Origin of the sequence: Pseudomonas neuropathica (genome assembly GCF_015461835.1) — a bacterium.
Classification (GTDB): domain Bacteria; phylum Pseudomonadota; class Gammaproteobacteria; order Pseudomonadales; family Pseudomonadaceae; genus Aquipseudomonas; species Aquipseudomonas neuropathica.
In genome coordinates this window covers 56,010-113,680 of record NZ_JACOPX010000009.1, presented here as the reverse complement: position 1 = coordinate 113,680, position 57,671 = coordinate 56,010, and the positions used below count along the sequence as shown (strand labels likewise).

General features: G+C 59.1%; 52 protein-coding genes (2 of these 52 cut by a window edge). 32 read left to right on the top strand and 20 right to left on the bottom strand.

Annotated features, from left to right (window positions below):
• On the top strand, positions 1–737 hold the 3' portion of the coding sequence (gene radA, locus H8F23_RS14780; protein ID WP_007909773.1) for a DNA repair protein RadA. Its footprint begins 631 nt before the window's first position; the window shows 737 of its 1,368 coding nt (coding positions 632–1,368); its start codon lies beyond the left edge, outside the window; it ends in the stop codon at positions 735–737.
• Between the two features lie 119 nt (positions 738–856).
• On the opposite strand, the gene H8F23_RS14775 is transcribed toward radA, so the two are convergent.
• On the bottom strand, positions 857–1,225 hold the full coding sequence (locus H8F23_RS14775; protein WP_194934850.1) for a PilZ domain-containing protein: 369 nt from the start codon (positions 1,223–1,225) through the stop codon (positions 857–859).
• Positions 1,226–1,384: 159 nt separating this feature from the next.
• Here H8F23_RS14775 and H8F23_RS14770 point away from each other — a divergent pair, with 159 nt between their 5' ends.
• The 3 genes from H8F23_RS14770 (at position 1,385) to yjiA (ending at position 4,797) form a co-directional block, all read left to right on the top strand.
• Positions 1,385–3,451 (top strand): carbon starvation CstA family protein, encoded by a 2,067-nt coding sequence (locus H8F23_RS14770; RefSeq protein WP_194934849.1) that lies wholly within the window; start codon positions 1,385–1,387, stop codon positions 3,449–3,451.
• 15 nt (positions 3,452–3,466) lie between these two features.
• Positions 3,467–3,664 carry a YbdD/YjiX family protein gene (locus H8F23_RS14765; protein ID WP_003228401.1) on the top strand — a complete coding sequence of 66 codons (198 nt, stop codon included), beginning with the start codon at positions 3,467–3,469 and terminating at the stop codon, positions 3,662–3,664.
• Between the two features lie 161 nt (positions 3,665–3,825).
• Positions 3,826–4,797 carry a GTPase gene (gene yjiA / locus H8F23_RS14760; RefSeq protein ID WP_194934848.1) on the top strand — a complete coding sequence of 324 codons (972 nt, stop codon included), beginning with the start codon at positions 3,826–3,828 and terminating at the stop codon, positions 4,795–4,797.
• A gap of 116 nt (positions 4,798–4,913) precedes the next feature.
• Here yjiA and H8F23_RS14755 read toward each other — a convergent pair whose 3' ends face one another.
• The 5 genes from H8F23_RS14755 to morA form a co-directional block, all read right to left on the bottom strand.
• Positions 4,914–5,624, bottom strand: coding sequence for a GntR family transcriptional regulator (locus H8F23_RS14755; protein WP_194934847.1), 711 nt, complete (start codon positions 5,622–5,624; stop codon positions 4,914–4,916).
• Positions 5,625–5,642: 18 nt separating this feature from the next.
• Complete coding sequence (locus H8F23_RS14750; RefSeq protein WP_034153832.1) at positions 5,643–6,347, bottom strand: FadR/GntR family transcriptional regulator; 705 nt, start codon at positions 6,345–6,347, stop codon at positions 5,643–5,645.
• Between the two features lie 83 nt (positions 6,348–6,430).
• The gene (locus H8F23_RS14745; RefSeq protein WP_116255873.1) at positions 6,431–7,744 is read right to left on the bottom strand and encodes a C4-dicarboxylate transporter DctA; all 1,314 of its coding nucleotides are present in this window, start codon (positions 7,742–7,744) and stop codon (positions 6,431–6,433) included.
• Between the two features lie 335 nt (positions 7,745–8,079).
• Positions 8,080–9,333, bottom strand: a complete 1,254-nt coding sequence (glyA, locus tag H8F23_RS14740; RefSeq protein WP_093434775.1) for a serine hydroxymethyltransferase — start codon at positions 9,331–9,333, stop codon at positions 8,080–8,082.
• Positions 9,334–9,481: 148 nt separating this feature from the next.
• The gene (morA, locus tag H8F23_RS14735; RefSeq protein WP_194934846.1) at positions 9,482–13,330 is read right to left on the bottom strand and encodes a cyclic di-GMP receptor MorA; all 3,849 of its coding nucleotides are present in this window, start codon (positions 13,328–13,330) and stop codon (positions 9,482–9,484) included.
• 425 nt (positions 13,331–13,755) lie between these two features.
• Here morA and ettA point away from each other — a divergent pair, with 425 nt between their 5' ends.
• Positions 13,756–15,420, top strand: coding sequence for an energy-dependent translational throttle protein EttA (gene ettA / locus H8F23_RS14730; RefSeq protein WP_093434780.1), 1,665 nt, complete (start codon positions 13,756–13,758; stop codon positions 15,418–15,420).
• 294 nt (positions 15,421–15,714) lie between these two features.
• Positions 15,715–17,052, top strand: a complete 1,338-nt coding sequence (gene gdhA, locus H8F23_RS14725; protein ID WP_194934845.1) for an NADP-specific glutamate dehydrogenase — start codon at positions 15,715–15,717, stop codon at positions 17,050–17,052.
• Here the strand turns inward: gdhA and H8F23_RS14720 are convergent.
• The 4 genes from H8F23_RS14720 to H8F23_RS14705 form a co-directional block, all read right to left on the bottom strand.
• On the bottom strand, positions 17,049–17,543 hold the full coding sequence (locus H8F23_RS14720; protein WP_194934844.1) for a GreA/GreB family elongation factor: 495 nt from the start codon (positions 17,541–17,543) through the stop codon (positions 17,049–17,051). The genes gdhA and H8F23_RS14720 overlap by 4 nt on opposite strands.
• Positions 17,544–17,613: 70 nt before the next feature.
• Positions 17,614–17,970 carry a hypothetical protein gene (locus H8F23_RS14715; protein ID WP_093434789.1) on the bottom strand — a complete coding sequence of 119 codons (357 nt, stop codon included), beginning with the start codon at positions 17,968–17,970 and terminating at the stop codon, positions 17,614–17,616.
• Between the two features lie 214 nt (positions 17,971–18,184).
• Positions 18,185–20,038, bottom strand: coding sequence for an Lnb N-terminal periplasmic domain-containing protein (locus H8F23_RS14710; RefSeq protein WP_194934843.1), 1,854 nt, complete (start codon positions 20,036–20,038; stop codon positions 18,185–18,187).
• A gap of 94 nt (positions 20,039–20,132) precedes the next feature.
• On the bottom strand, positions 20,133–20,621 hold the full coding sequence (locus H8F23_RS14705; protein ID WP_007909797.1) for a DUF3015 domain-containing protein: 489 nt from the start codon (positions 20,619–20,621) through the stop codon (positions 20,133–20,135).
• Between the two features lie 301 nt (positions 20,622–20,922).
• Here H8F23_RS14705 and H8F23_RS14700 point away from each other — a divergent pair, with 301 nt between their 5' ends.
• Both H8F23_RS14700 and H8F23_RS14695 read left to right on the top strand, forming a co-directional pair.
• The gene (locus H8F23_RS14700) at positions 20,923–23,361 is read left to right on the top strand and encodes a Lon protease family protein (protein ID WP_095048709.1); all 2,439 of its coding nucleotides are present in this window, start codon (positions 20,923–20,925) and stop codon (positions 23,359–23,361) included.
• Positions 23,362–23,674: 313 nt separating this feature from the next.
• Positions 23,675–23,989 (top strand): PA4575 family protein, encoded by a 315-nt coding sequence (locus H8F23_RS14695; RefSeq protein ID WP_194934842.1) that lies wholly within the window; start codon positions 23,675–23,677, stop codon positions 23,987–23,989.
• 36 nt (positions 23,990–24,025) lie between these two features.
• Here H8F23_RS14695 and H8F23_RS14690 read toward each other — a convergent pair whose 3' ends face one another.
• Complete coding sequence (locus tag H8F23_RS14690; protein ID WP_194934841.1) at positions 24,026–25,855, bottom strand: hypothetical protein; 1,830 nt, start codon at positions 25,853–25,855, stop codon at positions 24,026–24,028.
• A 158-nt stretch (positions 25,856–26,013) separates the two neighbouring features.
• On the opposite strand from H8F23_RS14690, the gene H8F23_RS14685 reads away from it, so the two are divergent.
• From H8F23_RS14685 to H8F23_RS14675, 3 genes are all read left to right on the top strand, one after another.
• Positions 26,014–26,502 carry a TIGR00645 family protein gene (locus tag H8F23_RS14685; RefSeq protein WP_007909801.1) on the top strand — a complete coding sequence of 163 codons (489 nt, stop codon included), beginning with the start codon at positions 26,014–26,016 and terminating at the stop codon, positions 26,500–26,502.
• Between the two features lie 136 nt (positions 26,503–26,638).
• Positions 26,639–26,944 carry a DUF6482 family protein gene (locus H8F23_RS14680; RefSeq protein WP_194934840.1) on the top strand — a complete coding sequence of 102 codons (306 nt, stop codon included), beginning with the start codon at positions 26,639–26,641 and terminating at the stop codon, positions 26,942–26,944.
• 121 nt (positions 26,945–27,065) lie between these two features.
• Positions 27,066–27,683 carry an FKBP-type peptidyl-prolyl cis-trans isomerase gene (locus tag H8F23_RS14675; protein WP_008078561.1) on the top strand — a complete coding sequence of 206 codons (618 nt, stop codon included), beginning with the start codon at positions 27,066–27,068 and terminating at the stop codon, positions 27,681–27,683.
• Positions 27,684–27,814: 131 nt separating this feature from the next.
• On the opposite strand, the gene H8F23_RS14670 is transcribed toward H8F23_RS14675, so the two are convergent.
• The 3 genes from H8F23_RS14670 to H8F23_RS14660 all read right to left on the bottom strand — a co-directional run bounded on the left by H8F23_RS14670 (position 27,815) and on the right by H8F23_RS14660 (position 29,713).
• A complete protein-coding gene (locus tag H8F23_RS14670; RefSeq protein ID WP_007909813.1) occupies positions 27,815–28,072 on the bottom strand; it encodes a PA4570 family protein in 258 nt (85 codons plus the stop codon).
• 205 nt (positions 28,073–28,277) lie between these two features.
• On the bottom strand, positions 28,278–28,619 hold the full coding sequence (locus H8F23_RS14665) for a zinc ribbon domain-containing protein YjdM (protein WP_016986200.1): 342 nt from the start codon (positions 28,617–28,619) through the stop codon (positions 28,278–28,280).
• Between the two features lie 125 nt (positions 28,620–28,744).
• Positions 28,745–29,713 carry a polyprenyl synthetase family protein gene (locus tag H8F23_RS14660; RefSeq protein WP_034153846.1) on the bottom strand — a complete coding sequence of 323 codons (969 nt, stop codon included), beginning with the start codon at positions 29,711–29,713 and terminating at the stop codon, positions 28,745–28,747.
• Between the two features lie 239 nt (positions 29,714–29,952).
• On the opposite strand from H8F23_RS14660, the gene rplU reads away from it, so the two are divergent.
• The 5 genes from rplU to H8F23_RS14635 all read left to right on the top strand — a co-directional run bounded on the left by rplU (position 29,953) and on the right by H8F23_RS14635 (position 33,793).
• Entirely contained in the window at positions 29,953–30,267 is a 315-nt protein-coding gene (gene rplU / locus H8F23_RS14655) for a 50S ribosomal protein L21 (protein ID WP_003176051.1), read from the top strand.
• 34 nt (positions 30,268–30,301) lie between these two features.
• The gene (gene rpmA, locus H8F23_RS14650) at positions 30,302–30,559 is read left to right on the top strand and encodes a 50S ribosomal protein L27 (protein ID WP_003176049.1); all 258 of its coding nucleotides are present in this window, start codon (positions 30,302–30,304) and stop codon (positions 30,557–30,559) included.
• Positions 30,560–30,752: 193 nt separating this feature from the next.
• A complete protein-coding gene (cgtA, locus tag H8F23_RS14645; protein ID WP_016986202.1) occupies positions 30,753–31,976 on the top strand; it encodes an Obg family GTPase CgtA in 1,224 nt (407 codons plus the stop codon).
• Positions 31,977–32,196: 220 nt separating this feature from the next.
• Positions 32,197–33,315, top strand: a complete 1,119-nt coding sequence (proB, locus tag H8F23_RS14640) for a glutamate 5-kinase (protein WP_194934839.1) — start codon at positions 32,197–32,199, stop codon at positions 33,313–33,315.
• 10 nt (positions 33,316–33,325) lie between these two features.
• On the top strand, positions 33,326–33,793 hold the full coding sequence (locus tag H8F23_RS14635; RefSeq protein WP_194934838.1) for a CreA family protein: 468 nt from the start codon (positions 33,326–33,328) through the stop codon (positions 33,791–33,793).
• A gap of 179 nt (positions 33,794–33,972) precedes the next feature.
• Here the strand turns inward: H8F23_RS14635 and rpsT are convergent, their stop codons facing one another.
• On the bottom strand, positions 33,973–34,245 hold the full coding sequence (gene rpsT, locus H8F23_RS14630; RefSeq protein WP_003228351.1) for a 30S ribosomal protein S20: 273 nt from the start codon (positions 34,243–34,245) through the stop codon (positions 33,973–33,975).
• 252 nt (positions 34,246–34,497) lie between these two features.
• Between rpsT and murJ the strand changes: the two genes are divergently transcribed.
• The 6 genes from murJ to ispH all read left to right on the top strand — a co-directional run bounded on the left by murJ (position 34,498) and on the right by ispH (position 41,994).
• Positions 34,498–36,036 carry a murein biosynthesis integral membrane protein MurJ gene (gene murJ, locus H8F23_RS14625; protein ID WP_194934837.1) on the top strand — a complete coding sequence of 513 codons (1,539 nt, stop codon included), beginning with the start codon at positions 34,498–34,500 and terminating at the stop codon, positions 36,034–36,036.
• Positions 36,037–36,165: 129 nt separating this feature from the next.
• Entirely contained in the window at positions 36,166–37,104 is a 939-nt protein-coding gene (gene ribF / locus H8F23_RS14620) for a bifunctional riboflavin kinase/FAD synthetase (protein WP_174244482.1), read from the top strand.
• Positions 37,105–37,117: 13 nt separating this feature from the next.
• Complete coding sequence (ileS, locus tag H8F23_RS14615) at positions 37,118–39,949, top strand: isoleucine--tRNA ligase (protein WP_194934836.1); 2,832 nt, start codon at positions 37,118–37,120, stop codon at positions 39,947–39,949.
• Positions 39,942–40,454 (top strand): signal peptidase II, encoded by a 513-nt coding sequence (gene lspA, locus H8F23_RS14610; protein ID WP_007909836.1) that lies wholly within the window; start codon positions 39,942–39,944, stop codon positions 40,452–40,454. Before ileS ends, lspA begins: the two co-directional genes overlap by 8 nt.
• A 7-nt stretch (positions 40,455–40,461) precedes the next feature.
• Positions 40,462–40,899 (top strand): FKBP-type peptidyl-prolyl cis-trans isomerase, encoded by a 438-nt coding sequence (gene fkpB, locus H8F23_RS14605; protein ID WP_175555644.1) that lies wholly within the window; start codon positions 40,462–40,464, stop codon positions 40,897–40,899.
• A 150-nt stretch (positions 40,900–41,049) separates the two neighbouring features.
• Positions 41,050–41,994 carry a 4-hydroxy-3-methylbut-2-enyl diphosphate reductase gene (ispH, locus tag H8F23_RS14600; RefSeq protein WP_194934835.1) on the top strand — a complete coding sequence of 315 codons (945 nt, stop codon included), beginning with the start codon at positions 41,050–41,052 and terminating at the stop codon, positions 41,992–41,994.
• Here ispH and H8F23_RS14595 read toward each other — a convergent pair.
• Positions 41,966–42,520, bottom strand: a complete 555-nt coding sequence (locus H8F23_RS14595; protein WP_194934834.1) for a GspH/FimT family pseudopilin — start codon at positions 42,518–42,520, stop codon at positions 41,966–41,968. The two genes, ispH and H8F23_RS14595, sit on opposite strands and share 29 nt — an antisense overlap.
• Before the next feature lie 130 nt (positions 42,521–42,650).
• On the opposite strand from H8F23_RS14595, the gene H8F23_RS14590 reads away from it, so the two are divergent.
• The 7 genes from H8F23_RS14590 to thiO are packed head-to-tail and all read left to right on the top strand — an operon-like array spanning position 42,651 to position 49,416.
• Complete coding sequence (locus H8F23_RS14590) at positions 42,651–43,124, top strand: GspH/FimT family pseudopilin (protein ID WP_194934833.1); 474 nt, start codon at positions 42,651–42,653, stop codon at positions 43,122–43,124.
• Positions 43,121–43,570 carry a type IV pilus modification protein PilV gene (gene pilV / locus H8F23_RS14585; RefSeq protein ID WP_194934832.1) on the top strand — a complete coding sequence of 150 codons (450 nt, stop codon included), beginning with the start codon at positions 43,121–43,123 and terminating at the stop codon, positions 43,568–43,570. The genes H8F23_RS14590 and pilV overlap by 4 nt, the downstream gene beginning before the upstream one ends.
• Positions 43,567–44,280: a PilW family protein gene (locus H8F23_RS14580; protein WP_194934831.1), complete on the top strand. Its 714-nt coding sequence runs from the start codon at positions 43,567–43,569 to the stop codon at positions 44,278–44,280. The genes pilV and H8F23_RS14580 overlap by 4 nt, the downstream gene beginning before the upstream one ends.
• An 11-nt stretch (positions 44,281–44,291) precedes the next feature.
• On the top strand, positions 44,292–44,771 hold the full coding sequence (locus tag H8F23_RS14575) for a pilus assembly PilX family protein (RefSeq protein WP_194934830.1): 480 nt from the start codon (positions 44,292–44,294) through the stop codon (positions 44,769–44,771).
• A complete protein-coding gene (locus H8F23_RS14570) occupies positions 44,758–47,841 on the top strand; it encodes a pilus assembly protein (RefSeq protein WP_194934829.1) in 3,084 nt (1,027 codons plus the stop codon). The genes H8F23_RS14575 and H8F23_RS14570 overlap by 14 nt, the downstream gene beginning before the upstream one ends.
• 15 nt (positions 47,842–47,856) lie before the next feature.
• Entirely contained in the window at positions 47,857–48,258 is a 402-nt protein-coding gene (locus tag H8F23_RS14565) for a type IV pilin protein (protein WP_194934828.1), read from the top strand.
• A gap of 57 nt (positions 48,259–48,315) precedes the next feature.
• Positions 48,316–49,416, top strand: coding sequence for a glycine oxidase ThiO (gene thiO, locus H8F23_RS14560; RefSeq protein ID WP_194934827.1), 1,101 nt, complete (start codon positions 48,316–48,318; stop codon positions 49,414–49,416).
• Between the two features lie 132 nt (positions 49,417–49,548).
• On the opposite strand, the gene H8F23_RS14555 is transcribed toward thiO, so the two are convergent.
• The 4 genes from H8F23_RS14555 to H8F23_RS14540 form a co-directional block, all read right to left on the bottom strand.
• Entirely contained in the window at positions 49,549–50,895 is a 1,347-nt protein-coding gene (locus H8F23_RS14555) for a sigma-54-dependent transcriptional regulator (RefSeq protein ID WP_194934826.1), read from the bottom strand.
• On the bottom strand, positions 50,892–52,481 hold the full coding sequence (locus H8F23_RS14550; RefSeq protein ID WP_194934825.1) for a sensor histidine kinase: 1,590 nt from the start codon (positions 52,479–52,481) through the stop codon (positions 50,892–50,894). Before H8F23_RS14550 ends, H8F23_RS14555 begins: the two co-directional genes overlap by 4 nt.
• A complete protein-coding gene (locus H8F23_RS14545) occupies positions 52,471–52,713 on the bottom strand; it encodes a PP0621 family protein (RefSeq protein ID WP_093434843.1) in 243 nt (80 codons plus the stop codon). Before H8F23_RS14545 ends, H8F23_RS14550 begins: the two co-directional genes overlap by 11 nt.
• A 125-nt stretch (positions 52,714–52,838) precedes the next feature.
• Positions 52,839–53,855 carry an outer membrane protein assembly factor BamD gene (locus tag H8F23_RS14540; protein WP_093434846.1) on the bottom strand — a complete coding sequence of 339 codons (1,017 nt, stop codon included), beginning with the start codon at positions 53,853–53,855 and terminating at the stop codon, positions 52,839–52,841.
• A 151-nt stretch (positions 53,856–54,006) separates the two neighbouring features.
• Here H8F23_RS14540 and rluD point away from each other — a divergent pair, with 151 nt between their 5' ends.
• The 3 genes from rluD to clpB form a co-directional block, all read left to right on the top strand.
• Positions 54,007–54,969 (top strand): 23S rRNA pseudouridine(1911/1915/1917) synthase RluD, encoded by a 963-nt coding sequence (gene rluD / locus H8F23_RS14535; protein ID WP_034153865.1) that lies wholly within the window; start codon positions 54,007–54,009, stop codon positions 54,967–54,969.
• Positions 54,966–55,688, top strand: coding sequence for a peptidoglycan editing factor PgeF (gene pgeF, locus H8F23_RS14530; RefSeq protein WP_194934824.1), 723 nt, complete (start codon positions 54,966–54,968; stop codon positions 55,686–55,688). The genes rluD and pgeF overlap by 4 nt, the downstream gene beginning before the upstream one ends.
• A gap of 130 nt (positions 55,689–55,818) precedes the next feature.
• Positions 55,819–57,671, top strand: the 5' portion of a protein-coding gene (gene clpB / locus H8F23_RS14525) for an ATP-dependent chaperone ClpB (RefSeq protein WP_194934823.1). It continues 712 nt past the right edge of the window; only the first 1,853 of its 2,565 coding nucleotides appear in the window; the start codon lies at positions 55,819–55,821; the stop codon falls past the right edge of the window.

The following is a 57,671-nucleotide window of genomic DNA, read 5'->3' as shown; positions in this document are numbered from 1 at the left end:
TTTTCCTCGTCGGCCACGTCACCAAGGAAGGCGCGCTCGCGGGTCCCCGAGTTCTCGAACACATGGTCGACACCGTGCTGTATTTCGAAGGCGAGTCCGATGGGCGTTTGCGTTTGCTGCGTGCGGTGAAAAACCGTTTCGGCGCGGTCAACGAACTCGGTGTGTTCGGCATGACCGACAAGGGGTTGAAAGAAGTCTCCAACCCTTCGGCGATTTTTCTTACCCGTGCGCAGGAAGAAGTCCCCGGCAGTGTGGTCATGGCCACGTGGGAAGGCACACGGCCGATGCTGGTGGAAGTGCAGGCGCTGGTCGATGACAGCCATCTGGCCAATCCGCGTCGGGTGACGCTGGGGCTGGATCAGAACCGTTTGGCGATGCTGCTCGCGGTTTTGCATCGACATGGAGGAATTCCGACGCACGACCAGGACGTCTTTCTCAATGTGGTCGGTGGGGTGAAGGTGCTGGAAACGGCGTCGGATCTGGCGTTGATGGCGGCGGTGATGTCGAGTTTGCGCAATCGTCCGTTGCCGCATGATCTGCTGGTATTCGGTGAGGTGGGCTTGTCCGGTGAAGTCCGTCCGGTCCCGAGCGGCCAGGAACGTCTGAAGGAGGCGGCCAAGCATGGCTTCAAGCGGGCGATCGTGCCGAAGGGCAATGCGCCGAAGGAGTCCCCGCCGGGTTTGCAGATCATCGCCGTGACCCGCCTCGAACAGGCCCTCGACGCACTCTTCGAATAAACCCCGGCCTCTGTAGGAGTGAGCCTGCTCGCGATAGCGGTGAACCAGTCAACGCAAATGTTGCATGACAAATCGCTATCGCGAGCAGGCTCACTCCTACATTGGATCTGTGGCGGATTCTAGATTTCGATCAGGGCAGCCAACTCGCGCTCCAGTTCGGACTCATCCGCCAGATTCAACTCGATCAACCGCCGCAAGCGCTGGATCGATTCCAGGCTGATATGTCGGCAGACAAAACCCAGCTGGCCTTTTTCTTCATGGGCCAAGTGCACATCCATCTGGATATCGACGTCATCGCTCAAATGAATGTCGACGAGAAAGTCCTGCGACTTGTCCCCTAGCCAAGGTTCCGGCTGTTCGATCAGCAATCCTTTGAGCGACAGATCAATCAGTTTGACCGGCCAGATGTATTCGCCCTGACTCAGCTCGGTTCTGGCATCGAACGCAATACGTTTGAAACGACGTCGATTGGCGGGGTGCTCGCTCATGGCGCAATCCTCATGAAGGTTCGCTGACTATAGACCGCGAATGCAGGCGCCAGCCAATCGCTAAAGCGTCTAGACCAACGTCGGGGTATGGCCTTTGGCGCCGTAAGCGCTAAACTCGGGGTGGCTGTCTTTCTTGTCCACCCTGGCTGGAATAATAAAATGAAAAATAATAATAGCCTGCTACGCCACTTACCCTGGCTGCTGCTGGCAATCGTAGGAGCGTGCGCCCTTGGCGTAGTGGCATTGCGCCGAGGCGAGGCGATCAATGCCTTGTGGATTGTGGTCGCCGCCGTGGCCATTTATCTGGTTGCGTACCGTTACTACAGTCTGTTCATCGCCAACAATGTGATGCAACTTGACCCGCGTCGGGCCACCCCCGCCGTGCTCAACAACGACGGTCTGGACTTCGTGCCGACCAACAAACACATTCTTTTCGGTCACCACTTCGCCGCCATCGCTGGCGCCGGACCTCTGGTCGGCCCGGTGCTGGCCGCGCAGATGGGCTACTTGCCCGGCACGCTTTGGCTGATTGCCGGCGTGGTGCTGGCGGGCGCGGTGCAGGACTTCATGGTTCTGTTCATGTCGACCCGGCGCAACGGCCGTTCCCTGGGCGACATGGTGCGTGAAGAAATGGGCCGTATTCCCGGCACCATTGCACTGTTCGGCTGTTTCCTGATCATGATCATCATCCTCGCGGTGCTGGCGCTGATCGTGGTGAAAGCATTGGCCGAAAGCCCGTGGGGCATCTTCACCGTGATGGCGACCATCCCGATTGCGATGTTCATGGGCATTTACATGCGCTACATCCGCCCGGGCCGCATCGGCGAAATCTCCGTGGTCGGCGTGTTGCTGCTGCTCGGCTCGATCTGGCTGGGCGGGCAGATTGCCGCTGATCCAGTGTGGGCCAAGGCGTTCACCTTCACCGGCGTGCAGATTACCTGGATGCTGGTCGGTTACGGTTTCGTCGCTGCATCGCTGCCGGTGTGGCTGATTCTGGCACCGCGCGACTACCTCTCAACGTTCCTCAAGATCGGCACCATCGTTGCTCTGGCGATCGGTATTCTGGTGACCATGCCCGAGCTGAAAATGCCGGCGCTGACCCAGTTCGTCGACGGCACCGGTCCGGTGTGGAAGGGCGGTCTGTTCCCGTTCCTGTTCATCACCATCGCTTGCGGTGCGGTATCCGGTTTCCACGCGCTGATTTCTTCGGGCACCACGCCGAAGCTGCTGGATAACGAAACCAACGCCCGTTACATCGGTTACGGCGGCATGCTGATGGAATCGTTCGTCGCGATCATGGCCATGGTTGCCGCTTCGGTGATCGAGCCTGGCGTGTACTTCGCCATGAACAGCCCGGCTGCCGTCGTCGGCAGTGATGTCGCTTCGGTTGCGCAAGTGGTCTCCAGCTGGGGCTTTGCGATCACGCCGGAAGCGCTGCAAGCCGTGGCGCATGACATTGGCGAAACCACCATTCTGGCCCGTGCCGGTGGTGCGCCGACCCTGGCGGTCGGTATCGCGCAGATCCTGCACAGTGTCCTGCCGGGTGAAAACACCATGGCGTTCTGGTACCACTTCGCGATCCTGTTTGAGGCGCTGTTCATCCTGACCGCCGTTGACGCGGGCACACGTGCCGGGCGTTTCATGCTGCAGGACTTGCTCGGCTCTTTCGTGCCGGCGCTCAAACGCACCGAATCGTGGACGGCCAACCTGATTGCTACCGCCGGTTGTGTGGCGATGTGGGGCTGGTTGCTGTATCAGGGCGTGGTCGATCCACTGGGCGGCATCAATACCTTGTGGCCACTGTTCGGTATCTCCAACCAGATGCTGGCCGGTATTGCGCTGATGCTTGGCACTGTGGTGCTGATCAAGATGAAGCGCCAGCGCTACATCTGGGTCACCCTGCTGCCGGCCACCTGGCTGCTGATCTGCACCACGACTGCTGGTTTCATCAAACTGTTCGATGCCAACCCGGCGATCGGCTTCCTGTCGCTGGCCAAGAAGTACAGCGATGCGCTGGCCAATGGTCAGGTGCTGGCACCGGCAAAAAGCGTCGAGCAGATGCAGCACGTAATCTTCAACGCTTATACCAACGCAACGCTTACCGCGCTGTTCCTGTTCGTGGTCTTCAGCATCCTGTTCTATGCGCTGAAGGTCGGCATCGCCGCCTGGGGCAAGAAAGAGCGTACGGATAAAGAATCGCCATTCCAGGCTCTGCCGGATGCGTAACCAGAGGATTGCACCATGTTCAATGACCTGAGTCGCCTCGGTAAATACCTCGGTCAGGCCGCGCGCCTGATGGTCGGCATGCCCGACTACGACACCTACGTCGAGCATATGCAAACCAAGCACCCGGACAAACCGGTGATGAGCTACGAGATGTTCTTTCGCGAACGTCAGGAGGCGCGTTACGGTGGCAAGGGTGGGCCGAAGTGCTGTTGAGCTGACAGCCAGAGGCCAGTGCTAACCCTGTGGGAGCGAGCCTGCTCGCGAATACGGATTGTCAGTTGATGAATGATTTGACTGACACACCGGTTTCGCGAGCAGGCTCGCTCCCACAGTTGTTTTTGTGTTGTTCATTCATTTTGTGAAGGAGAAAGCGTTTGTCCTCTCCCATCCCGGTCACGGTACTCAGCGGTTTCCTCGGCGCTGGCAAGACCACTTTGCTGCGCCATATTTTGAAAGCCGAGCACGGCCTGAAAATCGCCGTGATTGAAAACGAATTCAGTGACGCCGGCATCGACACTCAGTTGCTGGGTGATGAGCCGGTGCAAGTCATGACCCTGGCCAACGGCTGCGTGTGCTGCACCATTCACACTGACCTGACCAAGGCGCTGTACTTGCTGCTTGAACGGCTGGACAGCGGTGAGATTGCGTTCGATCGTCTGGTGATTGAGTGCACCGGCCTGGCCGATCCGGCACCCGTGGCGCAGACCTTTTTCATCGATGAGGAATTGCGCGAGCGCTACCTGCTCGACGGCATCATCACCCTGGTCGATGCCGCCCATGCCGACGTGCATCTGAGCCAGACCATCGCCCAGGCGCAGATCGGCTTTGCCGACCGCTTGCTGGTGAGCAAAACCGATCTGGTCGATGAGGCTACGTTCAACGCACTGAGCGAGCGCCTGACACGGATCAACCGCCGGGCGCCGATTCGTGTGGTCGAGCACGGCAACATTGATCTGGCAGAACTTCTTGATGTGCGCGGCTTCAACCTCAACGCCGATCTCGGCGGTGGATTGAGCCTGCGTCCGGTGGGCAAGGCGCCATCGATTGATCGCATTTCCAGTCTGGTATTGCGCACCGATCAGCCGCTGGATATCGATCAGCTCAGCGAGTTCATGAATGAGTTGCTCGAAGAACACGGTAAGCAATTGTTGCGTTACAAAGGTGTGCTGAACATCGCGGGTGAGGATCGGCGCCTGGTGTTTCAGGGTGTGTTGAAGCTTTATGGTTTTGACTGGGATACCGAATGGGCCGAGGGTGAGGCGCGGGAAAGTGTGATTGTGTTTATTGCCGATGATTTGCCGGAAGAGAAGATTCGGGCGGGGTTTGCCAGAGTGGCTTCTGCCTGATGGATCTTGGTTGTCAGTGATGGCCTCTTCGCGAGCAAGCTCGCTCCCACAGGAGACCGTATTCCGTCCAGAGAAATGCGGTCAACTGTGGGAGCGAGCTTGCTCGCGAAGGCGGTCTAACCGACAGCACATTGCTCAAGGTCTGAACCCAGCAATGTCTGCTCAAGATGATCCAGATGCCGACTCATCAGCATGCCAGCCTTGGAGGCATCGCCACGCTCCACCGCCTCAACCAGCGCTTTATGTTCCTGCCACGCGCAACAGCTGTGCGTAGAACCCTCACATCGCGCAATCGCCAGCGACGTCAGCGGCACCAGACTGCCAAGAAAATGCGCCAACGGTGCATTCCCCGCCATTTGCGCCAATTGCAGATGAAACTCCCCGGACAAGCGAATCGCCGCACCCCGCCGATCCTGCTCGACCGCCTGACGTTCGCGCTCGATCAGCGTGCGAAGGTGCTTCAAATTGTCTGCCTGCGGCCGCTGACACGCCAGCCGCACCAGCGTGCTCTCGGTCAGCCGCCGCGCATGCAGGGCCTGCCGCGTTTGTTCCCGATCAGGTGCCGCCACCCGCGGCCGGTGATTGGCGCGCAAGACTATGACGTGCTCATGGGACAGTTGGGTCAGCACCCGGCGCACATCGGCGCGACTGGCGCCGAACATCTCTTTCAAACTGTCCTCGGTAAAACGGCTGGCCGAATCGATGCGCCGTTCCAGAATCGCATCGAACAGTCGCGGATACAGATCCTCCACCGATGCGCGCAGGCGGGAGAAGGGCAGGGGGGCAGTAGTCGATTGGGTTGGCGACGGTGAGGCGAAACTGTTCATGACCGGTCTCCCATTGGATCAGCGACTCAGGTTGTCTTCCGGAATATTCAGCTCAATGCCCATGCGCTGGCCTTCGCGCAGAATATGCCGACGCATTTCGGCACTGGCCTGGGCGCTGTTCTTGCTGCGGATCGCGCGGACCACCGCTTCGTTTTCTTCCAGGCGCTCGGCCAGATGCTCCGGCGAATTGCGCAGCACCTCGGCGCTCTGCTTGAGCGCGTTGCTGGTTTGCTGCACCACACTCTGGAAGATCGGATTCGAGGTCAGGGTGAACAGCTCTTCGTGGAAGGCGATGTAGGCGCTGACCCCGGCCTCACTGTCGCCGGCTTCGAGGGCTTCGCGCATGTCCATCAGGGTCAGGCGCAACTGGCCGACTTCCTTGCTGCTGATCGATTGTGCGACCAGACCGACAATGAACGGCTCAAGGGTGTAGCGCAGTTGCAGCACGTCTTCGAGGCTGGCGCCGGCCACCGCGCTGTCGTGGCTCTGGCTGTCGCTCAGTTGTGCGTCGAGGACGACCACGCCTTTGCCCGGCATCGAACGCACCAGACCAAGGGTTTCCAGGACGATCACCGCTTCACGCAGGCTCGGACGGCTGATACCCAGTTGTTCCGCCAGTTCACGCTGGCCTGGCAGCATGTCGCCGGAGCGCCACTGGCCACGGGCCAATGCGGCGCGGAGTTTTTCTACGACTGAGTTGACGACGGTTGATGTGGTAATCACTTGTCTTGCTCCATGTGCCTGCGAGGGCCGCCGCAAATTCGATCAAAAGATCGCCGCTTGCGGCAGCGCCTGCCGGGTTGAAATCAGAACTCCTGCTGGTGCGCCGGAGTTGCTGCTTTACGCGGCTGAAAGGTGTAGCCCTGCTGACCGCTGAGTACTTTGTTGGCGCGTTGGACGTCGATGTCCTTTTCCCAACGGGCGATGGCGACAGTAGCGACGCAGTTGCCGATGAGATTGGTGAGTGCCCGGCCGATGCCCATGAACCAGTCCACCGCCAACACCAAGACCAGACCGACCACCGGGATCGCCGGAATCGCCGTCAATGTTGCCGCCAGAATCACCAGCGCCGACCCCGGAATGCCGTGGGCACCTTTGGAGGTGATCAGCGACACCAGCAAAATGGTCAGCAAATCGGTCATGGCCAGCGGTGTGCCCGTGGCGTTGGCAATGAATACGATGGCTAAAGTCAGGTAGATCGAGAAACCGTCGAGGTTGAACGAGTACCCGGTCGGAATCACCAGCCCTACGGTCGAGCTGCCGATGCCGAGATGTTCGAGTTTGCGCATGATCTGCGGCAGCACCGCGTCGGACGATGCCGTGCCCATGACAATCAGCAGTTCTTCACGCAGGTACTTCAATAGCGGCCACATGCGCAGGCCGGAGGCACGCATCACCAGACCGAGAATCACGCTGACGAATGCGATGCAGGTCAGGTAGAACAAACCGACCAGACTGCCCAGGTGTTGCAGGGAATCAAGGCCATATTTGCTGGTGGTGAAGGCGATGGCGCCGAACACGCCGATCGGTGCCAGACGCACGATCATGCCCATGATCCGGAAGATTACATGGCTCAGTTCGTTGATCAGCCGGGAGATCCCGGAGGCCGCTTCACCGACCAGATTCAACGCGCTGCCAAACAGCACCGAAAACAGCAGCACCTGCAGAATGTTGTTTTCAGCGAAGGCGCCAATCACCGAGGTCGGGATCAGGTCCATCAAGAACTGCGTGGTGGTGTGCATGTGCTGGCCGCGTTCGGCGATATCGCCCATATCGGCGGCGGACAATTGCTCGAGATGGATATTCGCGCCGCTGCCGATGCCGGTGCTGAAGGCGAAGACCAGGCCGATCACCAGCGCGATGGTGGTCAGGACTTCGAAGTAGATCACCGATTTCAGGCCGATGCGCCCGACCTTCTTCAGATCGCCGGCGCCGCTGATGCCGCTGACCACCACGCAGAACACGATGAGGCCGATGAGCATCTTGATCAGTTTGATGAAGCCGTCGCCGAGCGGTTTGAGCTGGGCCGAGTATTCAGGAAGGGTCAGCCCGCAGACGATGCCGAGCATCAGTCCGAGAACCACTTGGAGGAAGATTGAACGCGAGCACCATCTGAGCATGGGAGGAATCCTGGTCGGTGTCCTGGCTGCCGTGCGCGTGGCGCATCAGATTCAGGACTTAATTATTGTGGTCTTACCGGTATGTCCAGTGCGGGTGCAGTCTACGCTCGGGTTTTTCGGGATGACAAGTGAAAATATCAAAATTGGCATGACCGGTCTGACCAGTGGCCATAGCCACGTGTAGGAGCTGCCGAAGGCTGCGATCTTTTGATCTTGTTTTTAAGATCCAGATCAAAAGATCGCAGCCTTCGGCAGCTCCTACAGGGGAATCACAGGCGAAAAAAAACCGGCCAATCACTTGGCCGGTTTTTCATGCTGCGGGTTTAACGTCGCAATTAAGCGCCGTATACCGGCAGTTTCTTGCAGATGGCTTTGACTTTCTCACGAACGGCGTCGATCACCGCCTCGTTGTTCAGGTCAGCCAGGATGTCGCAGATCCAGCCAGCCAGCTCTTTGCACTCGGCTTGCTTGAAGCCGCGAGTGGTCACAGCCGGAGTACCGAAGCGCAGGCCGGAGGTGACGAACGGCGAGCGTGGATCGTTTGGCACGGAGTTCTTGTTCACGGTGATGAACGCTTTGCCCAGCGCGGCGTCGGCGTCTTTACCGGAGATGTCCTGCTTGATCAGCGACAGCAGGAACAGGTGGTTCTTGGTACCGCCCGAAACTACGTCGAAACCGCGCTCGATGAACACTTCGGCCATGGCCTGGGCGTTCAGCACCACTTGTTCCTGGTAGGCCTTGAACTCAGGCTGCAGCGCTTCCTTGAAGCAGATCGCTTTAGCGGCGATCACGTGCTCCAGCGGGCCACCCTGGGCGCCCGGGAATACCGCGGAGTTCAGCTTCTTCTCGATCTCGGCGTTGGCGCGAGCCAGGATCAGGCCACCACGTGGACCGCGCAGGGTCTTGTGGGTGGTGGTGGTCACGACGTCAGCGAAAGGCACCGGGTTCGGGTAGACGCCAGCGGCGACCAGACCGGCCACGTGGGCCATGTCGACGAACAGGTAAGCGCCGACTTTGTCAGCGATGGCGCGGAAACGCGGGAAGTCGAGAATCTGCGAGTAGGCAGAGAAACCGGCCACGATCATTTTCGGCTTGTGCTCAACCGCCAGACGCTCGACTTCGTCGTAGTCGATCAGGCCGTTGGCGTCGATGCCGTACTGTACGGCGTTGTACAGCTTGCCGGAGGAGGAAACGCTGGCGCCGTGGGTCAGGTGACCACCGTGGGCCAGGCTCATGCCCAGAATGGTGTCGCCACCTTGCAGCAGGGCCAGGTAAACGGCAGCGTTGGCTTGCGAACCGGCGTGCGGCTGAACGTTGGCGTAATCGGCGCCGAACAGCTCTTTGGCGCGGTCGATGGCCAGTTGCTCAACAACGTCAACGTACTCGCAACCACCGTAGTAACGCTTGCCTGGGTAACCTTCAGCGTACTTGTTGGTCAGGACCGAGCCTTGAGCTTCCATCACCGCTGGGCTGGTGTAGTTTTCCGAAGCGATCAGCTCAATGTGTTCTTCCTGGCGCTGAGCTTCTTGCTCCATGGCGGCAAAAAGGTCGGCGTCGTACTTGGCAATAGTCAAATCACGGCTGAACATGGCGGTCCTCAAGGATCGGGGGCAGAAAAGGGGGGCATTCTAACCCAATGGGTTTTGGATGGCATATGAAACGACATCATGTCGCAGACAAGTGGCGTTCATGCGCAGATAGATGGTGATTGTGCCGGCCTCAAAAGATCGCAGGACTTCAGTCGAACATGAAGAGCGCGTCATTGCTGAACTGCGCCTCAAACCGCCCCGCCGGCATCGGCCGGCCGAACAGATACCCCTGAACCTCATCGCAGCCATGCTCACGCAAGAAGTCCAGCTGTTCATGGGTTTCCACGCCCTCGGCGATCACCGCCAGATTCAGGCTATGCGCCATGGCGATGATCGCCCGGGCTATCTGCGCGTCCTGCTCACCGGACGGCAAACCATCGACAAAGGTCCGGTCAATCTTCAGCACGTCGATCGGGAATTGCTTGAGGTAGTTCAGCGATGAGTAACCGGTGCCGAAGTCATCGACTGCGATGCTCAAACCAAGGTTTTTCAGCCCGGCAAGAATCTGCATCGCTTCGCTGACTTCACGCATCAGGATACTTTCGGTCAGTTCCAGCTCCAGACACGCTGGCGGCAGGCCGGTTTCGCGCAGGATCGTGGCGATCCGCGTGCCGAGCTGGCCATCGGAAAATTGCCGCGCCGAGATGTTCACCGACACCTTCGGCACGCGCACACGGTTCTGGTGCCAGGTCTTCAACTGACGGCACGCCTCGCTGATCACCCAGTCGCCGACGTCCACCACCAGACCCAGCTCCTCCAGCACCGGAATGAAATCCCCCGGCGGCACCAGGCCACGGCGTGGATGACGCCAGCGCAACAGCGCTTCGGCGCCGGTCAGGCGTTTGCCGTCACCGCTGAATTGCGGTTGGTAATACAGGACGAATTCGTTCTGTTCCAAGGCGTGGCGCAAATCGCTTTCCAGTTCCAGACGCTCCAGTGCACTGGCGTTCATGTCGGCCTGATAGAACTGGAAGTTGTTCTTGCCGCGCTCCTTGGCGTGGTACATCGCGGTGTCGGCGTTCTTCATCAACTGGCTGAGTTCGTTGCCGTCCTGCGGACTCAGGGCGATGCCGATACTGGCGGTGACGAAGAACTCGCGACCTTCGAGCACGAATGGCCGCACCAGGCTGCCGAGGATCTGCTCGGCGACATGAATCGCCCGGTTCAGCGCCAGTTCGCGGCTGGAGCGATGTTGCAGCAGCAAAGTGAATTCGTCGCCGCCCATGCGCGCCACGGTGTCGTCATCGTCGACGCAGGCCAGCAGGCGCGTGGCCATGTCTTTCAGCATGCGGTCGCCGGCGGCGTGGCCGAGGGAGTCGTTGATCGGTTTGAAACGGTCGAGGTCGAGGAACATCAGCACCACCCACGACTTCTGCCGCTCGGCCGATTGCAGCGCAGTGTGCAGACGATCCTGGAACAGCGTGCGGTTCGGCAAGTGGGTCAGGGCGTCGTAGTAGGCGAGGCGGTGAATCCGTTGCTCGCTGGCCTTGCGCTCGCTGATATCGCTGAAGAAGCACACGTAACTGGCCAGATCGCCTTCGTCGTCGAGCACCGCGGTGATGCCGACCCACGCCGGGTAATGCTCGCCGTTGCGACGCTTGAGCCAGACTTCGCCTTCCCAGGTGTTGTGCTGATGCAATTGTTTGAGCACGTAGCGCAGGTGCGCATCCTGTTGCTCATCAACGGTGAGCATGTTCGGCAACTGGTCGAGCACTTCGCTCACCGCGTAACCGCTGACGCGGCTGAAGGCTTCGTTGGCCTGCACGATGTAACCGGCCGGGTCGGTGATCAGAATCGCCGAGGTCGAGTGCTCGAATACCGTGGCAGCCATACGCAGGTCTTTCTCGGCGCGGCGCTGCTGGCTGATATCGCGACCGACACCGAGCACACCCTCAAACGCGCCATGCTCGTCCCATACCAGCACCAGACGCAGCTCGATCGGGATCTTGCGGCCATCGGCGCGCAGGCAGTCGAACAGGAACAATTGCGTCTGCACCTGATTGCGCAACACCGCCAGTTGCTCGGGTTTGTCCAGCGCCTTGCTGACGCGATCCATCAGCGTGTAGATGCCGCTCAGTTGCTGCGGGTTGGCGATGGTCGATTGCCAGCCGTTCTGGAAAATCCACTCAGCGTCATAACCCAGCACGGCCTGCACCGACGGGCTGACGTAGTTCAGCGAGAGCTTGCTGTCGGTGGAGAAGATCACGTCGCTGATGCTTTCGGCGAGCATGCGATAGCGCTGCTCGCTGTCGCGCAGGGATTCGCTGGCTTCGATCTGTTCGGTGATGTCCTTGGCTACGCCGATGATTCGCGTCACCTGATCATGCTTGTCACGAGCCAACGCCTGTTCGCGAATATCGAAACGCCGCCATTTGCCGTCGCGATGGCGGAAACGCAACTGGCACTGGAGCAACTGACTGTAACCGGCGTGGCGCTGCATCTGCCGCGAGCGATGGTAGTAGTCGGCATCTTCCGGGTGCAGCAGGATTTCCCAGAAATACTCGCCCATCTGGTGCAGTTCGGTGCGGTTGTAGCCGAGCGTCTGGCCGAGGTGATGGTTGCTGAAAATCATCCGCTGGCTGATCACGTCCTGCACATACAGGTGATCCGGCACCGTGCGCACCACGTCCGACCAGAAGCCTTCGCGTTCGAGCAACGACAGTTCGATCAGCTTGCGGCTGGTGATGTCGTTGATGCTGAGGATCACCGCTTTGTAGTCGTGCTGCTCGGTCGGCAGACGCAACACCATCCACAGGTGCTGGTCGCGGCCGTTGATGTCCGGCAGTTTGATTTCCAGTTCCAGCTGCTTTTGTTGCTGCAACACGGCGTCGAGCACTTGATTGCCGATGGCGCACTGGCGGTGCGGATGGCCGTCGATCAACAGCTGCCAGGCGTGCTCGCAGGAGTTGACGTTAAGCAGTTGCAGCGCGACCTGGTTGACCTCGGTGACGCGCAGTTCCTGCAACAGTTGTTGGCGCTGCGCCGGTTGGTCGAGCCAGGCCTTGAGCTGGTCGCTGGTCTGGATCTGCGCCTTGTCGAACACCTGCTTCAAACCGGACAGGTCCAGCACACAGAGGGCCACGCCAGTGCCTTCGAAAATGTCCTGATAACGGCGGCGCCCCTCATGCAACTGGCGCTGGCGCCGGCGCATGTTGAGCAGGGCAATCACCGGCAACATCGAGAACGCCAGGCCCAGCAGGCATTTGCCGATGAACGCCGGCAGCAGTTCTTCGAGCACGCGCTGGCGGTCAAACAAACCACGCAACTGCCAGTCGCTGCTGCTCAGCGGCACGGTCAACACCGTGTTGGCCATGTCGTCCGGACTCAAGACGCCGGCCTTGGCCGAGGGCTGCGCTTCGTCGCGGCTGATGATCTGATGATTGAGGCGGTTTTCCACCAGCCACAACGGGCGGATGCCGGTTTCGCCCTGTTTGGTCAGCGAGTCGAAGAACGTCGGCGTCAGGCGCAATGCCCAATAACCGCGCGTGCTGCCGCTGGCCTGATGCAATAACAGATGCACCACAGAACCGTCGTCGGCGTTGCTGAAGTAATGCGCCTGTGCACGGCTGCGGCGCACCAGTTCGGTGAGGTAGCTGGCGTCGTGGCTGTTGTCGTCACTGTCGCTGATGATTTTGCCGGAAGGGGTGAGCAGGGCCAGGCTGCGCAGGTCAGGCAAGGATTGCTGGAGCTTGCGCAATAGCACCTGCTGTTCGTCGGCTGATTGCGGTTGTTCGACGATCGGTAGCAGATTGAGGGCGATTTGCGCGTTCAGCGCCATGTTCAGGCTGACCTGCGCGGCGAGGTCGGCGGTGTAATCGATGGTGTACTGACGCTGGTTTTTCTGGGTTTCGCGCAGTTGATCGAGCAGTTGCCAGAACAGCAACGCGAGCAATAAAAGCACGAGCGTCGCCAGCGCACCCTTTAATGTACCGCGCAGGGACGAGCCGGGCGCCGGTTGGGTGCTGCTCACAGAGGCTGGCGGAGTGACGTTGGACAAGCTGTAATCCTGCGGTCTGGCTGGACTGGCGCGACGTGCACTATAAGCCGGACGCCCAAAGGGCGGCTAGCATGCCTTGAGTTGTGGCGAAGTGCCAGCCCCGCTCGGCTGGACTGCCTTTCATCATTAAGGTAGCTTTGCCGGTTACGCGGGAGCCCAGACACTGTTAAAACTACTGCGCTCGGAAATACTGCGTTGAAAACAGGCTCGGACTGCTCATTTACAACCCGTAAACTCCGCGTCCTCGCCTGTTTTCGCCTTGTCTTTCCTTCGCTCGTTACGTTTTAACAGCGTCTGGTCCAGCTCCTAGACTCAGACTTTTTCAGCGCGCACGCATTGATAACCATCAAGTGAACGACGCGCATGGTCTGGCCGGGCTTCGCCTGCGCTGCAATCATTCATCTGTCACTGACCCAAGGTTCTCCATGGCTCAATACGTCTTCACCATGCATCGGCTGGGCAAAGTTGTTCCGCCGAAGCGGGAAATTCTCAAAAACATTTCGCTGTCGTTCTTCCCCGGCGCCAAGATCGGCGTACTCGGCCTCAACGGTTCGGGTAAGTCCACGCTGCTGAAAATCATGGCCGGCGTCGACACCGAGTTCGAGGGCGAAGCCCGTCCGATGCCGGACCTGAACATCGGTTATCTGCCGCAAGAGCCACAACTTGATCCGACCAAGACCGTGCGTGAAGTGGTCGAGGAAGCGGTCAGCGTGATCAAGGATGCGCAAGCGCGTCTGGACGAGGTCTACGCCGCTTACGCCGATCCGGATGCCGACTTCGACAAGCTCGCCGCCGAGCAAGCCAAACTCGAAGCGATCCTGCAGGCCAGCGATGGTCACAACCTTGAGCGTCAACTGGAAGTCGCCGCCGATGCGCTGCGTCTGCCGGCCTGGGATGCGAAAGTAGAACACCTGTCCGGTGGTGAAAAGCGTCGTGTGGCCCTGTGCCGCCTGTTGCTGTCCGCGCCGGACATGCTGCTGCTCGACGAACCGACCAACCACTTGGACGCCGACTCGGTGGCGTGGCTGGAGCACTTCCTCCACGACTTCCCGGGCACTGTGGTAGCAATCACGCACGACCGTTACTTCCTCGATAACGTCGCTGGCTGGATTCTCGAACTCGACCGCGGCGCGGGCATTCCGTACGAAGGCAACTACTCCGGTTGGCTCGAAGCCAAGTCCGATCGTCTGGCGGCTGAATCCAAGCAGCAGTCGGCCCACGAAAAAGCCATGAAAGAAGAACTGGAGTGGGTGCGCAAAGGCGCGAAAGCCCGCCAGTCGAAATCCAAGGCGCGTCTGCAACGCTTCGAAGAAATGCAATCGCAGGAATTCCAGAAGCGCAGCGAAACCAACGAGATCTACATCCCGGCCGGTCCGCGCCTGGGCGACAAGGTCATCGAATTCAAGAACGTCACCAAGGGCTACGGCGATCGCGTGCTGATCGACAACCTGTCGTTCTCGATGCCGAAAGGCGCCATTGTCGGCGTGATCGGCGGTAACGGTGCCGGTAAGTCGACCCTGTTCCGCATGCTGATGGGCAAGGAACAACCGGATTCGGGCAGCATCGAAGTCGGTGAAACCGTGCAACTGGCCTGCGTTGACCAGAGCCGTGATGACCTGGATGGCAGCAAGACTGTATTCCAGCAAATCTCCGACGGTTCCGACCAGATCCGCATCGGCAACTACGAGATCCCGTCGCGTACCTACGTCGGTCGTTTCAACTTCAAGGGCGGCGATCAGCAGAAGTTCGTCAAGGACCTGTCCGGTGGTGAGCGCGGTCGTCTGCACCTGGCGCTGACCCTGAAGGAGGGCGGCAACGTCCTGCTGCTCGACGAACCGTCCAACGACCTCGACGTGGAAACCCTGCGTTCCCTGGAAGAAGCCCTGCTGGACTTCCCGGGCGCCGCGATTGTGATCTCTCACGATCGGTGGTTCCTTGACCGCGTGGCGACACACATCCTCGCGTACGAAGACGACTCGCAAGCGATTTTCTTCGAAGGTAACTACACCGAGTACGAAGCGGATCGTAAAAAGCGTCTCGGCGAAGCGGCTGCCCAGCCACACCGGGTACGTCACAAGAAACTGGCCTGATATCGGGTTGGTTGCATGAAAAAGCGGAGCCTTCGGGCTCCGTTTTTTTTTGCTCGGTTTTTTTCAGCGGGACCGAGGTGTGGCCATCGCGCAGGCTGTGTAATTGGCGGTGCATTACTTGAATCCAGACTCCCCATTCAGGTGCAAAATCAGCTCAAAAAACCGCCTGATTTATATCCTGTGCACCATTTAATTTCATAACTGCGACATTTTGCGCTGTTCCAGTGCGCAATTCGTTTGTTACAGTCCGGCTCAATCTCCTCCAACGACAATAAATTTGCCGAGACTTTTCCCATGATCGAATCCGTCGAATCCTTCCTCGCTCGCCTGAAAAAACGCGACCCGGATCAACCCGAATTCCACCAGGCCGTCGAAGAAGTCCTGCGCAGTTTGTGGCCGTTTCTCGAAGCCAATCCGCATTACCTGAGCTCGGGGATTCTGGAGCGCATTTGCGAGCCGGAGCGCGCGGTGATGTTTCGCGTGTCGTGGGTCGACGATCAGGGCAAAGTCCAGGTCAATCGCGGGTTCCGCATCCAGATGAACAGCGCCATCGGCCCGTACAAGGGTGGCCTGCGTTTCCATCCGTCGGTGAACATGGGCGTGCTGAAATTCCTCGCCTTCGAACAGACCTTTAAAAACTCCCTGACCTCGCTGCCAATGGGCGGCGGCAAGGGCGGCTCCGACTTCGATCCGAAGGGCAAGAGCGACGCTGAAGTCATGCGTTTCTGCCAGGCGTTCATGAGCGAGTTGTATCGCCATATCGGCGCCGACGTTGACGTGCCGGCCGGTGATATCGGTGTCGGTGCGCGTGAGATCGGTTTCCTGTTTGGCCAGTACAAGCGCCTGAGCAACCAGTTCACCAGTGTGCTGACCGGCAAAGGCATGACCTACGGCGGCAGCCTGATTCGTCCGGAAGCCACTGGTTTCGGCTGCGTCTACTTTGCCGAAGAAATGCTCAAACGCCGCGGGCAGACCGTCGAAGGCAAGCGTGTGGCGATCTCCGGTTCCGGCAACGTCGCGCAATATGCGGCGCGCAAGGTGATGGACCTGGGCGGCAAGGTGATTTCCCTGTCCGACTCCGAAGGCACGTTGTATTGCGAAGCCGGGTTGAGTGAGGAGCAGTGGCTGGCGCTGCTGGAACTGAAAAACGTCAAACGCGGACGCATCAGCGAATTGGCCGCAGCGTTCGGCCTGGAATTCCGCGCCGGTCAGTTGCCTTGGTCGTTGCCGTGCGACATCGCGCTGCCGTGCGCTACGCAGAACGAACTCGACGCCGAAGCCGCGCGCACACTGCTGCGCAATGGCTGCGTGTGCGTAGCTGAGGGCGCAAACATGCCGACCACGCTCGAGGCTGTGGATATCTTTATCGAGGCCGGGATTCTGTTTGCGCCGGGCAAAGCGTCCAACGCTGGCGGCGTGGCAGTGAGCGGTCTGGAGATGTCGCAGAACGCCATGCGCTTGCTGTGGACGGCAGGTGAGGTGGACAGCAAGCTGCACGCGATCATGCAGTCGATCCACCACGCTTGTGTGCATTACGGCGAAGAAAACGGGCGGATCAACTACGTCAAAGGCGCGAACATCGCCGGCTTCGTCAAAGTCGCCGACGCAATGCTCGCGCAGGGCGTGGTTTAAGCCGGTTCGATGCGGATCACTTCAATCACTTGATCGCCGGCGGGGCGCTGCCACAGCACCTCGTCATTGAGCCGGGCACCGAACAGCGCCCGGCCCAAGGGTGAGCCCCAATTGATCAGGCCTTTGCTGGCATCGGCCTGATCTTCGCCGACCAGTTGCACCCGCCGTTCGGTGTCGTGTTCGTCGGCGTAGGTCACCCAACTGCCGATCTGCACTTTGTCGGTGGAGGTCGCGGCAACCGCGACTTGTGCGCTGCTCAGGCGTTGATTGAAATACCGCAAATCCCTTTCGAGATCCGCCAGACGCTGCTTGTCAGCCTGCTCCCCTTTGGCCGATTGTTCGGCATGCAAGGTTTGCAGTTCGGCGACTTTCTCCTGCAGCTGCGCGAACCCTTGAGCAGTGACGTAGTTGGGCTGCGTGCTGACCTGCCGTTCTACCGGCTGATCGGCTTGCGCGGCGGCGTTGTCTTCGTTGACGAATGCGCGACTCATGGTGTCCTCCTCGTATGAGGTTTGGGCCATGCTCGCAGGCATTTGGTTTCACTGGATGTCTGGAAACGACCTATTGCGAGCGATAGGCCCGCCCGGCGTCCTGATCTTTCTGTTGCTGCCAGGCGCGCTCGCGTTCGTCCCAATGTTCATTGCGATACTGTTCGCGGTCCTTGTTTTCCAGCATTGCCTGACACTGGCGGAAGCCGTCGGTCCAGCCTTCGGCGTATTGCTTGTCCTTCAGATAGCGCGGCACGTTCTTGCGAAACTCGCCGCTGATCGAACCCGCCGCCTGACGACCGCTGACACAACCGTCATCGAAGCCGTCGGCGAAGGCCGGTGGATAACCCTTGGCGATCAGATCTTCATGGGTGGTCTGGCAACCGCCCAGTAACAGCACAACACCCAGCAAACCCGCACACCGCCACATCGCACTCTCCCGCGCCGGTTCTCCGGCCTATGGGAAAAGTCTAGAAGCTGATTCGTCGAGCGTTGGTGAAAGGCATGTGAGTAATTCGTTGAGCACCACAAATCCCCTGTAGGAGTGAGCCTGCTCGCGATAGCGGTGTATCAGTCACCGCACCAGTGACTGATGAATTGTTATCGTGAGCAGGCTCACTCCTACAGGATGGATGTGTTCGGGATCAGTAGTGATACCACTTCACTTCAAGCATGACCTCGGTTTCCGGGGTGGCGAGATGGCTGAACTCACGCTGCGCACTCAGGCGTAAACCGAGGTTGCGCGACAACTCCCACTGCTGATTCAGGCTAAGGCTACGGCGCACTTCGCCATTGAAGAAGTAATCACCCTTGGCTTCGAGGCTGAGATTGCCCAGCGGGTTTTTCCACAGCACGCCGGTATTGAAACCGCCGGCCGGGGAGACGAATTCGGCGAAGTCATTGTTGTGCTCGACGCGCACGGTGCCGAGGGCAAAACCCAATACGTCATCACCCAACGCCCAAGTGCCGCCACCGCCACCATTCACGTGGCTGACCAGCGTCTCGTCATCGTGCTTGCCCGGTACGCGCTCAAGACCACCAGTGACTTGCCACGACAGCGGTTGCAGCAGTTCATTGCGCGGTGTCAGCGAACGAATGGTCGCCAGATCCAGTTGCTGAAACTGCCATTGATTGCCCTCGTACTGACGCAGTTTCATCTGCAGGATCTCGATCTGCGCGCCGAGCGGGAAGCTCTCGGCGTTGTCGTTGAGATCGTGATACGCCATGCGCAAGCCGTACTCACCGAACGCACGGTCGCCACGGGTGCCGAGACCGGCCTGCCAGGTGCGCGATTCGTGGCCGTCTTCGGGCAAGCCCGGTTGCGGGATGTCCAGTTCGGGGGCGGGGTTCTTGTTGATCGCCCGCAGCAGTTCGAAACTGCGTTGCGCCCGTTGCGGATCACGTTCCTGGCCGTTGGCGCGGTAGCGCTCCAGACGATATGCCGCGTCGATGATCAACGCTTGACGATCGCGGGGCAGGGCTTTGAACGCCGGATTCTGCAACTGCTGTTGATCGGCGCTGACGTTCAGCACCCATTGCTGTTCGTCACTGTTCAAAGGCTCGGCACGGCTGAGCAATTCGCGCTCGCGGGACGGGCGGTATTCGATACTTTCCACCAGCCCGGCTTCCTTCACCGCTTTGACGGTGTCGGTGGGAATCGCGGTCAACGGGAATTGTTCAGTCAGACGCAGGCTCGGGCGTGCCACCTGCAGCAATTCAAGCAGACGATACGAGCAGTTTTCGTCGAAGAAGAAGTAGTCGAACTGGATCTGCTTCAACTCCCACACATGCTCGACCATGCGCGCGGTTTCTTCCTGGGTCAGGTTCAGTCGGTATTCCCACAGATCGCGGTTTTCCAGGCTGCGGTATTCCGAGAGTTTTTCCTGATAGGGCACCAGCGCGAACAACCCGGGATAGCCGCCCATCAAACCTTTCCAGGCGTACAGAATGCTGTTGTCCGAACCTTCGATGTAGGCGCCGAAGTTGATCGCGTAACTGAGCAGCGAGGTCTTGTCGGCCTGCACATCGGCCTGATCGATGCGTAGCAGGGTGTGGCCGAACATCGATGACGGACTGTTCAAGTACGCCGCCGGGAAGATCATCACCGCGCTGTGCGGCGAGACGTCCTTGAACCATTTTTTGTACTCGGCGCACTCGGGCGTCGGCAGATCGGTCAGGTTCAGTTGCGCCTTCAGCCAGCGGGTGCGTGCCGGATAAACGCATTGCGCATGTTGCTCGCCAAGGCTCGCCGGGGCGTATAGCGCTTGCACGGTGGCTTCCAGCTCATGATCGGGATGTTCATTGCCATCGGGCGCGAGAAAGAATTTCTTGTCGCTGACATAGCTGCGCCAGCCGCCAAGCTTGGCGGTTTCGTAGTGACCGAGGGAAATCCAGAAGCGGTCGTTGGCCAGTTGCTGCAAACGTTGAGGGTCGATGTGGGGCGCGGCGGACAGCGGGGCGCAGACACAGAGCGCCAGCCAGGCAAGGCGTTTGAGCATAGTCGGCAACTTGAACAGGAAAGAAATAAAGACCCAAGGAGGGCGGGCCGAAAAAACAAAACCCGCTTCCCGAAGGAAGCGGGTGGGGTCGAGCTTAAGCTTGAGTCGCGTACTTGGCCAGACGAGGATCCGATTTCAGTACGGCCAGGGTGTTGGTATGCACGTCTTCAGCGGTCACATCAGCCTTGCTGAAGATCTGCTGGAAGTGCTCGTGAGTCACAGCCGCGAAGTGCGCACGGTCTTCCGGCGCCACGCCCAGTACCACGGCATAAGTCGTCAGCGCTTCGCCGTTGCCTTTGGCCATGTCTTCGGACAGCTCGTTCATCATGCCATTCATGGCAAACCAGGATTTGCCGCCGTAGGTCAGCGACGCGTTGGTCGAGCAGCCGTTGGTGCCGGACGTCATCCCGAAGGTGGCGTTACCGGACGTGCCGTTGGTGGTGGAAGCGAGGAAGTGCGCCGGGGTGCCACGCTGACCTTCGAACAGCATGTTGCCCCAACCGCAATCCGGACCGCCTGGAGCTTGCGCCATTGCGTTGATGGATACAGCGGTGAAGAGAGTACCGAGAAGAATCCGTTTCATAGCTTTGTTCTCTTTATGTGCATACCAATGGACAGGGTTCTGGCCCCCCAAGCTCTGTACGAAACAGATCAAAACGAAGCCAGTGGGCCGGTATTAGTTCCAGCCGCGCAGTTTGGAGTTTAGGCATGTTCCTGCGGTTCCGTGATTTTTTACAAAAGATTCGCTAATGACCCCGGTTTCAGGGGGGCTGCTGTGCAGAGGCGCGGTTGTCTATGCTTTGTCGTATGGCGCGCCTTGCCAGTGGGGCACAGGCAGCGCCAGAATGCCGCTATCTGCCCCGCCTGATTGTTAAGGAAGCCCGATGCCTGATCCTGTTGCTGCCAGCTTGCGTCTCGCGCCCGAAGCGCTGACCCGTCCGTTTTCCGCTGAACAGTTCAGCTTCACTACCACCAATGATCTGGAGCCCTTTCGCGGTGTGCTCGGCCAGGAACGCGCGGTCGAAGCCTTGCAGTTCGGTGTGGCCATGCCACGCCCCGGTTACAACGTATTCGTCATGGGCGAGCCCGGCACTGGTCGTTTCTCGTTCGTCAAACGCTACCTGAAGGCCGAAGGCAAGCGCCTGCAGACCCCGGCGGACTGGGTCTACGTCAATAACTTCGATGAGCCGCGCGAGCCGCGTGCGCTGGAACTGCCTTCGGGCACGGCCGGCGCATTCATCGGTGACATCAACGGTTTGATCGACAACCTGCTGGCGACGTTTCCAGCGGTGTTCGAGCACCCGTCCTATCAGCAAAAGAAAAGCGCCATCGACCGTGCATTCAACCAGCGCTACGACAAGGCCCTCGACATCATCGAGCGCCTGGCCCTGGAAAAAGACGTTGCCCTGTATCGCGACAGCAGCAACATCGCCTTCACGCCGATGCTCGACGGCAAAGCACTGGACGAAGCGGAATTTGCCCAGTTGCCGGAAGCCGATCGTGAGCGATTCCACGATGACATTTCCGGCCTCGAAGAGCGCCTGAACGAAGAACTCGCCAGTCTGCCGCAGTGGAAGCGTGAGTCGAACAATCAACTGCGCTCGCTCAACGAAGAAACCATCACCTTGGCCTTGCAGCCGTTGCTGTCGCCGTTGTCGGAGAAGTACGCCGAGAACGCTGCGGTCTGCGGTTACCTGCAAGCGATGCAGGTCTATCTGCTGAAAACCGTGGTCGAGCAACTGGTTGACGACAGCAAGACCGACGCCGTCGCGCGCAAGCTGCTGGAAGAGCAATACGCGCCGAGCCTGGTGGTCGGTCATCCGTCCAGCGGCGGGGCTCCAGTCGTTTTCGAGCCGCACCCGACTTACGAAAACCTCTTCGGCCGCATCGAATACACCACCGATCAGGGCGCGCTTTACACCACCTATCGCCAGTTGCGTCCGGGTGCCTTGCACCGCGCCAACGGCGGTTTCCTGATTCTTGAAGCGGAAAAAATGCTCAGCGAGCCGTTCGTGTGGGATGCGCTGAAACGCGCCCTGCAATCGCGCAAGCTGAAAATGGAATCGCCGCTGGGCGAGATGGGCCGTTTCGCCACCGTGACGCTCAACCCGCAGCACATTCCGTTGCAGGTCAAAGTCATCATCATCGGTGCGCGGTCGCTGTACTACACGCTGCAAGATCTCGATCCGGACTTCCAGGAGATGTTCCGTGTTCTGGTCGACTTCGACGAAGACATCCCGATGGTCGACGAGAGCCTGGAGCAATTCGCCCAGCTGTTGAAAACCCGTACTTCGGAAGAAGGCATGGCGCCGCTGACCGCTGATGCGGTAGCGCGCCTGGCGACTTACAGCGCACGTTTGGCCGAGCACCAAGGGCGTTTGTCGGCGCGCATTGGTGATCTGTTCCAACTGGTCAGCGAGGCGGATTTCATTCGTCATCTGGCCGGCGATGAGATGACCGATGCCGGGCATATAGAACGTGCGCTGAAAGCCAAAGCCACGCGCACCGGGCGTGTGTCGGCGCGGATTCTCGACGACATGCTCGCCGGGATCATCCTGATCGACACCGATGGTGCGGCGGTCGGCAAGTGCAACGGTCTGACCGTGCTCGAGGTCGGCGACTCGGCGTTCGGTGTGCCGGCGCGGATTTCTGCCACGGTGTATCCGGGTGGCAGCGGCATTGTCGACATTGAGCGTGAGGTCAACCTCGGCCAGCCGATTCACTCCAAAGGTGTGATGATCCTAACCGGGTATCTGGGCAGCCGTTATGCCCAGGAATTCCCGCTGGCGATTTCCGCGAGCATCGCGCTGGAGCAGTCGTACGGTTACGTCGACGGCGACAGCGCGTCGCTGGGCGAGGCGTGCACGCTGATTTCGGCGCTGTCGAAAACCCCGCTCAAGCAGTGCTTTGCGATCACTGGTTCGATCAATCAGTTCGGCGAAGTGCAGGCGGTGGGCGGGGTCAACGAGAAGATCGAAGGCTTCTTCCGGCTCTGCGAAGCGCGCGGGCTGACTGGCGAGCAGGGCGCAATCATTCCGCAGGCCAACGTGGCCACGCTGATGCTTGATGAGAAAGTGTTGGCGGCGGTGCGTGCCGGGCAGTTCCACGTGTACGCGGTGCGCCAGGCCGACGAGGCGTTGAGCTTGCTGGTGGGTGAACCGGCCGGTGAACCGAATGCCGATGGCGAATTCCCCGAAGGCAGCATCAACGCACGGGTGGTCGAGCGCTTGCGCGACATCGCCGAGATGATCAGCGAAGAAGACCTCAAGGAAGCCGAAAAAGAGTTGGCCCAAGAAGCGCTGGCCGAGGCCAAACCGGCTTAAGCCTGGCGCGGTCAAACTACTGTAGGAGTGAGCCTGCTCGCGATAGCGGAGTGTCAGTCGGCGAATAAGTTGCCTGGCACACCGCTATCGCGAGCAGGCTCACTCCTACATTGGCCTTTGTGGTGATCTTCGGAAAATTCGCCACAACTCTGACGCCAATATTCACACAATGACCATTCGGCGCCTTCTGGTTCCATTCGGCTTGCGCAGCGGACTTTTCTTCTATTCTCAGCTCAAGGATATCGACAGTATCACTGGATCGAGCCAGTCCTCCCGTGAGGGCTGAATACCGGCTTCACCGAGGGTCGCCGCCATGTCGCGCAACCTCTGTCTCACCCGTCAATGCCTGGGTCTTGTGACCCGTATCGAATGCGCCATCAAGCCGTTGGCCGGCGATAACGGCATGTGGACGCTGCTCTTCGCCGCCGGCATGGCCGGTGAGCAACCTTCCGCCATCAAGGCCCAAGGCCCGTTTCATGGACCGGTCGCCGCCGAATCGATACTCGACACCATCGTTGAAAGCCTGACCTTGCACGGCTATGAACTGGCCGATGATCCGCAGATCTGGAGCCTGCACCTGCAAGCCCAGTTGCGGCAGATCAACGGTGGCCGTAGCCGCGCCCTGTAGGCACTGCCGCAGGCTGCGATCTTTTGATGTGGTTCTTCAATGGGCAGCCTCAGGCACCTGCGCCCTGTCGAGTTTGACCTCAAAGCCGTATTGCACAGTGGCGAGGTCGGTGCGCTGATAGGTTTCTACGTGCGTCGGGCGGCCATAAAAATAGTGCACGCCGAACAGCGCCGGGCCTTCTGCGCTCGCATCGTGGCTGACAGAAAGAATCTGCTTGAGGTAGTTGCCGCTGTCGTCTTTGACGAAGAAACGCCATTCGTTGGGCGGAAACAATTTCAGGTCCGCCACCAGCAGATTGTTCTTGATCTCCAGACCTTTGGGCAAGGACTTGGCGTCGTATGCCTGCTTGGCCACAGTCGCGAGAAACAGCGGCATTGAACCGACGGCGATCGCCGGGGTTTCCGGGAACAGGTTCAGGTCGTAAGTGATCGTCGCGCGCAGCGGATCGACCTGGTACGCCTCGGGCGGCAGTTCGATCGGTTCATCGAGTTTGCCGCTGCGTTTTTCGGTAAAGAACGTGACAGGGCTGACCCCCGGGCTGAAGTCATCGCCCAGCAGTTCATCGTTGAACGTACGGCGATGGGAAAACTCGATGCGTGCAGCGCTCGGTTCTTCAACGTATTGATGAATGCGAATGCCTGCCTTCAGTTGCTCTTCGGTCAGGCTCGCACCCTTGAGCCAGTTGGCTGCCAGATCGTCGTAGACCGTCACTGGCAGATCCAGCGGTTGAATGGCCTTCTGCGTCGTATGTTGATTGAACGTGCGAATCGGCAGATCCAGCGATTTTCGCGTCACCGTCGCCGAGGAGAAGTCGAGCACGCTGACTTCCAGAGTGTCGATCGGGCCATTGAAATAGACCTTGTTATAGCGACGCGGGTGCTTGTCCTCGAATGCCTGTTGCTCTTCGGTGAGTTGCTTTTCCAGCGCATCGCTCCAGCCCTTCTGCTGTTGCAGGTAGGCCAGTTGTTTTTCATAGAAGGCCACTTGCTCCGGACTCTCGTTGATCGAGCCGGCGCGTATCAGGTATTGCCCGGTCTTGTCGCGGGCCTGGACGATCAGCGGATTGAGCTGCGTCTCTGCGACTTCCGCAGCCAGTGGCAAATTGTTGCTGAACTCCACTTCGGCGTAGTTGTTCTCGAGCTTCAGCAGTTTGACGCTGAGGTTGTCGTTACTGCGGGTCTGACCGACGTCTTTTTGCGTCAGGTCGAAGCTGTACAAGCGGCGCGGTGCGATGACTTCGATCTGGCCTTGCAGGCTGACCGGTTGCGGCAGGGACTTCTTGTCCACGTCCAGTCCGTCAATGAACGGGTAGGTTACGGTCAGGTCGTCGGGGTTGGTGACGTTGGAGCTGGAGGGGCTGAGCTGAATGCCCGGATCGGTTTCCGACCATTCCGGCTGATAGGCGATCACGCGTTTGTTGCTCAACGTCACCGACTGCCATTCCACACCGTGTGGAAACAAGAAGCCGCCGGGAATGTTCAGGTTGAACGGGAACACCGGTTGCAGATCGGTGAGGTAATCGGAGCTGGCATCCTTGTGCAGCACGAACAGGCCGTTGATAAACGTATCGACCAGCGTCTGCGGGGCAGGGTAGTGCTTGAGCACGGCGAGCGCGTCTTCACCGTATTCGGTGCGCGACGGATTGTCGTTGAGCTTGAGTTGCGCGCGTTCGAGCAGCAGCAGTGAGCCGCCGAGTTCGGTGATGGCGTCCTTGAGCTTGGAGTCGGTGATGGCGTCCAGTGACTGTTCGAACGTTGCCGTTTTTTCTTCAAGGCTGGTGGCGTGTTTTTCGTCGCCGGGCGAGCAACCGCTGATCAACAGAGCAAGGCAAATTCCGGCCATCGTTATCGGTAATCGCACATCCATTTCCACACGTCCTGTCTGCAGTCACTGGGCTGTCAATGGTTTCGACACTAGCAGAAAAAATCATCCACACGCGCAGGTGGCGGATTTTCGGGCAGTTTCTGGCTGTCACAGGGGGCTGGTATACTCGCCGCCATTTCCACCCCCTTGTGTGAGATTCAATGGAACGCTTTATCGAAAATGCAATGTACGCCTCGCGCTGGCTGCTGGCGCCAATCTATATCGGGCTCTCGCTCGGGTTGCTGGCGCTGGCACTGAAGTTTTTCCAGGAAGTGTTCCACATCCTGCCCAACGTTTTTTCGATGGCCGAGTCGGAACTGATTCTGGTGCTGCTGTCGCTGATCGACATGGCACTGGTCGGCGGCCTGCTGGTGATGGTGATGATTTCCGGCTACGAGAACTTCGTCTCTGAACTGAACATCGACGAAGGCAAGGAAAAGCTCAGCTGGCTCGGCACCATGGACTCTTCTTCGCTGAAGATGAAAGTGGCGGCCTCGATCGTGGCGATCTCTTCGATCCACTTGCTGCGCATCTTCATGGATGCCAAGAACGTCGATCCCGAGCACTTGATGTGGTACGTGATCATCCACATGACCTTCGTCGTCTCGGCGTTCGCCATGGGTTATCTGGATAAGGTCACCAAGCACTGATCAGCCATTGATCGCTGCAAAAAACACCGCCCGTCTGTTGCGAAACAGACGGGCGGTGTCGTTTGTGGCTTGTGCTTTGGTGCGCGCGAGCATATCCCTGTAGAGGTCCTGACTCGCCACTTTGTGAGGTGCGTTCATGAACCTGCAAGAGCTGAATGCGTTTGCCATCGCCAGGAAGGTCGATGAGTTGAACCTGATCTCCATGGAGGGCGGGATTTATCTGCTCGAAGCGCGGATGCACGGGGCGGCATATCCGTTGAGTGACCCCAAAGGCAAGATGCTGACCCTGCGATCAGTGGAGCATGCGCGGGATCTGTTGCATGCGTTTCCGGTGCTGCCCTTCAATCTTGTCCACACCTTGGTGCATGACGAAATGTGCGGCCTGGGCGGCAGTATCGATGAATGCCTGAAGGTGCCGCTCGCCTGGCGTTCAGCCCTGTAGGCCTTGCGCCCCATCGCCGGGCATCTGTGCTAGTCTGCTCGCCCTTTTGGTTCCGGGCGCGCCGGGACGCGCTGTGCTCGCACGGCAAGTCTTGTGGCCGTCCGCACAGCGGAGCAGTGTCATGTCCGAAGTAAATCTGTCCACCGACGAAACCCGCGTCAGCTACGGCATCGGCCGTCAACTGGGCGACCAGCTGCGCGACAACCCGCCACCTGGCGTTAGCCTGGACGCGATCCTGGCCGGTCTGACCGACGCTTTCGCCGGTAAGGAAAGCCGTGTGGGTCAGGAAGAAATGTCCGCCAGCTTCAAGGTTATCCGCGAAATCATGCAAGCCGAAGCCGCTGCCAAAGCTGAAGCCGCTGCTGGCGAAGGCCTGGCTTTCCTGGCTGAAAACGCCAAGCGTGACGGCATCACTACCCTGGCTTCCGGCCTGCAATTCGAAGTGCTGACTCAGGGCGAAGGCGCCAAGCCGACCCGTGAAGATCAAGTACGTACTCACTACCATGGCACACTGATCGACGGCACTGTGTTCGACAGCTCCTACGAGCGTGGCCAGCCTGCAGAATTCCCGGTTGGCGGCGTGATCGCTGGCTGGACCGAAGCCCTGCAACTGATGAACGCCGGCAGCAAATGGCGTCTGTACGTGCCGAGCGAACTCGCTTACGGCGCTCAAGGCGTCGGCAGCATCCCGCCGCACAGCGTTCTGGTATTCGACGTCGAGCTGCTGGACGTTCTGTAAGACCGGGCCTGCCTTGATGGCGGGCTAATGTGGGAGCCAGCCTGCTGGCGATAGGGTCGACCGGGTTTTCCTTCAGGACCGCGTTGATACCATCGCCAGCAGGCTGGCTCCCACAGTTTTTTGGGTGATGCTCATAGTTCTATCTTGTGCTGCAGTTCACTGGTCGGGCGCAAGGCCCGGGCGTAGCAGAACAGGAACAGATTGCGCACCAGTTCCTTGAGCACCAAAGGCTCGCTGGAATTCAGGCTGCTGACGTCCAGATCCCCTTGATCCTGCAGTTCATGCAAGGCTTCTTCTTCAAGCACCGCACAGACTTCACCGGTTTCCCGATGGAGGATTCTGAGGTAAGGGTGTGGGCGATCCAGCCAGGCGTCGATTAGATAAGTCATGGTTCTCATCTCCATTGAAGGTGTTTGATGAGAATAATTCTTATTATCTAAATAGCAAGCGCCTATTGGCAGATTCTGATTTTTTCCGGGTAAAGATTGCGTAAGGTCAAAGCGGCTGGCGTTTGGCTATTGCGCGGTTTTGCTGGGATAGAGCGGGAGGGCAAAGCACCATCCCACGCCTGGCGCGGGATGGATGACAGCGGAATCAGACCTTTCTGACGAACTCGGATTTGAGCTTCATCGGGCCGATGCCGTCGATCTTGCAGTCGATGTCGTGGTCGCCATCGCACAGACGGATATTCTTGACCTTGGTGCCAACCTTGACCACCAGCGAGGTGCCCTTTACTTTCAGATCCTTGATCACGGTGATGGTGTCGCCGTCCTGCAGGACGTTGCCGACCGAATCTTTCTTCACGGCATCATCAGACGCCACTTCGGCTTCGCCGCTGGCGGACCACTCGTGGGCGCACTCCGGGCACACCAGTTGGGTACCGTCTTCGTAGGTGTATTCGGAATTGCATTTCGGGCAGGGTGGCAACGTGCTCACTAAGGCTCCTTGGGTATGGATCGCTAAAAGTCGCACATTGTATAGGGTTTTAATCGCGAGAGGACAGCCAACAAAAAGCCGCAGGCTTCGAAGGAAGGCTGCGGCTTTTGATGATGCGGGCAGAATCAGTGCGTACGGGCGACCGCAAACTCGCTCAGTTCTACCAGCGCATCGCGGTATTCACTGGCCGGCAGCGCTTCAAGGCACTTGATCGCACGGGCCACGTAATCACGGGCCAGTTGCGCGGTGTATTCCAGCGAACCAGAAGCTTCCACGGCAATGCGGATGCTTTCCAGATCTTCGATCCCGCCTTTCTGGATCGCCTGACGCACCAGGGCAGCCTGTTCAGCCGTACCTTCGCGCATGGTGTAGATCAGCGGCAGAGTCGGTTTGCCTTCGGCCAGATCGTCACCGACGTTCTTGCCCAGGGTTTCCGCGTCGCCCTTGTAGTCGAGCAAGTCGTCGACCAACTGGAACGCCACACCGAGGTGATCACCGAAGGTGCGCAGGGCTTCGCTCTGCTCAGCGGTAGCGCCGGCCAATGCAGCGGCGCTGTGGGTCGAAGCTTCGAAGAGCATCGCGGTCTTGCCGCGGATGACTTCCATATAGGTTTCTTCGGTGGTGCTGGCGTCGCGTACCTTGGACAGTTGCAGTACTTCGCCTTCAGCGATGATGCGCGTGGCCTGGGACAGGATCTTCATCACCGGCATCGAGCCCAGTTCAACCATCATTTCGAACGAGCGCGAGTACAGGAAATCGCCGACCAGCACGCTCGGGGCGTTGCCCCACATGGCGTTGGCGGTCGAGCGGCCACGGCGCATGCCGGACATGTCGACCACGTCGTCATGCAGCAGGGTGGCGGTGTGCAGGAATTCGATGGTGGCGGCCAAAAGGCGCATGTCGTCGCCTTCGCGACCCAGGGCCTTGCCACAAAGCAACACTAATAAAGGACGCAGACGTTTGCCGCCGGCCGAGGTGATGTAATCGCCGATTTTCGATACCAGCGGTACTCGGGAAGTCAGCTGCTTCTTGATGATGCCGTCGACGGCGCTAAAATCGTCCGCCACCGCGCGGTAGAAAGCTTGGGGTTGCATCAGCGAGAGTCGCTCCAGAAGGGTTGCGCGGCATGCTAGGACCCCCGTCCAGACCTGTCAAGGCGCGATGGACGGCTACTTGCAAGCCTGCCGCGCCTTGCGTACAATCGCGCACCCTGAACTTCCTGGGCAGCACCTGCCTTACGCAATTGCAACGGGCCTTCCAGCCTTATGCAGCCATGCCAGCCAATACCTCTTCTTATAAAGAGCTGGGTGAGCAGGATTATCGGAGAAATACCATGTCTTATGCAGTAATCGTTACTGGCGGCAAGCAGTACAAAGTCGCCCCGGGTGAATACCTGAAGATCGAAAAACTGGAAATCGCTACCGGCGAATCCGTTACCTTTGATCGCGTTCTGTTGGTTGCCAATGGCGACGACGTGAATATCGGCGCTCCAGTTGTTGCTGGCGCTACCGTTGTGGCTGAAGTGATCTCCCAAGGTCGTCACGATAAAGTCCGCATCATCAAGTTCCGTCGCCGTAAGCACCACATGAAGCGTATGGGCCACCGCCAGTGGTACACCGAGATCAAAATCACCGGTATTCAGGCTTAATTTCAGCCTAATTCCTCACTAGGAGAATTGACTCATGGCACACAAAAAAGCTGGTGGTAGTACCCGTAACGGTCGCGACTCAGAAGCCAAACGCCTTGGCGTTAAGATGTATGGCGGCCAGAAAATCATTCCGGGCAACATCATCGTGCGTCAGCGCGGCACCCAATTCCACGCTGGCTACGGCGTTGGCATGGGTAAGGATCACACCCTCTTCGCGAAAATCGAAGGCGTGATCAAGTTTGAAGTAAAAGGCGCGTTCAACCGCCGTTACGTGAGCGTTGTCGCAGCTTAATTGCGCGATCGCTGGAAAAGCCCTGTCTCGCGACGGGGCTTTTTCGTTTGTGGGGTGAGTCTCTTGCAAAACTGTTTGTATGGGCTGTCGGCGTGCGATACATGTCGTGTTTTGGGGTCGCTGCGCTCATTTTTGCAAGAGTCTTATGTCTTGATTGTTTTTCGGCTCGTCCGTACGGCGAGAGGCGTTGGTTATGAAGTTTGTTGATGAAGTATCGATTCGCGTAAAGGCTGGTGACGGCGGCAATGGCGCCATGAGTTTCCGTCGGGAAAAATTCATCGAAAACGGTGGCCCGAACGGCGGTGATGGTGGTGACGGCGGTTCCATCTACATGATGGCTGACGAAAACCTCAACACCCTGGTCGACTACCGTTACACCCGGCACTTCGATGCCGAGCGTGGCTCCAATGGTGGCAGCACTGACTGCACCGGCAAGAAGGGCGAAGACCTGATCCTGCGCGTGCCGGTCGGCACTACGGTGATCGACTCTGCTACTCAGGAAGTGATTGGCGACCTGACCAAGGCTGGCCAGAAACTGATGGTAGTGCAGGGTGGTTGGCACGGTCTGGGTAACACCCGTTTCAAATCCAGTACCAACCGTGCGCCGCGTCAGACCACGCCGGGTAAGCCGGGTGAGCAGCGCGACCTGAAACTGGAAATGAAAGTGCTGGCTGACGTTGGTCTGCTGGGCTTGCCGAACGCCGGTAAAAGTACCTTTATCCGTTCGGTCTCGGCCGCCAAGCCGAAAGTCGCCGACTACCCGTTCACCACGCTGGTGCCGAACCTCGGTGTGGTCAGCGTTGATCGCTGGAAGAGCTTCGTCATTGCCGATATTCCAGGTCTGATCGAAGGTGCTTCCGATGGTGCTGGCCTGGGTATTCGTTTCCTCAAGCACTTGGCGCGTACGCGTCTGTTGCTGCACCTCGTCGATATGGCGCCGCTGGATGATTCCAGCGCACCGGATGCCGCTGAAGTGATCGTCAACGAACTGATCAAGTTCAGTCCGTCCCTGGCTGAGCGTGATCGCTGGCTGGTGCTGAACAAGTGCGACCAGATCCTTGAAGAAGAGCACGATGAGCGCGTCAAGGAAATCGTTGATCGCCTCGAGTGGACCGGTCCGGTCTATGTGATCTCGGCGATCGCCAAGATCGGTACCGAGCGTCTGTGCCACGACATCATGCGTTACATGGAAGACCGCGCCGATCGCCTGGCCAATGACCCGGCTTACAAGGAAGAGCTGGCCGATCTCGATCAGCGCATCGAAGACGAAGCCCGCGCGCAGTTGCAGGCGCTGGATGACAAGCGTGCCCTGCGTCGCAGCGGTGTGAAGTCGGTCCATGACATCGGCGACGATGATTGGGACGAAGAAGATGTGGATGACGAAGACGGTCCGGAAATCATTTACGTGCGTGACTGATTCGTTGGGTAGGAGCTGCCGCAGGCTGCGATCTTTTGATCTCCAGAAGATCGCTGGTGTGTGCTGAGTCTTCATCTCGGGGCGGTGTTATCATCGCTGCAAGCCGTTTTTCTAAGGCGCCGCTCAATCGAGCGGCGTTTTAGTATCTGGAAATCGCAAGTCACAAATAACGTCATGGGCGGCGCTGGGTCGCGTAGCCCTCAAGCTAAGGTTGAAGATGATGCGGAGCAAGGTGACAGGTGCGCAGCGTTGGGTCGTGAAGATCGGCAGCGCTTTGCTGACAGCTGATGGCAAAGGGCTGGATCGCGCGGCAATGAGTGTCTGGGTGGAGCAGATGGTGGCCTTGCATGAGGCTGGCGTCGAGTTGGTGCTGGTGTCCTCCGGGGCGGTAGCGGCCGGCATGAGCCGTTTGGGCTGGACCGCACGACCCAGTGCGATGCACGAGCTCCAGGCAGCCGCTGCGATTGGTCAGATGGGTCTGGTGCAGGCGTGGGAGTCGAGCTTTGCCGAACATGGCCGGCACACTGCACAGATTCTCCTGACGCATGACGACCTGTCCGATCGCAAGCGTTACCTGAACGCCCGCAGCACCCTGCGCGCATTGGTCGAGCTGAAAGTCATCCCGGTCATCAACGAAAACGACACCGTGGTTACCGATGAGATCCGCTTTGGCGACAACGACACCCTGGCGGCGCTGGTGGCTAACCTGGTCGAGGCGGATCTGCTGGTGATCCTGACCGACCGCGATGGCATGTTTGACGCCGATCCGCGCAACAATCCCGAGGCCCGGCTGATTTACGAAGCGCGCGCCGATGATCCGAGTCTCGATGCGGTAGCGGGTGGTACGGGCGGTGCGCTGGGGCGTGGCGGTATGCAGACCAAGTTGCGTGCTGCGCGACTGGCTGCACGTTCCGGTGCGCACACTATTATCGTTGGCGGGCGTCTTGAGCGCGTGCTTGATCGCCTGAAAGCGGGTGAGCGCATCGGCACGTTGCTGTCGCCTGAGCGCGGCATGCTCGCGGCGCGCAAGCAATGGCTGGCCGGGCATTTGCAGACTCGCGGGACCTTGGTGTTGGACGAGGGGGCGGTGTCGGCGTTGTCCAAGGGCAATAAAAGTTTGCTGCCGGTAGGTGTGAAGTTGGTGCAGGGCAGTTTCCGTCGCGGCGAGATGGTCGTCTGTGTGGCGCCCGATGGTCGTGAGATTGCTCGTGGCCTGGCCAACTACAGTGCGCTGGAAGCACAAAAAATCATCGGTCAGTCGTCGGATGCGATTGTCGGTTTGCTTGGTTACATGGCGGAGCCCGAACTGGTTCACCGTGACAACCTGATTCTGGTCTAAGGAAAATTCGATGCGTTTAGCGAAAGGATTGTTGGGCTTGCTGATGGCGATGCCGTTGCTGGCCTCGGCCGAGGAAATCGGTCGGGTGTCGACGGTGTTCAAGTTTGTCGGTCCGAACGATCGCATTGTGGTCGAGGCTTTCGATGATCCGAAAGTTGAGGGGGTGACCTGCTACCTGTCGCGCGCCAAGACGGGCGGTGTGAAGGGTGGTCTGGGTCTGGCTGAAGATCGCGCAGAAGCGTCGATCGCTTGCCGTCAGGTCGGCCCGATCAAGTTCAAGGGTGATCTGAAGGATGGCGATGAGGTGTTCAAGGAGCGTACTTCGCTGGTATTCAAGACCATGCAGGTGGTGCGATTCCTGGACAAGAAGCGCAATACGCTGGTGTATCTGGTCTACAGCGATCGCTTGATCGAAGGCAGTCCGCAGAATGCCGTGACCGCGATCCCGATCCTGCCGTGGGTGCCCGTCCAGCAATAACACCGCAAAACCAATGTAGGAGCGAGCCTGCTCGCGATAGCTGTGTTAGTCAGCAAATGTACATCTGACTAACCGTCATCGCGAGCAGGCTCACTCCTACATTTTTTTGCGCTGGGTTTACTAAATCGCAGGCAATAAAAAACCGACCCTAAGGTCGGTTTTTTAATGACTACGTCGGATTAAGCAGCTTCTTTCAGTGCTTTGACGTGGCCATTCAGGCGGCTCTTATGGCGAGCAGCCTTGTTCTTGTGGATGATGCCTTTATCGGCCATACGGTCGATAACTGGCACAGCCAGAACGTATGCAGCTTGAGCTTTTTCAGCGTCTTTTGCGTCGATGGCTTTAACTACATTCTTGATGTAGGTGCGAACCATGGAACGCAGGCTGGCGTTGTGGCTGCGACGCTTCTCAGCCTGTTTTGCACGTTTTTTGGCGGAAGGTGAGTTGGCCACCGTCGAGCTCCTCGAAAGACTTTTTAGGAAATAGCAAACAAAATAGGCCGCGAATCATGCCGATGAGTTGAAGTCTTGTCAAGGGCACTTGAAACGTTCCGCTAAGTGGTAGGTATAAAGAGGCGGGATATTTATTTCCGGCGCTTGACCTGTAAACTCGCGAGCTTTGGCTCTGTGCTGCTGCGGCGCGGAGTATCGCACAAGTAGGCGCTTTGTTCGCCTGCTGTTTATCGACAGGCACAAATTCCCTCAATGAATCTGCTCAAATCGTTGGCCGCCGTCAGCTCTATCACGATGCTTTCCCGGATTCTGGGCTTTGTTCGTGACACGCTGATTGCCCGTACATTCGGCGCCGGGATGGCGACGGATGCCTTCTTTATTGCCTTCAAATTGCCCAATCTGTTGCGACGGATCTTCGCCGAGGGGGCTTTCTCGCAGGCATTCGTGCCGATTCTGGCCGAATACAAAAGCCAGCAGGGCGAAGAAGCGACGCGTACGTTCATTGCTTACGTATCGGGCTTGCTGACGTTGGTGCTGGCGGTCGTCACTGTGCTGGGCATGATCGCCGCGCCGTGGGTGATCTGGGCCACGGCTCCGGGTTTTACCGACACACCGGAAAAATTCCAGCTCACTTCTGATCTGTTGCGGGTGACCTTCCCTTATATATTGCTGATCTCCCTGTCCTCGCTGGCGGGCGCGATTCTCAATACCTGGAACCGTTTCTCGGTGCCGGCGTTCGTGCCGACCCTGCTCAACGTCAGCATGATCGTGTTTTCGCTGTTCCTGACGCCGTACTTCGATCCGCCGGTGATGGCGCTCGGTTGGGCGGTATTGGTCGGCGGCCTGGCGCAACTGCTCTATCAGCTCCCGCACCTGAAAAAGATCGGCATGCTGGTGCTGCCGCGCCTGAATCTGCGTGATACCGGTGTCTGGCGGGTGATGAAGCAGATGTTGCCGGCGATTCTCGGCGTCTCGGTCAGCCAGATTTCGCTGATCATCAACACGATCTTCGCCTCATTTCTGGTCGCGGGTTCGGTGTCGTGGATGTATTACGCCGACCGCTTGATGGAATTGCCATCCGGTGTGCTTGGCGTGGCATTGGGGACAATTTTGCTGCCGACGCTGGCAAAAACCTACGCGAGCAAGGATCGCCACGAATATTCGCGGATTCTCGATTGGGGTCTGCGCCTGTGTTTCGTGTTGGTGCTGCCTTGCTCACTGGCGCTGGGGATTCTCGCTGAGCCGCTGACCGTTTCGCTGTTCCAGTACGGTCAGTTCAGTGGTTTTGACGCTGAAATGACTCAGCGTGCGCTGATTGCTTATTCTGTCGGTCTGCTCGGGATTATCGTGATCAAAGTGTTGGCGCCGGGCTTTTATGCGCAACAGAACATCCGTACTCCGGTAAAAATCGCAATCTTCACGCTGGTCGTCACTCAGTTGTTCAACCTGGTGCTGATTGGTCCTCTGGCTCACGCCGGTCTGGCCTTGGCGATCAGCGCCGGTGCCTGCCTGAATGCCGGGTTGCTGTTCTATCAACTGCGCAAGCAGCAGATGTATCAGCCGCAACCGGGTTGGGCCAAGTTCGCCTTCAAGCTTGTGGTCGCGGTGGCGGTGATGTCGGCGGTGTTGCTGGTTGGCATGCATTTCATGCCGGCGTGGGATCAGGGGCACATGCTTGAACGCTTCCTGCGTCTGGGCGCATTGGTTGCGGCGGGCGTGGTCGCCTATTTCGGTATGTTGCTGCTGCTTGGTTTCCGTCTGCGCGACTTCAATCGCAAGGCCTTGAGCTGAGGTTTTACCCTTTATAAACAGGCGCGGGCCGGCAGTTTTGTCGGCTCGTTCACTTTGCGTTACGGTGTTGCCTGTCGTCGACCGTCGGGTGTGGTTATAATCGACCACTTTATGAGCAAGAAGCGCGTTATGCAGCTGGTTCGAGGCCTCCACAACTTGCGCCCCCAGCATCGGGGCTGCGTCGCCACTATTGGCAACTTTGACGGTGTTCACCGTGGTCACCAGGCTATCCTGGCCCGACTGCGTGAGCGTGCGCTCGAGTTGGGCGTACCCAGCTGCGTGGTGATTTTCGAGCCGCAGCCACGGGAATTCTTTGCCCCCGAAACCGCGCCGGCGCGTCTGGCCCGCTTGCGCGACAAGCTGCAATTGCTGGCTGCCGAAGGCGTCGACCGGGTGTTGTGCCTGGCCTTCAACCAGCGTCTGAGCAAGCTCAGCGCCAGCGAGTTCGTCGACACCATCCTCGTTGATGGTCTCGGCGTTCAGCATCTGGAGGTCGGTGACGACTTCCGCTTCGGTTGCGACCGCCTCGGCGATTTCGACTTCCTGCTGCAGGCCGGGCAGATGCACGGTTTTACCGTCGAAGCCGCGCAAACCGTCGAACTGGACGGCATTCGCGTCAGCAGTACGCAGGTGCGTAATGCATTGGCCGCCGCCGATTTTGCCCTGGCCGAACGTTTGCTCGGTCGCCCGTACCGCATTGCCGGTCGCGTGCTGCACGGCCAGAAACTGGCCCGGCAACTGGGTACGCCCACTGCCAACATTCAACTCAAACGTCGTCGCGTGCCGTTCACAGGTGTGTATCTGGTGAATGTCGATATCGACGGCAAGACCTGGCCCGGTGTCGCCAATATCGGCGTACGGCCCACGGTACAAGGTGATGGCAAGGCCCACCTTGAAGTCCATCTTCTAGATTTTGCCGGCGATCTGTATGACCGGCGTTTGACGGTGGTTTTCCACCAAAAGCTGCGTGAAGAGCAGCGCTTCGCCTCCCTGGAGGCATTGAAAACGGCGATCAATGCGGATGTCGCCACCGCCCGTGCACTAGCCGCACCTAGCGCCCATCGCTAATGAAGAGCCTTAAATGACCGACTATAAAGCCACGCTAAACCTTCCGGACACCGCCTTCCCAATGAAGGCCGGCCTGCCACAGCGCGAACCGCAGATCCTGCAGCGCTGGGACAGTATTGGCCTGTACGGAAAGTTGCGCGAGATTGGCAAGGATCGTCCGAAGTTCGTTCTGCATGACGGTCCTCCGTATGCCAACGGCACGATCCACATCGGTCACGCACTGAACAAGATTCTCAAGGACATGATCATCCGCTCGAAGACCCTGTCGGGCTTCGACGCGCCGTATGTTCCGGGTTGGGACTGCCACGGCCTGCCGATCGAGCACAAGGTTGAAGTGACTCACGGCAAGAATCTGGGCGCGGACAAGACCCGCGAGCTGTGCCGTGCCTACGCCACCGAGCAGATCGAAGGGCAGAAGTCCGAATTCATCCGTCTCGGCGTGCTGGGCGATTGGGCCAACCCGTACAAGACCATGGATTTCAAGAACGAGGCCGGTGAAATCCGCGCCCTCGCTGAAATCGTCAAGGGCGGTTTCGTGTTCAAGGGCCTCAAGCCGGTGAACTGGTGCTTCGACTGCGGTTCGGCCCTGGCTGAAGCGGAAGTCGAGTACGAGACCAAAAAGTCCTCGACCATCGACGTCGCCTTCCCGATCGCTGACGAAGCCAAACTGGCTGCCGCGTTCGGTCTGCCGTCGCTGGGCAAACCTGCCTCGATCGTGATCTGGACCACCACCCCGTGGACCATCCCGGCCAACCAGGCGCTGAACGTTCACCCGGAATTCAACTACGCGTTGGTCGACATCGGCGACAAGCTGCTGGTGCTGGCTGAAGAGCTGGTCGAAGCCTGCCTGGCACGCTATGGCGTCGAAGGCTCGGTCATCGCGACCACCACCGGTAAACAGCTGGAACTGATCAACTTCCGTCACCCGTTCTATGACCGTCTGTCGCCGGTGTACCTGGCTGACTACGTCGAACTGGGCGCTGGTACCGGCGTGGTTCACTCCGCCCCGGCCTACGGCGTGGACGACTTCGTGACTTGCAAGAAATATGGCATGGTCAACGACGACATCCTCAACCCGGTGCAGAGCAACGGCGTGTACGCGCCGTCGCTGGAATTCTTCGGCGGCCAGTTCATCTGGAAGGCCAACCCGGCCATCGTCGACAAGCTGACCGAAGTCGGTGCGCTGATGCACACCACCGTCATCGAACACAGCTACATGCATTGCTGGCGCCACAAGACTCCGCTGATCTACCGCGCCACCGCGCAGTGGTTCATCGGCATGGACAAAGAGCCAACCAGCGGCGACACCCTGCGTGTGCGCTCGCTCAAAGCCATCGAAGACACCAAATTCGTTCCGGCCTGGGGCCAGGCGCGTCTGCACTCGATGATCGCCAACCGTCCGGACTGGTGCATCTCGCGTCAGCGCAACTGGGGCGTGCCGATCCCGTTCTTCCTCAACAAGGAAAGCGGCGAGCTGCACCCACGCACCGTCGAATTGATGGAAGAAGTCGCCAAGCGTGTTGAAGTCGAAGGCATCGAAGCCTGGTTCAAGATGGACGCTGCCGAGTTGCTCGGCGACGAAGCGCCGCTGTACGACAAGATCAGCGACACCCTCGACGTCTGGTTCGATTCGGGCACCACGCACTGGCACGTCCTGCGCGGCTCGCACCCGATGGGCCACGAGAGCGGCCCGCGTGCCGATCTGTACCTGGAAGGTTCCGACCAACACCGTGGCTGGTTCCACTCGTCGTTGCTGACCGGTTGCGCCATCGACAACCACGCGCCGTACCGCGAACTGCTGACCCACGGTTTTACCGTTGACGAGTCTGGTCGCAAGATGTCGAAGTCGCTGAAAAACGTGATCGAGCCGAAAAAGATCAACGACACATTGGGCGCTGACATCATGCGTCTATGGGTCGCTTCGACAGATTATTCGGGCGAGATCGCGGTATCGGATCAGATCCTGACACGCAGTGCGGACGCCTATCGTCGTATCCGTAACACCGCGCGTTTCCTGCTTTCGAACCTGAGCGGTTTCAACCCCGCCACCGATATCCTGCCGGCTGAAGAAATGCTCGCGCTGGATCGTTGGGCGGTCGACCGCACCTTGCTGCTGCAACGCGAGCTGCAAGAGCACTACGGCGAATACCGTTTCTGGAACGTCTACTCCAAGATCCACAACTTCTGCGTGCAGGAGCTGGGCGGTTTCTACCTCGACATCATCAAGGACCGTCAGTACACCACTGGCGCCAACAGCAAGGCTCGCCGTTCGGCGCAAACCGCGCTGTTCCACATCTCCGAAGCGCTGGTGCGCTGGATCGCGCCGATCCTCGCCTTCACCGCCGACGAACTGTGGGAATACCTGCCGGGCGAGCGTAATGAATCGGTCATGCTCAACACCTGGTACGAAGGTCTGACCGAACTGCCGGCCGACGTTGAACTGGGCCGCGACTACTGGGAACGCGTGATGGCGGTCAAAGTAGCGGTCAACAAAGAAATGGAAATCCAGCGTGCAGCGAAAGCTGTCGGTGGCAACCTGCAAGCCGAAGTGACGCTCTACGCCGAAGACGCCCTGAGCGCCGACCTGGCCAAGCTGAGCAACGAACTGCGCTTTGTATTGATCACCTCGACGGCCAGCGTTGCACCGTTTGTACAGGCTCCGGCCGACGCGGTAGTGACTGAAGTCAGCGGCCTGAAGCTGAAGATCGTCAAATCGGCCTTCCCGAAGTGCGCCCGTTGCTGGCACTGCCGTGAAGACGTCGGTGTGAACCCGGAGCATCCGGAAATCTGCGGTCGTTGTGTCGACAACATCAGCGGCGCTGGCGAGGTTCGTCACTATGCCTAATGCCGTTGGCCGTTTTGGACGGTTGAGCTGGCTGTGGTTGAGTTTGCTGGTTCTGGTCATCGACCAGGCCAGCAAGTTCTACTTCGAAGGCAAGCTCGAAATGTTCCAGCAGATCGTGATCATTCCTGATTACTTCAGCTGGACCCTGGCTTACAACACCGGCGCGGCGTTCAGCTTCCTGGCTGACAGCTCCGGCTGGCAGCGCTGGTTGTTCGCCCTGATCGCGATTGTGGTCAGTGCGGTGCTGGTGGTCTGGCTCAAGCGCCTGGGCCGCAACGAAACCTGGCTGGCCGTCGCTTTGGCGCTGGTGCTGGGTGGCGCGCTGGGCAATCTGTATGACCGCATTGCCTTGGGCCATGTGATCGATTTCATTCTGGTGCACTGGCAGAACCGCTGGTACTTCCCGGCGTTCAACTTCGCCGACAGCGCCATCACTGTTGGTGCGGTGATGCTGGCACTGGATATGTTCAAAAGTAAAAAGACCGGAGAAGCCGTTCATGACTGAACAGGTATTGGCTGAACAACGCATCGGCCAGAACACGGAAGTCACCTTGCACTTTGCATTGCGCCTGGAGAACGGCGACACCGTCGACAGTACGTTCGACAAAGCCCCGGCGACCTTCAAGGTCGGCGACGGCAACCTGCTGCCGGGTTTCGAAGCGGCGCTGTTCGGCTTCAAGGCCGGCGACAAGCGCACGCTGACCGTCGAGCCGGAAAACGCTTTCGGCCAGCCGAACCCGCAGAACGTACAGATCATTCCGCGTTCGCAGTTCGTCGATATGGAGTTGTCACCGGGTTTGCTGGTGATCTTCAATGATGCGGCCAATACTGAGCTGCCGGGTGTGGTGAAAGAGTTCGACGACACGCAAGTGACCATCGACTTCAACCACCCGCTGTCGGGCAAGACGCTGACCTTTGACGTCGAGATCATCAACGTCAAAGCGATCTAACTGACTCTATGAAGTCAAATGTGGGAGCGAGCTTGCTCGCGAATACGGTGTGTCAGCCAACAGTAATGTTGCAGGTGATGGCCTCTTCGCGAGCAAGCTCGCTCCCACAGTGTTTTTAACTGTTTTCGCGCGCAAGACACGAGGCACAGCATGCAAATCAAACTCGCCAACCCCCGTGGCTTCTGCGCTGGCGTGGACCGGGCGATCGAAATCGTCAACCGCGCCCTGGAAGTCTTCGGGCCGCCGATCTACGTGCGTCACGAAGTAGTGCACAACAAGTTCGTCGTTGAAGACCTGCGCAGCCGCGGGGCGATCTTCGTCGAAGAGCTGGATCAGGTGCCGGACGACGTCATCGTGATCTTCAGTGCCCACGGTGTTTCCCAAGCCGTGCGTACCGAAGCCGCCGGCCGTGGCCTGAAAGTGTTCGACGCAACTTGCCCATTGGTGACCAAGGTGCACATCGAAGTGGCGAAATACAGCCGCGACGGTCGCGAGTGCATCCTGATCGGCCACGCCGGTCACCCGGAAGTCGAAGGCACCATGGGTCAGTACGACGGCAGCAATGGCGGCGCGATTTACCTCGTCGAAGACGAGAATGACGTCGCCGAGCTGCAGGTGCAGAACCCGGATAAACTGGCTTTCGTAACCCAGACCACGCTGTCGATGGACGATACCAGTCGCGTCATCGACGCCTTGCGCTCGCGTTTCCCGGCCATCGGTGGCCCGCGCAAGGATGACATCTGCTACGCCACGCAAAACCGTCAGGACGCGGTCAAGCAACTGGCCGACGAGTGCGACGTGGTGCTGGTAGTTGGCAGCCCGAACAGCTCCAACTCCAACCGTCTGCGTGAACTCGCCGAGCGCATGGCCACGCCGGCCTACTTGATTGACGGCGCGGAAGACCTGCAAAAGAGCTGGTTCGATGGCGTTGAGCGTATCGGCATCACCGCTGGTGCCTCCGCGCCGGAAGTACTGGTGCGCGGCGTGATTCAGCAACTGCAGGCCTGGGGTGCGACCGGTGCCGATGAATTGGCCGGTCGCGAAGAGAACATCACGTTCTCGATGCCTAAAGAGCTGCGCGTGCGTTCGATCTGACGCTTTTGTTCTTTTGACACAGCGCCTGCTCAGCTTTTTCGCTGGCCAGGCGCACGCGACCGGTCGCCGCCAGCACCACCTGGAGCTGGCTGATCGGCTCGTTTACCGAGCAGATATGTAGTTTTCCTGCCTGAAACATTCGTCCGGGCATCAGCGGCTTACCCAGGCTGCCAAACCTTATATAACGACTCACCCACCAGTTACCGGCAATTGGAATTCGCTGATCGCTCGCGCGTTCGACCAGCAGTGGATTGCTGCTGTCCTCCGGCCCCTTGCCGCTGATATCCAGAATGATTCGCCAGCCCCGGCTCCAATCGCCGTCGATGCCATGGATGACCACGCTTTGATTGTGCGTGATCGCTAACGTTCGAGCATTGCGAATACCGTCGAGCAGCGATTGCGCAGCCTGATGGCGATGGTTCGACTCGGTGAGCGCGGCAAACGCCGGACTGACCAGCAGCAGAACAATTGCGCCAATCGCCAGTCCCATAAGCAGTTCGATCAGGCTGAAACCCTGTTGCGGCATGAAAACTCCCTCCATGGAGTGTGAAGAACGGCGCGCTCCATGCGCCGGGCAGGGCAAATCAACCGACGCGGGCCGGTTGAATGTTCTAGCGTGTAGAAGCAGGTATAGCCGACGGCAACGGAGGGCATCGATGGATCTTCGTACAAAAGGTTTCACGCTGATCGAGTTGTTGGTCGCGATCGCGATCTTCGTGATCCTGATTACCCTGGCAGTGCCGGCGTTTACCCGTTCGATACAGGGCAGCAAGGCCGACACCGAAATGGGCGACCTGCAACGGGCGATCAATTTCGCCAGGCTCGAAGCCATCGACCGTGGTACGACGCTGCGCTTGCGTCCAACCGCTGGTGGCAGCGTCTGGACCGGTGAACTGGCGGTCTACGACAGTACTGGCAATCCGGCCAATGTGTTGCGGGTTGTTCCCGCGATGAGCAGTGGCGCGACTCTGACGCTACCCTCAGGAGTGACCGCACTGGATTTCAACAACCTTGGCGGTCTGGCGGCACCGTCGACGGCGGTGGCCATAAGTTACACGCTGGGAACGCAAAGCAGGACGCTGAACGTGTGTTTGAACGGACGAATTCAATTGGGTGGAACTTGCGGATGAGGGCAGGGAGTCAACACGTACAGCAGGGGATGACGCTGATCGAAGTGCTGGTCGCGTTGCTGATACTGACGGTCGGGTTGCTGGGCGCGGCGGCCGTGCAACTGAATGCGCTGAAGTACACCGACAGCTCACGGATGACCAGTCAGGCCAGTTTCATCGCCTACGACATGATGGACCGCATCCGCGCCAACTCCGGCGCTGACTACACTGTCACACCGCCGACCTCGGGCAATCTGAGCGTTGCCCGCGATCAGGACCTCTACGACTTCTCCACCAATATCAGCAATTTCGGCGGGCCGACCGCGACCGGTAGCATCACCCTCAATCAGCGCGTTTACACCATCACGATCAACTGGAGCGATGCGCGGGCAGCCAACACCGCCAGCGCCCAGCGCAGTTTTGTCCTGAGCAGTCGCGCCGCAGTCGATCCGGTGGCCACACCATGAGGCGCCATCAACGTGGTTTCGGCCTGATCGAAATGCTCATCGCCCTGGCACTGGGGCTGATTGTGGTGCTGGGCGTGGTGCAGATTTTCATCGCGGCGAAAAATACTTATGTCAGCCAGAACAGCGCCGCCGCGATGCAGGAAGACGCGCGGTTCGTATTGAGCAAGATGATTCAGGAAATTCGCATGGTCGGGATGTTCGGCTGTCTTGGCACCATTACTGATTCGAGCTCCGCGGGCGACTTCAACGCTGCACAGGTCACGCCGATCAACTGGGACAATGCCAACCTGAAACTGACGCTGGTCACTGCCGATATCGGCAGCGGCGGGGGCACGCCAACCTGGACCGTGGTCTCCGATTGCCGCAACAATGCGACGGCCTATACCGGCTTGCGCTCCCCGGCGAGCGGGCAGATCGCGTTCCCGATCCGGCGTCTGATCTACAGCTTCAGCAACAATCAGATTCTCATGGGCACCGGCAGCGGAACGCCGACTCAGCAGGTGTTGGTGAACAATGTCAGTGCGTTCAACGTCACCTTCGGTCTGGCCAGTTCCGCGACGGATGTGGCGGCCTCGACGTATAGCGCCAACCCCAGCGACCCGGCGCGTATCCGCAGTGTGCGCCTGAGCCTGACTCTCGCTGACCCGAGCAATCGGGTGGCCAATCAAACCTTCAATGTGGTTGCCGCTTTGCGCAACCGCTTGCAGTGAGGGGCGCGCTGATGAGGATCTCTCTGCACACCCGTCAGGCGCAGCGCGGCATGGCGCTACTGGTCAGTCTGGTGTTTCTGTTGTTGCTGACGCTGATCGGCCTGTCGTCGATGCAGAGTGCCAACCTGCAGGAAAAAATGGCCGGCAGCGTGAGTTTGCGTAATCAGTCGTTTCAGACCGCCGAGGCGGCGTTGCGGGTGGGGGAGAGTGCGGTGCAACTCGACAGCTACACCCTCGCGGTTTGCAGCGGTACCACGCAATGCGCACCGCCTGCGGAGTCATCGGTGGTCAGTGCGGCGGGGCTCAACTCGACCTCCGGGGTGACCTGGATCGCCGCCGGCAATGGTTTCTATGGTGTGCAGAATATCGGCACCACGCTCACGGCGGTGAACGTGCCGAGCAATACCTCGGCGACGTTGTATCGGGTTACAGCGGTCGGCATCGCCGGTACTTCGCGCAGTGTGGTGGAGAGTGTTTATGCGAAGTATTGAGCGCTGCATATCACTATTGATCGGCATGCTGCTGAGCTTTTATCTGGCCGCGCCGGCGTATGCGTTCACGCCTTCCGATTCGCCGCTGTTGAGTGCGGCGGCGGTGCCACCCAACGTCATGCTGCTGATCGACGATTCGGGGAGTATGAACAGCATCATTTATGCGGCTGGGTTCGATCCGACGGTTGATCGCACACCGGCGCGGCAATGTAATGCCTTGCTCGGTTTATGCCTGAGTTCGACGACGATCACCGGCGACACGATCTTTCTGTCGAGCCTGCCGACATCCGGTTGCTCGGGCGGCGCCTATGCGTTCTACAACAACAGCCTGGCGCCGTTGTGCCTGAAGCTTCCGGATCCGGTCGGCAGCGGCAATACGCGTTACTCAGGGGATTACATTTCCTACGTATTCGGCCTGGCCATCAACAACGGCATCCGCGATTTCACCACCGGGGCGATTCCCAACGACTACCGCATCAACGTTGCGCGCAACGTCTCCACAGCTTTGGTCAGTAGCAACCGCACCTTGCGTATTGGTCTGTCGACGTTCAATCCGGCCACCAGCAACAACTCCGGCAATGGCGGTTTCATTGCCCGTGCAATCAGCGATTTGTCGCCGGTATCCGGCAGCGTGACTCAGGCCCAGGCCGACACCAATTACAACGCACTGATCTCTTCCATCAACGGCTTGAGCGCCGTGGCCAACACGCCGTTGGCGGAAACCTATTACGAAATCACCCGCTACATGCGCGGCATGGCGCCTTACTACAACAGCACGCCGAGCACCTACACCAGCCCGATTCAGTACCGCTGCCAGAAGAACTATGGTGTGGTGATCACCGACGGCTTGCCGACTTTCGACCGGACTTTCCCCACCAATGACCCACTGGGCGGCAGTCGTTTGCCGAACTGGGATGGCGTCAACAATGACGGCAACAACCTCAATGGCGATAACGAAGGGGATACGCTGTATCTGGATGACATCGCCAAGTTTGCCTTTGACATCGATATGCGTTCGACCGGTACTGACGCGGCGGGCAAGAGCTGGAACGCGGTGGATTTTCCCAAGCAGAACATGAATACCTACACCGTGGGCTTCACCGCCGATAACGACATGCTGTCGGACGCGGCCAGTTACGGACAGGGCAGGTATTACCAGGCGACTGACAGCACCGGCCTCAACGCCGCGTTGTCGTCGGCGTTGAGCGATATCACCTCCAAGGCCGGTTCCGGCGGCGCAGCTGTTGCCAGCGTTGGCACACTCACCAGTGGCAGCAGTTTTTACCAAACCACTTATGATCCCAAGGATTGGCGAGGCACCATCAAGTCTTTCGGTTTTACCTCGGCCGGGGTGGTGAATACTTCGACCGCACTCTGGACGACTGACACAACCATCGTGCCGGGGGCGACCGCGCCAACGTATCAATCGTGGAACACCACCAGCAGCGCCGCCGTGACGCTGGCTTACGGCAACTTTTCCCCTGCGCAGCAGACGACGCTCAGCCAGAGTCTGCCCACGGGTATTACCGGCAATGACCTGGTGGAGTGGAGCAAAGGCACCAACAAAGCCGGGCTCAAGGTTCGCAGCGTTTTGCTCGGTGACATCATCAACTCGCCGTTGGTGCTGGCGGCCCCCACGGACAAGACCGCTGCTGACTTGTCCGGCGATACCACTTACACCTCATACCTGACCACCAAAGCTGCCAACATGAACTCCAGCCTGGTGGTGAATGCCAACGACGGTTTCGTCAACGTCATCAACTCGGCCAACGGCACCCGACGCTATGCCTACATGCCATCCAGTGTGTTGCCGTCGCTACGGTTGATTGCTGATCCGACCTATATCAACGGTGTCAGCCACAAGTTTCTCGTCGACGGTCAGGTCGGGGTGTTCGACGCGCAGTCCGGCACGGCCTGGAAAACCCTGGCCATTGGTGGCGCCGGTGCCGGGGGTAAAACGTTCTACGGGCTGCAGCTGTTTGATGCCTCTGCGGGCAATGTGATCAAAGCGTTGTGGGAAGTCAGCGCGCCGACCACGGCCAACACCGCCAATGTATTTAATGATCTGGGTTACGCTTATGCCCGCCCAGAAGTGGCACGCTTGGCCGATGGTCGTTGGGCGGCATTCATTTCGAATGGTTACGGTAGCAACTCCGGTGTGGCCGCGATGTATGTGCTGGATGTGCGCGATGGTTCGCTGATCAAGAAAATCGTCATCGACAGCACGGAAACCGCTAACGGTTTGTCCTCGGTAAAACTCAAGGTCAACTCTTCAAATGTCGTCCAGGCCGCTTATGGGGGTGATTTGAAAGGGCGCCTGTGGAAATTTGATCTGAGCGCGACATCGACGGACAGCTGGGGCGTGGCGTTTTCCGGTAAACCGCTGTTCACCACGGCGGGCGGGGCGACACAGCCGATTACCGCGCAGCCGCTGCTGGCGGATAACGCATTGGGCGGCAAACAGATTTTTGTCGGCACGGGCAAGTTCAACGAAACGGCCGACAAGACCAATAAGGATTTGCAGGCGTTCTACTCCGTGTGGGATGCCGATGGCGGCTCAGGGAACATCACTGTCAGCAGTTTGCAGGCGCAGGCGATTACCGGATCATTTTCTGGCAGCTCCGGGCAGTTTCTGACCACGACGCAAAATGACACGACATATCCGGGGGAGAAGGGCTGGTACCTGCCATTGGTGTACAACAACGTGTTGACCGGCGAACGGGTGATCAATCAAGCGAATATCGTGCTTGGACGTATTGTCTTCACCACGGCCATTGTCGATACCACCGATCCTTGTGCGAGTTTTGGTACGGGCAAGTTGGTCGAACTCGAGGCGTTCAGCGGTAAGATGCTCAACTATGCGGTGATTGATACTGGTGGCGATAGGTTGGTTGACAGTAATGACTCAATCTCCAGCGGCGTGAGTTTCGCTGATGGTATTCCGAACCTGACGTTTATAACCCCGCGTGGTGAGGAAAAGGGAGTGCATGACACCAGTGGAAAGCTCACGATAATCAAGGAAAAGGGCGGCGGTGGCAGCCGTCGTATCATGTGGCGACAAATACAGTAAGCGAGAGTTTGAGGCATGCGTAGATCCAACCGAGGTTTCACCCTGATCGAAATCATGATCGTGATTGCGATCATCGGTATCGTCATCACCATCGCCGCACCGAGCTATACCGAGTACCTGAAAAAGGGCCGCCGCGCCGAAGTGGTGTCACTGCTTTCGGAGCAGGCGCAGAGCCTCGAACGTTTCTACACCAAGAACAATGTCTATACCGGCATCACCGGACTCAGCACGGGCAATGATTTCTACACCATCACCCCGACCATCGCTGACCAGACCTTCCTGCTGACCGCCACCCGTAAAACGGGCACGGCCATGGCCACCGACAAGTGCGGGGACTTTACCCTGACCAACACCGGCGTCAGAAGCATGAACAACGCGACTACCGGGCTGACCACCAAGGATTGCTGGGGCCGCTGAGGCGCTTTCTTTCGGGTGCCTTTTGCGCCCACTGTCTTTTTTACGGTTGGAACAAACATGACCAGGCAACAGCAAGTGGTGATTGTCGGTGGCGGGGTGATTGGCCTGTTGACCGCCTACAATCTCGCCTCCGAAGTACGCAGCGTGGTGCTGCTCGATCGTTCCAACCTCGGCCAGGAGTCGTCCTGGGCGGGCGGCGGTATCGTTTCGCCGTTGTATCCATGGCGCTATAGCCCGGCGGTTACCGCGCTGGCGCATTGGTCGCAGGATTTTTATCCACAACTCGGCGAGCGTTTGTTTGCCGATACCGGGGTTGATCCTGAGGTACACACCACGGGCCTGTACTGGCTGGATCTGGACGACGAAGCCGAAGCGCTGGCCTGGGCCGAGCGGGAAAACCGCCCGTTGCGGGCTGTGGATATCTCGGCGGCGCATGATGCGGTGCCGGTCCTCGGTGGCGGTTTCTCGCGGGCGATCTACATGGCCGATGTCGCCAACGTGCGCAATCCGCGTCTGGTGAAGTCGCTGAAGGCGGCCTTACAGGCACTGCCGAACGTGACGATTCACGAACAGTGCGAGGTCAGCGGGTTCGTCCGTGAGGGCGCGCAGGTCGTCGGCGTCGACACCTCCAACGGCGTGATCAAAGGTGATCAGGTCGTGCTGACGGCCGGTGCGTGGAGCGGTGATTTGCTCAAGACGCTGGACCTGACGCTGCCGGTTGAACCGGTCAAGGGCCAGATGATTCTCTACAAGTGCGCGGCGGATTTTCTGCCGAGTATGGTCTTGGCCAAGGGCCGTTATGCGATTCCGCGTCGTGACGGGCATATCCTGATCGGCAGCACGCTGGAGCACGAAGGGTTCGACAAGACGCCGACCGATGTGGCCCTGGAAAGCCTGAAGGCTTCAGCGGTTGAGTTGTTGCCGGCGCTGGCGGATGCCGAAGTGGTCGGGCACTGGGCGGGGTTGCGTCCGGGTTCGCCGGAGGGCATTCCGTACATTGGCCGGGTGCCGGGGGTCGACGGGTTGTGGTTGAACTGCGGGCATTACCGCAATGGGCTGGTGCTGGCGCCGGCGTCGTGCCAGTTGTTTGCCGATGTGATGCTGGGAAGGGCGCCGATTATTGATCCGGCGCCGTATGCGCCCGAGGGCCGCATCTAGTCTGATATTTCTTCAGCGTTCGGATGGCCGTCATCGCGAGCAGGCTCACTCCTACAATGGATCTCCGGTTAACTCACATTTTGTGAACACCCTAGATCCCTGTAGGAGTGAGCCTGCTCGCGATGGGGCCCCTCAGTCCAGGCCTAATTTTTTCAGCCTGTAACGCATAGACCTGAACGAAAGACTCAACCGCTGCGCCGCCGCCGTGCGATTCCAGCGCGTTTCTTCCAGCGCCTGCAAGATCAGCTTCCTCTCGACGTTCTCCAGATAATCTTCCAGATTGTCGATCTGCGTCAGATCGGCAATCCCGCCGTCCGCCGCGCAGTTGCCTTCGCTCAGACGTAAATCTTCAGCCTCGATCGTGCGGTTTTCACACAAGGTGTGTGCCCGCTCAAGCACGTTTTCCAACTCCCGCACGTTCCCCGGAAACCGGTAATTCTTCAGCGCTTCCAATGCCTGAGGATGTAAACGCGCTGCCGGTTGGCCGGTGTCCTTGGCCAAACGCTTGAGCATGTGCGCCGCCAACACTTCGATGTCATCGCGCCGCTCTCGCAAGGGCGGCACGCGCAGTTCGATCACGTTCAAGCGGTAATAAAGGTCCTGACGAAAGCGTTCGGCCGCGATCTCTGCATCGAGATCCTTGTGCGTGGCGCAGAGAATCCGCACATCGACCACGCTTTCCTGCTGGCCGCCGACACTGCGCACGGCTTTTTCCTGAATCGCGCGCAGTAACTTCACCTGCATCGACAACGGCAAGTCCGCCACTTCATCGAGAAACAACGTGCCGCCATGGGCTGCCTGAAACAACCCGGGCTTGTCCTCGACCGCGCCGGTGAAACTGCCTTTACGATGGCCGAAAAACTCGCTTTCCATCAGTTCCGTCGGGATCGCTCCGCAGTTCACCGGTACGAACGGCTGGCTGGCGCGCGGCCCCTGTCCATGAATCAGGCGCGCAACCAGTTCCTTGCCACTGCCCGATTCGCCACTGATGTACACCGGCGCCTGACTGCGAGCGAGTTTGTCGATTTGCTTGCGCAGAATGCGCATCGGTGGCGAATCACCAAGCAAGCGCCGATCGATGGAGGTAAAGCTGCCTCCCGCCGCCGGCATACGCAGGGCGGTACCGACCAGTTCGCGCAAACGAGTGAGGTCCACCGGTTTGGTGAGGAAGTCGAAAGCACCTGCTTTCAAAGCGTTGATGGCCGTTTCCAGGCTGCCATAGGCGGTGATCATCGCCACCGGCAGTTGTGAATAGCGTTGCTGGATGTGCTGCACCAACTCTAGCCCGGTACCATCGGGCAGGCGCATGTCGGTCAGGCACAGATCGAATTTCTCGCGGTTCAGCAGCGCTTGGGCTTCAGCCAGATTACGCGCGCTGTAGGTGTCGAGTTTCATCCGTCCCAAGGTGATTTCCAGGAGTTCGCGGATATCCGGTTCATCGTCGACGATGAGGATTTTTTGCCGTGGGCTCGTGTTCAACTTTGTTTCCGTCCGTGAGCAAAGGTGATGCGAAAGCAACCGCCGCCTTGGCGTGACTGAAAGTCTAGGCGCGCTTGGTTGCTTTCGCACAGCTCACGGGACAGATAAAGCCCAAGGCCGGTGCCCTGGCTGCTGGTGGTGAAGAAGGGTTCGAACAGATGTGTCTGTTCATCGGCAGGCACGCCGGGGCCGTTGTCCTGCACTTCGAGGACCGCCAGCTGGCTGTCGGGATCACTGAACAACGACAGCCAGACTTCGGCCTGATCATGCAGCAGGGCGCTGTGGCGCCAGCCGTTGCGTAACAGATTGTCGAGAATTTGCGTGAGCTGGTTCGGGTCCATCAGCGTGGTGAAATCTCCCGAATTGATCCGCAGGTGAATCTGCTGGCGTTCGCTGGCCTGTTCACGACTCTCGACAACGAAGTTTTCCAGCCATGGCTTGAGATCCAGGCGTTGCGGCGCGCTTTGCTGGCGGCGGGACAGTTGCAGGACGTTTTCGATGACTCGGTTCATGCGCTGGGAGTGGTCTTGAATGATCTGCGTCAGACGCCGATCCGCGCTATCGAGTTCCTCGGACTCAGCCAATAGCTGCGCGGCATGACTGATGGCGCCCAACGGATTGCGGATCTCGTGAGCGATGCCGGCGGTCAGGCGCCCGAGTGCGGCGAGCTTAAGTTGCTGGGCTTGCTGGGCGATTTGCGCGAGGTCTTCGAGAAATACCAGGGTCTGCTGGTTGGGACTCTGTTCGAGGGCGATGAAGCTCGGTTGCAGCTCCAGGCCGTTGCCGGGGATTTTCAGGCTCTGCGGGCGCAAGGTCGGGTTGTTCATCCACAGTTGCAGGCGATCGACCAGCGTCGTGGAATAGTCATCGATCAAATGCCCCTGAAGGTGCGACTGCGCAAGCAGGGTTTGCGCGCTGTGGTTGGCCAGTTGCACCCGCCGCGCCTCGTCGAGCACCAGAATGCCGGTGCGCATGCGTTGCAGGATCAGCGCGTTGAGGGCTTCGAGGCTGACCACTTCACTGGCACGTTGCTCGGCAAGGGTTTCGCTGACTTCGAGGCGGCGGATCAGTCCCTGCACCAGCAACGACGCGGCAAAGCACAGCGCACCGAGGGTGCCGGCCTGCAAGTATTCATTGGCGCTAAGGGCATGGTTGAAGCCGAGCAGGAAACTCGAGCCGACGATGCCCAGCGCACCGATGGCGGCGATCAACAGCCCGATGCGCCGCCGTAGCAGGGTGTTGCTGATCGCCACGGAGACAATCAGCAAATTGCCCAGCGCACTGCCGACGCCGCCCGCAGCAAAGAACAAACCGCATAAAAGCAGGACATCGACGAGGGCCAGACTGAACAGCTGCGCTGGCCGTCGGGTGTTTTCAAGGAACACCACCAACAGAATGTTGAGGATCAGATACAGCCAACTGCCACCGCGCAACAATTCGTCGTTGGCCGACGTCAGCAGGCGGTTATCCATGTTGCTGGAGATCAGCAGCACCAGCGTGATGCCGATGCTCAAGCGGTAGAGATGATAAAGGCGCAGCAGGCGCTGCGCCTGTTTGCTGTCGGCGTGGGTGGCCTCAGCGATCACGGGTACCCGGGCCTTGCTCAAGGTGAGCCTGGCTGCAATACCACTGTTGTTGCACGCTCAGCGCGCGGTCGCGCGGCAGATGCACGCCGCAATGGGCGCAACGCACCATTGGTGGGGCGTCCTGTTCGCGAGGGGCACGGTTGGATTGATTGGACGCGGCAGGCGCCTTGAATTTACGCCACAACCATATCGCGGCAAAAATCACGACGATCCAGAACAATAAACGAAGCATGATGAGCGGCTTTCCGACTGATGATCCGGCAGTTTAGCCAAGCTCCCGACAAGCGCACAGCGGATTAAAGCGCAGAAATGAAAAAGGGAGATCCGCAGATCTCCCTTTTTGTACATCCGGTGTGATCAGTCGAACACGCCGAAAGTCATGTAGCTGAACCACGAGCGGTCGGTGTTGCTCGACTCAGGCTCTGGCTCTTCGATCACGTCGCCGTTTTCGTCTTTAGGCTTGAGCTCGTTCGGAATCGCGTCTTTCGCGTCCTGGAACTGCTTCTGCACGTCCTGGTTGGCGCGGGTTTCTCCCGGCGGCAGCGGTGGACGCGACTCGATCAGACCCAAAGTCGCCTTGCTCAGGAACGAACGGTTGTCGGCTTCGGCAACCCGAGGCACGAACTGGCCGTCTTGCAGACTCGGGTGATTCGGGTAGTTGAGCTTCAGGGTTTCCAGACTGGTGGCTGCCAGGTCGTCCAGATGCAGACGCTGGTAGGCTTCAGTCATCACCGCCAGGCCGTCGCCGACCGATGGGGTTTCCTGGAAGTTTTCCACTACATAGCGACCACGGTTGGCAGCGGCTACGTAAGCCTGACGGGTCAGGTAATAGTCGGCCACGTGGATTTCGTAGGCGGCCAGCAGGTTGCGCAGATAAATCATGCGCTGCTTGGCGTCCGGCGCGTAGCGGCTGTTCGGGTAGCGGCTGGTCAGCTGGGCGAACTCGTTGTACGAGTCACGCGCGGCGCCTGGGTCACGCTTGGTCATGTCCAGCGGCAGGAAGCGCGCCAGCAGACCGACGTCCTGGTCGAACGAGGTCAGACCTTTCAAGTAGTACGCGTAATCCACGTTCGGATGCTGCGGGTGCAAACGAATGAAACGCTCGGCAGCGGATTTTGCTGCTTCCGGCTCGGCGTTCTTATAGTTGGCGTAGATCAGCTCCAGCTGTGCCTGATCGGCGTAGCGACCGAACGGATAACGCGACTCCAGAGCCTTCAGCTTGGCTGTGGCGCTGGTGTAGCTGTTGTTGTCCAGGTCAGTCTGAGCCTGCTGATACAGCTCGGCTTCGCTGAGGTTTTCGTCTACGACTTCCTTCGATGAGCAAGCAGCGGTCAATGCGAGGATGGCGATCAGCAGCAGGTGTTTCACTTGCATGGCGGCTTGCGTCCCTATGACGGCCGCTGTCTTGGGCGGGGCCGTCCTGTTATGATGAGCGCCCCGTTGAAAAGCCTCGGGGCAAAAGACGCCGTATTTAACCACAAGCGCGCAGCCGAAACCAAAAGCTGTGCCGACGCACAGTCAGAGCATGTCCGATAAAATTGAACTTCGCGCAGAGGTGCCGTCCGAATTGGGCGGCCAACGCCTCGATCAAGTCGCTGCCCAACTCTTCGCTGAGCACTCTCGCTCGCGCCTTTCCGCCTGGATCAAAGAAGGTCGCCTGACTGTGGACGGGGCGGTCATCCGCCCTCGCGACATCGTGCACGGCGGTGCCATCCTTGAGCTGACTGCCGAGCAGGAAGCCCAGGGCGAGTGGATCGCCCAGGACATCGAACTCGACATCGTCTATGAAGACGACGACATCCTGGTGATCAACAAGCCTGCGGGCCTGGTGGTACACCCGGCTGCCGGTCACGCCGATGGCACGCTGCTCAACGCCTTGCTGCACCACGTGCCGGACATCATCAATGTCCCGCGCGCCGGTATCGTGCATCGTCTGGACAAGGACACCACCGGTCTGATGGTGGTGGCCAAGACCATTCAGGCGCAGACCAAGCTTGTTACTCAATTGCAGAGTCGCAGCGTCAGCCGCATCTATGAGTGCATCGTGATTGGTGTGGTGACGGCCGGTGGCAAGATCAACGCCCCGATCGGTCGCCACGGCCAACAGCGCCAGCGCATGGCTGTGATGGAAGGTGGCAAGCCTGCCGTCAGCCACTATCGCGTGCTGGAGCGCTTCCGCTCGCACACCCACGTACGGGTGAAGCTGGAAACCGGTCGTACTCACCAGATTCGCGTACACATGTCGCACATCAACTTCCCGTTGGTCGGCGATCCGGCGTATGGCGGCCGTTTCCGCATTCCGCCAGCCGCGAACCCGACGATGGTTGAATCCCTCAAGCATTTCCCGCGTCAGGCCCTGCACGCGCGCTTCCTTGAGCTGGATCATCCGACGACCGGTGAGCGCATGAGCTGGGAATCGCCGCTGCCGGAAGATTTCGTCTGGCTGCTGACCTTGCTCAAGCAGGATCGCGAGGCCTTCATCGGATGAACTGGCTGACGCCGGACTGGCCCGCGCCGGTCAGCGTCAGAGCCTGCGTCACCACCCGCGAGGGCGGTGTCAGCGAGGCGCCGTTTGACAGCCTCAATCTGGGCGATCATGTTGATGATCGTCCTGAGGCCGTTGCCGAGAACCGTCGACGCCTGACCGATCACTTCTCTATAAAGCCTGCCTGGTTGCAGCAAGTGCACGGAATTGCCGTGGCGCATGCGGATCCGGGCATTGTTGCGACCGCAGACGCCAGCTGGACAGCAACGCCGGGTATCGCCTGCGCGGCGATGACGGCGGACTGTCTGCCGGCATTGTTCTGCGATCGTGCCGGCACCCGTGTCGCGGCGGCTCATGCCGGTTGGCGGGGGTTGGCGGCGGGTGTGCTGGAAGCTACCCTCGACAGTCTCGATGTTCCGGCCGCAGAAGTACTGGTCTGGCTCGGCCCTGCCATCGGCCCGCAAGCCTTTGAAGTCGGCCCGGAAGTTCGGGAAGTCTTCGTCAAGCAATTGCCGGAAGCGGCATCAGCCTTCGTGCCAAGCCACAATGCTGGCAAGTTCATGGCTGACATCTATTTGCTGGCGCGTCTGCGTCTGGCTGAGCGGGGTGTCACCGCTGTTTATGGTGGCGGTTTCTGCACCGTGACCGATCCGCGCTTCTTTTCTTATCGCCGTGCGCCTCGCACCGGTCGTTTCGCCTCTATAGTCTGGCTCACCCGCTAGAATCTCTGATCTGCATCAACTCTTTGACGCTTGAATCTCCCAGAATCGACCGCATCTACAGTGGTATCTGGCAGGTTTCTTTATTCAGGATGGTTTTTTAGGTCCGGCCTGCTCAAAAGGAAGGTGACTTATGCGAATAGACCGTTTAACCAGCAAATTACAGTTGGCCTTGTCCGACGCCCAGTCGTTGGCTGTCGGCCACGATCATCCGGCGATTGAGCCAGCGCACTTGATGCAAGCCATGCTTGAACAGCAGGGTGGTTCGATCAAACCTCTGCTGATGCAGGTGGGCTTCGACGTCAACAGCTTGCGTAAAGAGCTGACCAAAGAGCTCGACCAATTACCGAAAATCCAGAACCCGACCGGCGATGTGAATATGTCGCAGGATCTGGCGCGCCTGCTCAATCAGGCTGACCGTCTGGCCCAGCAGAAGGGCGACCAGTTCATTTCCAGCGAACTGGTGTTGCTCGCCGCGATGGACGAGAACAGCAAGCTCGGCAAGTTGCTGCTCGGCCAGGGCGTGAGCAAGAAAGCCCTGGAAAACGCGATCAACAATCTGCGTGGTGGCGAAGCGGTTAACGACGCCAACCACGAGGAGTCGCGGCAGGCGCTGGATAAGTACACCGTCGACCTGACCAAGCGCGCCGAAGACGGCAAGCTCGATCCGGTGATCGGTCGTGACGACGAAATTCGCCGCACCATTCAGGTTCTGCAACGCCGCACCAAGAACAACCCGGTGCTGATCGGTGAGCCAGGCGTGGGTAAAACCGCCATCGCCGAAGGCCTGGCCCAGCGCATCATCAACGGCGAAGTGCCGGACGGCCTCAAGGGCAAGCGTCTGCTCTCGCTGGACATGGGCGCGCTGATTGCCGGCGCCAAGTATCGCGGCGAGTTCGAGGAGCGCCTGAAATCGTTGCTCAACGAGCTGTCGAAGCAGGAAGGGCAGATCATTCTGTTCATCGACGAACTGCATACCATGGTCGGCGCCGGTAAAGGCGAAGGCTCGATGGATGCCGGCAACATGCTCAAGCCTGCGCTGGCTCGCGGTGAGTTGCACTGCGTTGGCGCGACCACGCTCAACGAGTACCGCCAATATATAGAGAAGGACGCGGCGCTTGAGCGACGCTTCCAGAAAGTCCTGGTGGATGAGCCGAGCGAGGAAGACACCATCGCCATCCTGCGTGGCCTTAAAGAGCGTTACGAGGTTCACCACAAGGTGGCAATCACCGACGGCGCGATCATCGCCGCGGCCAAGCTCAGCCATCGCTACATCACTGACCGGCAGTTGCCGGACAAGGCCATCGATCTGATCGACGAGGCCGCTAGCCGCATCCGCATGGAAATCGACTCCAAACCGGAAGTGCTCGATCGTCTGGAGCGTCGCCTGATTCAGTTGAAGGTGGAATCTCAGGCGCTGAAGAAGGAAAGCGACGAAGCGGCGATGAAACGTCTGGAGAAACTCCAGGAAGAAATCGTCCGCCACGAGCGTGAGTACTCGGATCTGGAAGAAATCTGGAACTCGGAAAAAGCCGAGGTGCAGGGTTCTGCACAGATTCAGCAGAAGATCGAACAGTCGCGTCAGGAGCTGGAGGCCGCGCGCCGTAAAGGCGACCTCAATCGCATGGCCGAATTGCAGTACGGGGTGATCCCGGATCTGGAACGCAGCCTGCAAATGGTCGACCAGCACGGCAAGAGCGAGAACCAGTTGCTGCGCAGCAAGGTGACTGAAGAAGAAATCGCTGAAGTTGTGTCGAAGTGGACCGGCATCCCGGTGTCGAAAATGCTCGAGGGCGAGCGCGACAAGCTGATGAAGATGGAAAGCCTGTTGCACAAACGGGTGATCGGTCAGGAAGAGGCCGTGGTCGCTGTGGCCAACGCGGTACGCCGTTCGCGCGCCGGGTTGTCCGACCCGAATCGTCCGAGCGGCTCGTTCATGTTCCTCGGCCCGACTGGTGTTGGTAAAACCGAGCTGTGCAAGGCGCT

Coding starts and splice junctions, on each gene's coding strand:
- H8F23_RS14765 (WP_003228401.1), top strand. CDS start 3,467: ATGTTCAATGACCTGAGTCGCCTCGGTAAATACCTCGGTCAGGCCGCG.
- H8F23_RS14545 (WP_093434843.1), bottom strand. CDS start 52,713: ATGCTTCGTTTATTGTTCTGGATCGTCGTGATTTTTGCCGCGATATGG.
- H8F23_RS14710 (WP_194934843.1), bottom strand. CDS start 20,038: ATGCTCAAACGCCTTGCCTGGCTGGCGCTCTGTGTCTGCGCCCCGCTG.
- rpmA (WP_003176049.1), top strand. CDS start 30,302: ATGGCACACAAAAAAGCTGGTGGTAGTACCCGTAACGGTCGCGACTCA.
- thiO (WP_194934827.1), top strand. CDS start 48,316: ATGACCAGGCAACAGCAAGTGGTGATTGTCGGTGGCGGGGTGATTGGC.
- H8F23_RS14635 (WP_194934838.1), top strand. CDS start 33,326: ATGCGTTTAGCGAAAGGATTGTTGGGCTTGCTGATGGCGATGCCGTTG.
- ileS (WP_194934836.1), top strand. CDS start 37,118: ATGACCGACTATAAAGCCACGCTAAACCTTCCGGACACCGCCTTCCCA.
- ribF (WP_174244482.1), top strand. CDS start 36,166: ATGCAGCTGGTTCGAGGCCTCCACAACTTGCGCCCCCAGCATCGGGGC.
- H8F23_RS14770 (WP_194934849.1), top strand. CDS start 1,385: ATGAAAAATAATAATAGCCTGCTACGCCACTTACCCTGGCTGCTGCTG.
- pgeF (WP_194934824.1), top strand. CDS start 54,966: ATGAACTGGCTGACGCCGGACTGGCCCGCGCCGGTCAGCGTCAGAGCC.
- cgtA (WP_016986202.1), top strand. CDS start 30,753: ATGAAGTTTGTTGATGAAGTATCGATTCGCGTAAAGGCTGGTGACGGC.
- H8F23_RS14715 (WP_093434789.1), bottom strand. CDS start 17,970: ATGTGGCGGTGTGCGGGTTTGCTGGGTGTTGTGCTGTTACTGGGCGGT.
- H8F23_RS14660 (WP_034153846.1), bottom strand. CDS start 29,713: ATGCAACCCCAAGCTTTCTACCGCGCGGTGGCGGACGATTTTAGCGCC.
- gdhA (WP_194934845.1), top strand. CDS start 15,715: ATGATCGAATCCGTCGAATCCTTCCTCGCTCGCCTGAAAAAACGCGAC.
- H8F23_RS14575 (WP_194934830.1), top strand. CDS start 44,292: ATGAGGATCTCTCTGCACACCCGTCAGGCGCAGCGCGGCATGGCGCTA.
- lspA (WP_007909836.1), top strand. CDS start 39,942: ATGCCTAATGCCGTTGGCCGTTTTGGACGGTTGAGCTGGCTGTGGTTG.
- H8F23_RS14670 (WP_007909813.1), bottom strand. CDS start 28,072: ATGACTTATCTAATCGACGCCTGGCTGGATCGCCCACACCCTTACCTC.
- H8F23_RS14690 (WP_194934841.1), bottom strand. CDS start 25,855: ATGGATGTGCGATTACCGATAACGATGGCCGGAATTTGCCTTGCTCTG.
- ettA (WP_093434780.1), top strand. CDS start 13,756: ATGGCTCAATACGTCTTCACCATGCATCGGCTGGGCAAAGTTGTTCCG.
- H8F23_RS14570 (WP_194934829.1), top strand. CDS start 44,758: ATGCGAAGTATTGAGCGCTGCATATCACTATTGATCGGCATGCTGCTG.
- H8F23_RS14775 (WP_194934850.1), bottom strand. CDS start 1,225: ATGAGCGAGCACCCCGCCAATCGACGTCGTTTCAAACGTATTGCGTTC.
- H8F23_RS14695 (WP_194934842.1), top strand. CDS start 23,675: ATGTCGCGCAACCTCTGTCTCACCCGTCAATGCCTGGGTCTTGTGACC.
- H8F23_RS14755 (WP_194934847.1), bottom strand. CDS start 5,624: ATGAACAGTTTCGCCTCACCGTCGCCAACCCAATCGACTACTGCCCCC.
- rplU (WP_003176051.1), top strand. CDS start 29,953: ATGTCTTATGCAGTAATCGTTACTGGCGGCAAGCAGTACAAAGTCGCC.
- H8F23_RS14705 (WP_007909797.1), bottom strand. CDS start 20,621: ATGAAACGGATTCTTCTCGGTACTCTCTTCACCGCTGTATCCATCAAC.
- murJ (WP_194934837.1), top strand. CDS start 34,498: ATGAATCTGCTCAAATCGTTGGCCGCCGTCAGCTCTATCACGATGCTT.
- ispH (WP_194934835.1), top strand. CDS start 41,050: ATGCAAATCAAACTCGCCAACCCCCGTGGCTTCTGCGCTGGCGTGGAC.
- H8F23_RS14720 (WP_194934844.1), bottom strand. CDS start 17,543: ATGAGTCGCGCATTCGTCAACGAAGACAACGCCGCCGCGCAAGCCGAT.
- rluD (WP_034153865.1), top strand. CDS start 54,007: ATGTCCGATAAAATTGAACTTCGCGCAGAGGTGCCGTCCGAATTGGGC.
- H8F23_RS14680 (WP_194934840.1), top strand. CDS start 26,639: ATGAACCTGCAAGAGCTGAATGCGTTTGCCATCGCCAGGAAGGTCGAT.
- H8F23_RS14685 (WP_007909801.1), top strand. CDS start 26,014: ATGGAACGCTTTATCGAAAATGCAATGTACGCCTCGCGCTGGCTGCTG.
- H8F23_RS14595 (WP_194934834.1), bottom strand. CDS start 42,520: ATGCCGCAACAGGGTTTCAGCCTGATCGAACTGCTTATGGGACTGGCG.
- H8F23_RS14540 (WP_093434846.1), bottom strand. CDS start 53,855: ATGCAAGTGAAACACCTGCTGCTGATCGCCATCCTCGCATTGACCGCT.
- glyA (WP_093434775.1), bottom strand. CDS start 9,333: ATGTTCAGCCGTGATTTGACTATTGCCAAGTACGACGCCGACCTTTTT.
- H8F23_RS14700 (WP_095048709.1), top strand. CDS start 20,923: ATGCCTGATCCTGTTGCTGCCAGCTTGCGTCTCGCGCCCGAAGCGCTG.
- H8F23_RS14745 (WP_116255873.1), bottom strand. CDS start 7,744: ATGCTCAGATGGTGCTCGCGTTCAATCTTCCTCCAAGTGGTTCTCGGA.
- proB (WP_194934839.1), top strand. CDS start 32,197: ATGCGGAGCAAGGTGACAGGTGCGCAGCGTTGGGTCGTGAAGATCGGC.
- H8F23_RS14675 (WP_008078561.1), top strand. CDS start 27,066: ATGTCCGAAGTAAATCTGTCCACCGACGAAACCCGCGTCAGCTACGGC.
- H8F23_RS14590 (WP_194934833.1), top strand. CDS start 42,651: ATGGATCTTCGTACAAAAGGTTTCACGCTGATCGAGTTGTTGGTCGCG.
- pilV (WP_194934832.1), top strand. CDS start 43,121: ATGAGGGCAGGGAGTCAACACGTACAGCAGGGGATGACGCTGATCGAA.
- H8F23_RS14580 (WP_194934831.1), top strand. CDS start 43,567: ATGAGGCGCCATCAACGTGGTTTCGGCCTGATCGAAATGCTCATCGCC.
- H8F23_RS14565 (WP_194934828.1), top strand. CDS start 47,857: ATGCGTAGATCCAACCGAGGTTTCACCCTGATCGAAATCATGATCGTG.